30 protein-coding genes (2 of these 30 cut by a window edge) are annotated in these 57,671 nt (G+C 50.9%); 18 read left to right on the top strand and 12 right to left on the bottom strand.

Going from position 1 to position 57,671, the window contains the following annotated elements:
* The 3 genes from BLU97_RS09860 to BLU97_RS09850 all read left to right on the top strand — a co-directional run.
* A protein-coding gene (locus BLU97_RS09860) for a SusC/RagA family TonB-linked outer membrane protein (protein WP_081352974.1) crosses the window boundary here: on the top strand, positions 1-1,169 show its end. The gene continues 1,846 nt to the left of window position 1, outside the view; the window shows 1,169 of its 3,015 coding nt (coding positions 1,847-3,015); its start codon lies off the left edge, out of view; it ends in the stop codon at positions 1,167-1,169.
* A 12-nt stretch (positions 1,170-1,181) separates the two neighbouring features.
* Positions 1,182-2,948: a RagB/SusD family nutrient uptake outer membrane protein gene (locus BLU97_RS16070; protein WP_074761390.1), complete on the top strand. Its 1,767-nt coding sequence runs from the start codon at positions 1,182-1,184 to the stop codon at positions 2,946-2,948.
* 116 nt (positions 2,949-3,064) lie between these two features.
* Entirely contained in the window at positions 3,065-5,467 is a 2,403-nt protein-coding gene (locus BLU97_RS09850; RefSeq protein ID WP_081352962.1) for a glycosyl hydrolase 115 family protein, read from the top strand.
* 83 nt (positions 5,468-5,550) lie between these two features.
* Here BLU97_RS09850 and BLU97_RS09845 read toward each other — a convergent pair whose 3' ends face one another.
* Complete coding sequence (locus tag BLU97_RS09845) at positions 5,551-6,093, bottom strand: porin family protein (protein ID WP_074761388.1); 543 nt, start codon at positions 6,091-6,093, stop codon at positions 5,551-5,553.
* Positions 6,094-6,401: 308 nt separating this feature from the next.
* Here BLU97_RS09845 and BLU97_RS09840 point away from each other — a divergent pair, with 308 nt between their 5' ends.
* Genes BLU97_RS09840 through BLU97_RS09820 form a run of 5 tightly spaced genes read left to right on the top strand, consistent with a single transcriptional unit; the run spans position 6,402 to position 12,784 of the window.
* Positions 6,402-7,436 carry a hypothetical protein gene (locus BLU97_RS09840; RefSeq protein ID WP_139208983.1) on the top strand — a complete coding sequence of 345 codons (1,035 nt, stop codon included), beginning with the start codon at positions 6,402-6,404 and terminating at the stop codon, positions 7,434-7,436.
* Positions 7,426-9,828 carry a C13 family peptidase gene (locus BLU97_RS09835; protein WP_254771699.1) on the top strand — a complete coding sequence of 801 codons (2,403 nt, stop codon included), beginning with the start codon at positions 7,426-7,428 and terminating at the stop codon, positions 9,826-9,828. Before BLU97_RS09840 ends, BLU97_RS09835 begins: the two co-directional genes overlap by 11 nt.
* 9 nt (positions 9,829-9,837) lie before the next feature.
* On the top strand, positions 9,838-10,407 hold the full coding sequence (locus BLU97_RS09830; protein WP_254771698.1) for a TlpA family protein disulfide reductase: 570 nt from the start codon (positions 9,838-9,840) through the stop codon (positions 10,405-10,407).
* A gap of 4 nt (positions 10,408-10,411) precedes the next feature.
* Positions 10,412-11,125, top strand: coding sequence for a hypothetical protein (locus BLU97_RS09825; protein WP_074761385.1), 714 nt, complete (start codon positions 10,412-10,414; stop codon positions 11,123-11,125).
* 18 nt (positions 11,126-11,143) lie between these two features.
* Positions 11,144-12,784, top strand: coding sequence for a hypothetical protein (locus BLU97_RS09820; protein WP_139208981.1), 1,641 nt, complete (start codon positions 11,144-11,146; stop codon positions 12,782-12,784).
* A gap of 19 nt (positions 12,785-12,803) precedes the next feature.
* Here BLU97_RS09820 and BLU97_RS09815 read toward each other — a convergent pair whose 3' ends face one another.
* The gene (locus tag BLU97_RS09815; RefSeq protein ID WP_074761383.1) at positions 12,804-13,730 is read right to left on the bottom strand and encodes a LysR family transcriptional regulator; all 927 of its coding nucleotides are present in this window, start codon (positions 13,728-13,730) and stop codon (positions 12,804-12,806) included.
* Positions 13,731-13,858: 128 nt separating this feature from the next.
* Between BLU97_RS09815 and BLU97_RS09810 the strand changes: the two genes are divergently transcribed.
* Both BLU97_RS09810 and BLU97_RS09805 read left to right on the top strand, forming a co-directional pair.
* On the top strand, positions 13,859-14,554 hold the full coding sequence (locus tag BLU97_RS09810; protein WP_074761497.1) for a 4Fe-4S binding protein: 696 nt from the start codon (positions 13,859-13,861) through the stop codon (positions 14,552-14,554).
* Between the two features lie 119 nt (positions 14,555-14,673).
* Positions 14,674-15,189, top strand: a complete 516-nt coding sequence (locus BLU97_RS09805) for a pyridoxamine 5'-phosphate oxidase family protein (RefSeq protein ID WP_074761382.1) — start codon at positions 14,674-14,676, stop codon at positions 15,187-15,189.
* A 5-nt stretch (positions 15,190-15,194) separates the two neighbouring features.
* On the opposite strand, the gene BLU97_RS09800 is transcribed toward BLU97_RS09805, so the two are convergent.
* Positions 15,195-17,552 (bottom strand): beta-galactosidase, encoded by a 2,358-nt coding sequence (locus BLU97_RS09800; RefSeq protein ID WP_074761496.1) that lies wholly within the window; start codon positions 17,550-17,552, stop codon positions 15,195-15,197.
* Positions 17,553-17,681: 129 nt separating this feature from the next.
* On the opposite strand from BLU97_RS09800, the gene BLU97_RS09795 reads away from it, so the two are divergent.
* Entirely contained in the window at positions 17,682-18,551 is an 870-nt protein-coding gene (locus BLU97_RS09795) for an AraC family transcriptional regulator (RefSeq protein ID WP_074761381.1), read from the top strand.
* Here BLU97_RS09795 and BLU97_RS09790 read toward each other — a convergent pair.
* The 6 genes from BLU97_RS09790 to BLU97_RS09765 all read right to left on the bottom strand — a co-directional run bounded on the left by BLU97_RS09790 (position 18,542) and on the right by BLU97_RS09765 (position 33,444).
* Positions 18,542-21,205: a hypothetical protein gene (locus BLU97_RS09790; RefSeq protein ID WP_074761380.1), complete on the bottom strand. Its 2,664-nt coding sequence runs from the start codon at positions 21,203-21,205 to the stop codon at positions 18,542-18,544. The two genes, BLU97_RS09795 and BLU97_RS09790, sit on opposite strands and share 10 nt — an antisense overlap.
* 6 nt (positions 21,206-21,211) lie before the next feature.
* A complete protein-coding gene (locus BLU97_RS09785; RefSeq protein ID WP_074761379.1) occupies positions 21,212-24,511 on the bottom strand; it encodes a DUF5107 domain-containing protein in 3,300 nt (1,099 codons plus the stop codon).
* A gap of 29 nt (positions 24,512-24,540) precedes the next feature.
* A complete protein-coding gene (locus tag BLU97_RS09780; protein ID WP_074761378.1) occupies positions 24,541-25,836 on the bottom strand; it encodes a sugar porter family MFS transporter in 1,296 nt (431 codons plus the stop codon).
* Between the two features lie 167 nt (positions 25,837-26,003).
* Positions 26,004-28,004 (bottom strand): RagB/SusD family nutrient uptake outer membrane protein, encoded by a 2,001-nt coding sequence (locus BLU97_RS09775; RefSeq protein WP_074761377.1) that lies wholly within the window; start codon positions 28,002-28,004, stop codon positions 26,004-26,006.
* Between the two features lie 36 nt (positions 28,005-28,040).
* Positions 28,041-31,337 (bottom strand): SusC/RagA family TonB-linked outer membrane protein, encoded by a 3,297-nt coding sequence (locus tag BLU97_RS09770; RefSeq protein ID WP_074761376.1) that lies wholly within the window; start codon positions 31,335-31,337, stop codon positions 28,041-28,043.
* 148 nt (positions 31,338-31,485) lie between these two features.
* Positions 31,486-33,444 (bottom strand): rhamnogalacturonan lyase, encoded by a 1,959-nt coding sequence (locus BLU97_RS09765; RefSeq protein ID WP_074761375.1) that lies wholly within the window; start codon positions 33,442-33,444, stop codon positions 31,486-31,488.
* 146 nt (positions 33,445-33,590) lie between these two features.
* Here BLU97_RS09765 and BLU97_RS09760 point away from each other — a divergent pair, with 146 nt between their 5' ends.
* Entirely contained in the window at positions 33,591-37,802 is a 4,212-nt protein-coding gene (locus BLU97_RS09760) for a hybrid sensor histidine kinase/response regulator transcription factor (RefSeq protein WP_074761374.1), read from the top strand.
* Between the two features lie 129 nt (positions 37,803-37,931).
* On the opposite strand, the gene BLU97_RS09755 is transcribed toward BLU97_RS09760, so the two are convergent.
* The 3 genes from BLU97_RS09755 to BLU97_RS09745 all read right to left on the bottom strand — a co-directional run bounded on the left by BLU97_RS09755 (position 37,932) and on the right by BLU97_RS09745 (position 44,450).
* The gene (locus BLU97_RS09755) at positions 37,932-39,998 is read right to left on the bottom strand and encodes a RagB/SusD family nutrient uptake outer membrane protein (RefSeq protein WP_074761373.1); all 2,067 of its coding nucleotides are present in this window, start codon (positions 39,996-39,998) and stop codon (positions 37,932-37,934) included.
* 15 nt (positions 39,999-40,013) lie between these two features.
* Complete coding sequence (locus BLU97_RS09750) at positions 40,014-43,142, bottom strand: SusC/RagA family TonB-linked outer membrane protein (protein ID WP_074761372.1); 3,129 nt, start codon at positions 43,140-43,142, stop codon at positions 40,014-40,016.
* Between the two features lie 129 nt (positions 43,143-43,271).
* On the bottom strand, positions 43,272-44,450 hold the full coding sequence (locus BLU97_RS09745) for a rhamnogalacturonan acetylesterase (RefSeq protein ID WP_074761371.1): 1,179 nt from the start codon (positions 44,448-44,450) through the stop codon (positions 43,272-43,274).
* 176 nt (positions 44,451-44,626) lie between these two features.
* Here BLU97_RS09745 and BLU97_RS09740 point away from each other — a divergent pair, with 176 nt between their 5' ends.
* From BLU97_RS09740 to BLU97_RS09715, 6 genes are all read left to right on the top strand, one after another.
* Positions 44,627-47,023 carry a glycoside hydrolase family 2 TIM barrel-domain containing protein gene (locus BLU97_RS09740; RefSeq protein WP_074761370.1) on the top strand — a complete coding sequence of 799 codons (2,397 nt, stop codon included), beginning with the start codon at positions 44,627-44,629 and terminating at the stop codon, positions 47,021-47,023.
* A 7-nt stretch (positions 47,024-47,030) separates the two neighbouring features.
* Complete coding sequence (locus BLU97_RS09735; RefSeq protein WP_074761369.1) at positions 47,031-48,194, top strand: glycoside hydrolase family 105 protein; 1,164 nt, start codon at positions 47,031-47,033, stop codon at positions 48,192-48,194.
* A complete protein-coding gene (locus BLU97_RS09730) occupies positions 48,194-50,611 on the top strand; it encodes a glycosyl hydrolase (RefSeq protein WP_074761368.1) in 2,418 nt (805 codons plus the stop codon). Before BLU97_RS09735 ends, BLU97_RS09730 begins: the two co-directional genes overlap by 1 nt.
* 225 nt (positions 50,612-50,836) lie before the next feature.
* Complete coding sequence (locus BLU97_RS09725; RefSeq protein ID WP_081352961.1) at positions 50,837-54,091, top strand: SusC/RagA family TonB-linked outer membrane protein; 3,255 nt, start codon at positions 50,837-50,839, stop codon at positions 54,089-54,091.
* Between the two features lie 25 nt (positions 54,092-54,116).
* On the top strand, positions 54,117-56,285 hold the full coding sequence (locus tag BLU97_RS09720) for a RagB/SusD family nutrient uptake outer membrane protein (RefSeq protein ID WP_081352960.1): 2,169 nt from the start codon (positions 54,117-54,119) through the stop codon (positions 56,283-56,285).
* A gap of 14 nt (positions 56,286-56,299) precedes the next feature.
* Positions 56,300-57,671, top strand: the 5' portion of a protein-coding gene (locus BLU97_RS09715; protein WP_074761365.1) for a DUF5123 domain-containing protein. Its footprint extends 320 nt past the window's final position; 1,372 of the gene's 1,692 nt are visible here — the first part of the coding sequence; it begins with the start codon at positions 56,300-56,302; its stop codon lies beyond the right edge, outside the window.

The raw sequence follows: 57,671 nt of genomic DNA, 5'->3' as shown, positions 1-57,671 counted from the left end.
AACTGCGCGCCGGTTGGGGTATGAGCGGAAACCAGACCTCACGCTACTCTTCACTGGCCCGTGTTAATTCTTCTATCGGCTACATCTTTGGCGATGGCGTTAGCGGATCTATGCGCCAAGAGCTGGCTTCGATGGAGAATGCCAACCTGAAATGGGAGAAGACTGCAGGTTTCAACTTTGGTATCGACTTTGCCCTGCTGAACAACCGCATCTCGGGTAATATCGAGTACTACACCACCAAGACCAAGGATCTGCTCTATGCTGTACAGATTCCTTCAATCACCGGTTTCACATCTATCATGTCGAATGTAGGTGAGATTCAGAACAACGGTTTCGAGATTACCATCAACTCTCGCAACATTGTGACCAAGGACTTTGAGTGGACATCAATGTTCAACCTCTCAACCAACAGCAACAAAATCAACAAGCTGGCAGGTCTTGACACCAACGGCGACGGTAAGGAAGACGACCTCACCTCATCATCACTGTTCATCGGCGAGTCGCTCTCGGCTATCTACGACTACACCATCGATGGCATCTGGCAGGTAGGCGACAATATCCCCGAGGGCTATCACCCAGGTAACTACCGCATTGTAGATATCAACGATGATGGCGAGATTAACGAGAAGGACCGCAGCATCATCGGTAAGACCGATCCATCGGTACGCATGGGCTTGCTCAACTCGTTCAAGTACAAGGACCTTACACTGAGCTTCTTCCTCAACGCCGTTCTGGGTGGCAGCAAGAGCTTTATGGGTAAGAACTCGTTTGCCGAGCTCGTCAACGATAACACGCTGCGTCACAACCGCTTGACCGCACAGGTGGACAATTTCTGGACACCAAGCAATCCTGGTGGTATCTACGCGCTCTACAATGCCAACCCTGCCATCAATCCTTATCGCTACGAGAACCGCTCGTTCTTGCGCCTGCAGGATATCACCCTCTCTTACGACCTGCCCAAGCAGTGGATGCGCACCATCGGTATCGACGGCATCAATGTTTACATGAGCTGCAAGAACCTGCTCACCATCACCGGCTGGCATGGTTGGGATCCCGAGCCTAACATGACCTATCAGGACATCAACGGCCAGAACCGTACAACCGGTAGCTGCTACGACAACCGTCCGGTTATGAAGAGTGTGACATTTGGTCTCAATATCAATCTTTAATTGCCATTACACATGAAAAAGATATTATTATTCACCGTTATCTCAGCTTTGACGCTGACAGGATGCAACGAAGACAAGTTCCTGGAGGAGAAAGCCCTTGACTTTAATTCGGCATCCAACTCATACAATACGAAAGCAGACTTTGATGCTGCTACCACCGAACTCTATTACCTTACACGTGAGGAGTTCTACACCACATACGACCGCACCACCGACCTTTCGAAGTTTGCAGATATGTGGATTACTGCCGACCCGCTCAAGTCGAACATAACTGCCGACCTCTCTCCCTCGGGCGCCATTGCCAAGTTCTACTGGGACGAGAACTACAAGCTGATTGCCCAGGCCAACACCGTTATCAGCCGTGTGCCTAACGCAACCGCTCTGACCGACGATCAGAAGAAAGAGTTCGAAGCCAAAGGCCGTTTCTTCCGCGCATTAGGTTATCGCACGCTGGTTCTGCTCTATGGCAATGTGCCCCTACAGATTGAGGAGGTAACAGCCCCCAAGACCGATTTTACACGCGAGTCGAAAGACAAGGTATGGGCTCAGGTGATCGAAGACCTGGAGTATGCCGCAGCCAATCTGCCCGAGATCAACGCCGTAAAGGATGGTGAGATCAGCAAACCAGCCGCCAACATGCTGCTGGCCGAGGCCTACCTGGCAACAGGCGCTAACGACAAGGCTGTGAATGCCGCTTCGGCTGTTATCAACAACACCAACCTGGCCCTGATGACCCAGCGTTTCGGTTCGCAGGCCAAGGAGGATGGCGACGTGTTCTACGATCTGTTCCGCCCCAACAATCAGAACCGTTCGGCAGGTAATACCGAGGGTATCTGGGTGATTCAGTTCGAGACCAACGTTGATGGTGGTGGTAACAACACCAGTCATTTCTTCTGGAATCCCGGTAGCTTCTGGGGCGAGCGTTTCTTTGCTCCTCAGGTCGACAAGTTCCAGCTCATTGCCCCCGACGGCACCAACGTGCAGCTGTTCAACTGGCCTATCGGCGATATGACCGGTGGCCGTGGTATCGGTACACACTATGCTGTAGATCATCTGTATAACGGCATCTGGGCCGACAACTTCGACGATATGCGTAACTCAGAGTTCAACTGGCCTCGCCGTTTCAAGATTCATCGCACCAACGTGCTGGCCGACCGTCCTGAGCTGGCAGCTGCCATGCCTGATGGCTATTTCGACCTTGAGCACACCGTACTGCCCGCTGGCTACTCGATGACCACAGGTTTCGACGGCGGTGTAAATGCCACCAACCAGCTGCCTAACCGCTTTATGTGCGGCTACTCTACCAAGATGACCACACCATTCCACTATCCCGATGCCCAGTATCAGGACAAGGCCACCTACCAGCTGGCAGGAACCGGTGGTAAGACTTTCACCGATCAGTATTTCTTCCGTCTGGCCGAAGCCTATCTGCTGCGTGCCGAGGCATATGTAAATCTGGGTAAGAAGGCCGAGGCTGCAGCCGACATCAACGTGCTGCGCACCCGTGCCAAGGCCAAGGCTGTAACTGCCGACCAGATGGACATCGACTTCATTCTGGATGAGCGTCTCCGCGAGCTGGTTTGCGAGGAGAAGCGCCGCCTCACCCTGTCGCGTGTAGGCAAGCTAGCCGAGCGCATCAAGAAGTACAATCCTTACTTCAACGCAGCCAACAGCGCCGACAAGAAGGATTACGATGCCCACTTCGACCTGTTCCCCATCCCACTGTCGGCCATCCAAGCCAACAAGGACGGTGTTCTCGAACAGAATCCTGGCTATTAATTTGAATAATTAATATAATTAGTTAGTAATTGATTTAAAAAAGCCTAGGCTTGTGAAAGTCTGGGCTTTACTTTTCAAATTTTTTTCTATCTTTGCGCTCAAATACTAGATTTGTTATGAAAAGATTATTATGGTTATTACTACTTGTTCCGCTCTGCATGCAAGGCAGAACGTTCAAAGTAGCAAACGCTACTGTGAGTTACGACAAGACTGAATCACCACAGGTAATACGTGCCATCAGCGACCTGAAGCACGATATAGCCATGGTTACAGGTTCTGCCGGTAGCGGAGCGTCGCAAATCATCGTAGGCACCTATGGCAGTAAGACCATCAAGCAGCTTATTGCCAAGGGCGTACTGAAGGATAAGGACCTGAGAGGCAGATGGGAAAGCTACGTTATCAGCATCACAAACGAGAAACAGCCGCGCCTGGTGATAGCAGGCAGCGATAAGCGTGGCACCATCTACGGCATCTACGACGTGTCGCAACGCATCGGCGTATCGCCCTGGTACTGGTGGGCCGATGTGCCTGTAACCCAGAACCCCGATGCTGCCGTAGAATGCGATTACTATGCCTCGGGCGAGCCTTCGGTGAAATACCGTGGTATCTTTATTAACGATGAGGACTGGGGCCTGAAGCCCTGGGCCGCCAAAACTTTCGAGAAGGAACTGGGCGATATAGGTCCCAAGACCTATGCCAAGGTTTGCGAGCTGCTGCTGCGCCTCAAGGCCAACATGCTGGCCCCGGCCATGCACTCATGCACGGGTGCCTTCTACAGCCATCCCGAGAGTCAGCAGGTGGCCGATGCCTACGGCATTATGATCACCACCAGCCACTGCGAGCCCCTGCTGTTCAACAACGCCGCGGAATCGGAGTGGAACAAGCAGCGCGATGGCGAGTGGAACTACGAAACCAACAGTGCCACTATCCTGAAGAAACTCGACGACCGCATTCGCGATACCAAAGCCTTCGACAACATCTACACCATGGGTTTGCGCGGATTGCACGACGAGGCGATGAAAGGCAGTACCAATCCCAAGGATCGCGCCCGCACGCTCGAGAATGTGTTTGCCAAGCAGCGCGAGATACTCGAGAAATATAAGGAAAAGAAAGCCACACAGCTACCGCAGATATTCGTGCCCTACAAGGAAACGCTCGACATCTACGATGCCGGACTGCGCGTACCCGACGACATCACCCTGGTATGGCCCGACGACAACTACGGCTATATGAAACGCGTGAGCAACAGCCGCGAACAGCAGCGCAGCGGTGGCAGCGGCGTGTACTACCACCTGAGCTACTGCGGGGTGCCCCACGACAATCTGTGGATTTTCTCAACAGCCCCCATGCTGATGTACGAGGAGCTGCTGAAGGCCTATACCGCTGGTGCCGACCGCTACTGGCTGCTGAACGTGGGCGATATCAAGCCCATGGAGATCGAGACACAGATGTTTATGGACATGGCCTACAACTTCAAGCAGTTCAGCTACGATAACGCCAACGCCTATCAGGCCGAGTGGCTGGCCAAAGTGTTCGGCCAGCAGCATCAGGAGGCGTTCCAGCACATCCTCGACAACTACTACCGCCTGGCGTGGGACCGCAAGCCTGAGTTCATGGGCTATGAGATGGAATGGGACACCCCCGAGTATGCCCGACTCTACGATACCGACTTCAGTTTCGAAACCGGTACAGCCCAGAAACGATTGGTCGACTATCAGAACATCTGCTTTGCCTACGATGCCATCGAGCAGGCGCTCGCACCCGAGCAACGCCCTGCCCTGTTCGAGATGCTGGGCTATGCCGTACATTCGGCCTACCAGATGAACCGTAAGTTCCTGTACGCACAGGCCAACCACGAAACAGGCAACGTGCTGTATGCCGAGCAATGCAGGGATGCCAACCGCCAGATAAACCTGCTGTTGGAGCGCTACAACACACAATTAGGCGGCAAGTGGAACCTGATGATGTCGGAGGTTACACCTGGCTATACCGCACTCTACCATCAGATGCCCACACTTACCAACCGCCCCACCACGGCCTATCGCCTGCCCGACAACCAGCGCCATCCCGAGTTCGAGCATCAAATCAACTTGGGCGGTCTCGATGTCAAAGCACCCTTCAGGTTGCTCACCGGTATGGGTACCGACTGGCAGGTGCTGCAGATGGGACAGCCGCTCGACCAGAAAGCATCGGGCAGCATCAATATCCCTATCCCATCGCTGCCAGCCAGTGCCGACTCCATCCAGCTGTGCATCTCGGTGGTACCCATGTGGCCCGTTTCGACCGATCGCAGCAACCGTTTGGCCGTGAGCATCGACCAGGGTAAGGCCGCCACCTTAGAGAATAAATTCAAGGAATGGGGGCGCGAATGGAAGATACAGATTCTTGAGAACCGCAAGGATTTCGTACTTACGTTGCCGCTTGATAAGGCCCGAGGGCAGCATGTCATCACGCTCTCGATAGTAGATCCAGGACAGATAGTACAGAAGATTACCTATCAACCTGTGCTGAAACAGTAAAAAAATAACAGAGGCTTGCAATCACTGCAGGCCTCTGTTGCTGTTAATATTTTTACGTATAACTCTAAATATGGAATTACTTTTTAGAATGGGATCTTGTATCCCAGAGTCAGCATAATCACGCTGTTCTTGTTTTTTCCTACATCCTTACCAACATTAGTAAGACCGAGGTTGTAGCGAGCGTCGATGACAAAGTCGCTAAACTCGTACGAAGCTCCCAGAGGAATTGAGAAATCAGTCTTGTTGCAGAGCTCCTTAAAGTCAAGACCTTCAGCCTTGGCCTTGGTCAGGAAACCAACCTGTACACCAGCCTTCAGGGCAAAACCAGGAGCCACATACACGTTAGCCAGTACAGGCACGTTAATATACTCCAAGGTATTCTTCACGCCGTCGGCCTTAGCACCCTGCTGTGTGTAAAGTAAACCTGCTGAGAGACCGAAGTTATCGGTGCACATATAGCCCACCTCAGCACCGGCCACCAGACCAAACTTCATGTCGTTGTCGTTGTTAGTCACAGTAGCCAGTGTAGCACCTACCATAGGCTTCAAGTATGCCTTACCAGCCACCTGGGCGTTAACTGTTACAGCTGCAATCATCATAGCAGCAATCATCATAAGCTTTTTCATAATCTTTCCTTGTTTGTTAATAAATAATATTGTTAATAGGATTGTTTCATCACCTTTTTAAGTTTCGTTTGCAAATTTAGACATTTCTTCGACACAATAGAACAATATTTGTGTTAATAAATATTAATCAACCCAAAATTCTCATATTTATGTCAAAAAAGTACAACTCAAGCCTGTATTTTTATCCTAACTGCGTGGTTTTTAGGCAGGTACTTAAAAAAAAGCACGAAAAGATTTGGATTTTCAAAAATACTTTGTATATTTGCAGCATTATTACTAACGACGGAACAATGACGAGAAACAATCTTTTGACACTATTACTAGGTATTTTTATCATTTTAACAGGCTGTACGAAAGACGGCGATACGATATACCAGATAAATCCCAACGAGGAGAAGCCAAGCACGGCTCCGCTCGTCACCGTGATCTATGGCCCTAACAGTCTGGGCGACCGCTCGTATTGCGACAAGATATACAGGGGTATTGAGGCTTCGGCTAGTAAGCGTGGGCTCAGAACCCTGCATCTGATGCCTGAGAGCATGGAGCAGGGGCTGGCCTATCTGGAGATGATGTTCCAGCAGATGGAGAGTGCCCAGGACAGCGTGAGCCGCTTGTTTATCGCCACCAGTCCCGTTTATGATGAGTTTATCCGTAAGAACAACCACCGTCTGGAGCGTAATCCCTATGCCGATCTGCTCTATCTGGAAACATCGACACCCCTGGAGGGCAAAGGCTCAACGCTCTACATCGACTATTATGGCGCGATGTATATGGCAGGACGCCTAAGCCATTTTGATATCTATGATAAAGTGCTATTGGTGCTGGCGAATCCCTACACACAGTCGGTCGTTGAAGCCGGGGATGGCTTTGTGGATGGTTTTGAGTCTGACGTTCCGAAATACAAAATGTCACTCGTCATCAAGTATCTGAGCAACGAACCAGGTGGCGGATTCCAACTGGCTGACACCACGGCATTGCGCATATTCGAAGAGGTTCGTATACCTAATAATAGAGTATGCTTGGTCCCTGTCTGCGGTGGTGCCATGAATGCCTTTTTCCGCATCTTACCTGATAACGCCTTTTATATGAGCATTGATGACTTTATTTATCTCAGACAGTGCTATAATTATGTTAACGTCATCAAGAATATAGATACGGTGCTGGACGACTATTTAGAAAAATGGGAAATCGGCACCATGCCCAAGCACCAGACGCTGGGACTGGATGACGGGGGGACGGACTTGTATTTCCTGTGGGGAAGAGACTGGTTTAGCGGTGATATTAACATGGATAGTCTACGTCAGGTAGCCATCAGAAAGGAGGGGGAACGGTATGGGAAGTAAGATGGAAGATGTAAGATGTAAGATGGCTGATGGCAGATGGATGATGTGGCTCTGCGCTGCACTATTCACTATTCACTGTTCACTATTCACTGCTTGCAAGCAGGAGGATGACACCATTGTGTATAAGGACTCGCGCCGATGGGTGGAGAAGACGGTGGCTGTGGTAGCCCCGCTGAATGATCCTATCATGAAGGCCCGATTGGAGCGTACGGCTGAGTGGATGCTCAGCAGTCTGCATAACGCCCAGTTGCACGATACGCTCTGCATAGACCTGAAACTGGAGTGGTACGACGAATACGGCACCGACCTGAAGGCATTAGCCGAACGGTTGGCAAACCGTGATGACCTGATGGCCGTGATAGGCCCCTTCGACAGCGACAACGTGAACATTCTGGCTCCCTACTGTCAGCAGACCCACAAGCCGCTTATCCTGCCTACTGCCACCAGCGAGACGGTGATACGACGCTTCGCTATCACCAGCACGGGCGATGGGCAGCAGCCCTTCCTCTGGTCGCTCACCGAGACCGATGTGTCGCTCTCGGAGGTGATGCAGAGCCGTCATGCTGCCACCATCCAGATGGATGAGGATTATGCCAAATATGCTGATTATTCAGGACTATTCACACCCAACACCACATACGGTCAGACGTTCTATGAGTGGGCACCTTTCCAGGCCACTGAGTTGGGCATAGGGTTCAGGTGGAACGTACGGTATACCGACTCGGAAATGCTCTACGAAAAATTGCGAGCTTTTTACGATGATATAGACGATGTATGGTGGTATAACGAAGTGATGCCTGCCTTTGTGGTCATAGAGAGTCTGGAGCAAGTGGCACAGATAGGCAGAATTCGCTATCAGTGGTGGAACGTTGACATTGATGACCACATCACGACTCTGGTGGAAAAAAATGGCTTTAATCTATCCCAAATAAAAGAAGCTTTACACGGTTTTCAGAAGTTAGTAAGCACTTGGTCGCCCATTTATTATGTATTGGCGAACCTCACTGATGAAGGGATAGCGGCACTCGATTTAACTGGTCAGGTCGTTTGCGATCAATATGAGGGTTTTTCACCCTACGCCGATCCGATGACGGGATTCGAGATGAGTTATGAAGGACGCTACGGCACGAAGCCCACCTTCGCCGAGTGTAAGTTCTACGACGCCCTGCTGCTCTCGGCCTTCGCCGCCAACTATATGGAACATCATCAGGAGGTGGATAACCTCAACGACGCCATCATAGCTATCACCACCACCGACAACTTCCTGTCAGGTTATGCCTGGAGCGAGACGGGTATGGAATTATACCTTGCAGCCTTGGAGCAGGGACAACTGATTGGCTTTAAGGGCGCTTCGGGACCTGTGCAGTTCGACAAGGATTGCTACACCGCAGCCCTCAACACCACCTATGTGAACTGGATCATTGATGGAGAGCGAGTGCAGCATATCGGCTATTACAGCCGTAAGGGTAATGCCCAGACGGCCAAAACGCTTGCCTCGTGGAACTGGCTGGTGGAGAATGCCGAGGAGAAGTTCGACCAGCAGTATGGCGGTGCCACGGCTGCCATCACCTATCCCGCGCTTACCGACCAGTATGCCGTGCTGGTGCAGGGCAGTAATGGCTGGATGAACTACCGCCATGAGGCCGATGTGCTGAATATCTACCAGATGCTGAAGGCTGGTGGCTACGACGACGATCACATCATCCTCGTCAGCTCCGACGACGCTGCCAATGCTGCGGAGAATAGCGACCGGGGTGCCGTGCGGACCGATCCCAATGGCAAGAACCTGCGCGAGGGAGCTGTCATCGACTATAAGAATGCCGACCTGACGCCTGCCGACATCGTGAATATCCTGAAGGGCGTGAAGACCGACCGTACGCCTGTAGTATTGCCTGCCGATGCGGGGCAGAATGTGCTGCTGTTCTGGAGTGGGCACGGGCGCAGCAAGGCTACTAGCGGCATCGACGAGATGGCGTGGCGCGACGAACCTGCGGGCAATGGCATGACGGCCGACCTGCTGAGGCAGACACTGCAGCAGATGGCAACGCAGCAGCAGTTCCGTCAAATGCTGGTTTGCCTGGAGCCCTGCTACTCGGCCAATATGGGCAAGGCGCTGGAAGGCATCCCGGGTGTGCTGGCCATCTGCTCGGCAGGGGCTTACGAACAGTCGTTTGCCGACTCATGGAGCAACGAACTGGGTGTTTGGATGTGCGACCGATTCAGTCGCAACCTGGTGGGGCATGTATTGGAGAACCCCGACGGCACCTACCGCGATCTCTACCTATACTGCGCCCAGCACACGCTTGGCTCGCATGTGGGTATCTACAACTACACCAACTTCGGCAACCTCTACACTACGAGCCCGAAGGACTTCTTCGTAAAACGTAAATAATAAATAACAATGAATAAGAACATTCTATGGATGCTGGCCGCCATCCTGTCATACAGCTTTGCGATGACTGCCTGTGGCGGGTGTTCGGCGATAGATGACGAGACTAACGGGGACGAGGTAATCGAAGCCGACAGTCTCGTCGTGGGCGACCAGTTGCCAGAGTTTGAGGTAACGATGAACGACGGTTCGGTGGTACGGACTGCCGACCTCTTGGGTCAGCCCTCGGTGGTGGTGCTGTTCTCCGTAGACTGTATGGACTGCCGCCACCAGCTGCCCGAGATACAGCGGCTGTGGAATATGAACCAGGCCGACAGCCTGATTCAAGGTCAGCGCATACCCATCGTGCTGATAGCACGTGAATGTACGAAAGAGGATATCGAGCCGTTCTGGAAGTTTTCCGAGTTCACCATGCCCTACTCGCCACAGCCCAACCGCCGTGTGTATTCGCTCTTCGCCCCTCGCGTAATCCCCCGCATCTATATCAGCGATGCACAGGGCATTATCCGCTACATGCATGTGGATATAGCCATGCCCACTGCCGAAACGATAGTTAACGAAATAAAGGAATTAAAACAATAGAACTATGAGAAAGAATTTTTTATGGATGATTGCCACCACCCTAACCTGCGCTCTTGCAGCGGGTAGCCTGATTGCCTGCTCGGGCGACTCGGGTGACGACGGCGGTGTAAAGCCTGAGCCCCAACCCGAGGCTAAGACCGAAGTGACAATGATGTACTATCTGAAGGTAAGCAGCGATGTGCTGCAGGTGGCCGACGTAGAGGTGAACTACGTGGACCAGACGGGTGCCAAGAAGAAAGAGGCGCTGACATCGGCCGAGTGGAAGAAAACTTTTAGTGCCAACGCACTACCACTTACCGAGGGTCTCTGGGCCAAGATAACGCCTAAAGCATCGATAGCCGAAGGCTCTTATCAGCTTAACCTCACTACAGCTGCTGGCTACGAGGCCAAACTACCTACTGGTAAGACCATCGCCGATGCCTTTGGCAGCAGCGCCAGCACAACACCCAGCACCGCCAAAACGGCCGACAACGTAGCCACCTGGTGCGCCCAGAGCACCGCCATCGCCTTTACGGTAGGAGCCGAAGGCTATGCCAAAACCGCCACCGTGGATTTCGGAGGCAATAGCCACATTGATACCTCATCGCTGTTTCCCGAGTGCTTTACTCTCTCGAGTATATTTAATTTCAGTTCATCAAACTGCAACGAAGAAACAAACAACGAGAAAGCAGGTACTTTGAACGATTACGACGTTAACGACAACCGCCTATGGTGGTAACATAAAAACCCAAACGATATGAAACATATAAGCATAACCGCACTCGCAATAGCAGCTATCATGATGGCTGGCTGCACTAACGGCTACGACGATATGATGCCGCAACAGCCCGGACAGCAGGCACAATCAGCCAACCGGGTAGTAACGCTTACCACCACCGTTGGTTTCGACGGCAATGCACAAACGCGCAGCCTGTACGACGACGGACTGAAGATATTTGCCATAGGCGACAAGATAGCCGTGGTTTACCAGAACACCAGCGGCGAGATGGTGAAACAGGAAGTAACCCTTGCGCTGGCCGACATTAAGAACAACGGCAAGTACGCCCGACTGACGATAACAGCCACCAACCCACAGAGCGATGGCAAACTAAGGATAGTGTACCCTGCCAGCATGGCCAACGACGACGGCACGGTGGATATGAACCAGATATACAACGAGCAGGACGGCTCACTGGACACATTCGGCAATAAATACGACGTGGCCGCTTACGATGGTAAGCTGGATGGCGCGGCACTGCCCAAAAACGCACCACTATCCAACCAGCTAGCCGTTTGTAACTTTACCATCAAGGACGATGGTAATGCATTCATAACCAGTAGCATTACCAAACTTACCATCAAGAACGGAAAGGATGTGTATCACGTTACCACCTCGTACTTAAACAACATCTGGGTGGGTATAAAGCCCATCACCTCGGGTGATATCGAAGTCTATGCAGCCAAGCGCAAAGAGCTGTACCGCAAAAAGGTTACCAGCAACACCAGCCTTGCTGCCAACACCATCACCCCCATCAACATTAAAGTATCGCTGATTGAGGGTGCCACATCGGGCTTGTTCACCGCTAACGAAGATGGCGACCTGATTTATTTCTCACGGGGTAACCTGACAACGATGTTCACCAGCCACTGGGACAATTGGAGCTTTGCCGATAAGCAGTACGGCTATATAGGCCAAGCCCCGGGCAACACCTGTATCGACATCGACGACCGCTATTATGGCTGCGTGGTCGACCTTTTTGGCTGGAGTACAAACGCCAACACCAACTATTTTGGCGTTAACGTGAGCGATGAAGACGAAACTTACATGGGCGACTTTTACGATTGGGGAATAGCCAACATTCGTAATGGCGGCGGCAGGAACAAGTGGCGAACACCCAGCGCTACGGAGTATACCCACCTGCTGTTTCAGCGCTCGGGCACAACTATCAACGGCGTAAGCAACGCCCGCTTTGTAAGGGCCTACATCGGCAATTACAAAACAGGTGGTCTGATTCTATTCCCCGATCACTATGTGCATCCTGACGAGCTGAAGTTGCCCGGATCGCAATTTATCAACAACAGAGCACACAGCGAGGCAGATGGCGCCGGAACATACGACTTGTATACGACTTACGAATGGTTGCAAATGGAGGCCGCAGGTGCGGTGTTCCTGCCCGCTGCAGGATTGCGCGTGGGTACCGAAGTGGCCGTGAGATACTACGGGCAGCGACAAGGCTACCATACATCATCCATATACGCTGGCGTCTACGTTTGGACCATGGGCACCGACCTGCGACGCTTAGGTAGCAGCACCGAGTGCAGTTTCGAAACCGGTATATGGGAAAAGAACCGCCACGTAGGCTGCTCGGTACGCTTGATAGGCCCTGTTGAGCAGTAAGCATTGCGCTTTTGGCATATCACAGCTTGATACCAAACTTAACTATCCGCTCCTCCATCATCCCCTCGGGCATGAATCGGAGGAGCGTTTTTGTGATGGTATTCAGCATGGCCTGGCGGATGTAGTCCTCGCGGATGTAGAGCGACACACGGCGCTGCGACAGGTAATCGCCCTCGATACGGCGCACATTCTCACGCTGCGCATCCGTCAGAAACGGCAGGTGCATCTCGGGGATAATAGTAAAGCCGCCATTCTCATCCACTATACGTATCAGGGTATCGATACTGCCAGCCTCGTACACCCTGCGGCCCTTGGTGCGCGCCTTGCAGAAGCTGAACGCGCTGTCGCGCAGGCACTGGGCATCGCGCATAATCCACATCTTTTCGTGCTCTAGATTCTCGGGGTGGAACACGGGCAGCTTGCGCCAGCAGTCGGCCGAGAGATACACCATAAAACGCTCGGTATAAAGCGGAATCTCGAGTATGCCCTGCTGGGCGTGGCCACCGGTGGCGATAGCACCATCGATATGCCCCTGCAGCAGTTCGGCCAGCATGGCATCGCCCTTAAGCTCGTTGATAGTCAGTCGCACCTGCGGATAATCCTCGGTGTAATAACGGATAAACTTGGGCAGGATATAGGGCGAGATGCTGGATGCAACACACAGGCGCAGATCGCCAGCCACGTCGCCTTTGTCCTCGTTCACCAGCTCGTGGATGCGCTCGGTCTCGGCGATGGCACGCTCGGCCTGGCGGATAATCTTCTCGCCGGCAATGGTGGGCGTAACAGCCTTGCTGCTACGCTCAAAGATACGAACGTCGAGCTCGTCCTCCAACTTTACCAACATGGCACTCAGGGTGGGTTGCGTTATGCCTAAGGCGTCGGCTGCCTTGGCAAAACTACGGTAGCGATCGATGGCTACAATGTACTTTAACTGCTGTAATGTCATACGTATAGATATTTATCATAGATTATATCGATGCAAAGATAGATAAAATAATTCGTATATCTATCAAAATATGCGTAATTTTGCACCGTGAAAAGATAAAAAAGGTAAAAAGTAAAAAGGTAAAAAGTATGGCAAAACAATTTCACCGACATTTTAAAACACCCGGAAAGCCACTCTACTGGATTATCATCGCCTACATACTGCTGGGCTGGTTTTTCCCAGTAATCGGTCTGGCGGCAATCATCTGTATGGTTGGTCCGGTGCTGTTCAGTATCTGGAAGGGCCGCTGGTGGTGCGGCAATGTGTGTCCGCGCGGCAATCTGTACAGCCGACTGCTGTCGAAGTACTCACCCCACCGCGAGATTCCTAAATTTGTGCGCACCTTCGGGTTCCGCCTGTTCATGGTATTCTTTATCTTCACCATGTTTGGCATACAGCTGAGCTTTGTGCCCTGGAGCGAGGGCGGACTGGCCATGTGGGCCGGCATCGGCAAGGTGTTCTGGACCATCATCGTGGTAACCACCATCGTAGGTGTGGCGCTGGCGTTCATCTATGCCCCACGCACCTGGTGCACGTTCTGTCCCATGGGCACCATCTCTAACTGGGTGTCGCCCAAGCACGCCCCGCTGCCCAAGGCATTCACTAATGTACACGTATCGAGCGCCTGCCAGATGAAGTGTAAGAGCTGCGCCCGCGTGTGCCCCATGCAGCTCACCCCGTACGACTCGCGCGGCGAGGAATCGGGCTACTTAGACCCCGACTGCATCAAGTGCGGCAAGTGCACCCTGGCCTGCCCCACCAAGATAATGAGCATGAAACATTAATACCAACACAATTATTTATATATAGCATAGAAATAATGCGAATGAAAGTCTCAGACATGATTGTATGTCTGAGATTTTTTCCGTAACTTTGCGGCCAAATACAAAGATTAAAAAGAAATATGAGAAAAGTAAGCAGACAGATGGATGCCGCCTTTGCACTGGAGGTGCTGGACAAGGCTCCATACGTAACAGTAAGCATGACGCGACCCGACGGGACTCCTTACGGATTGCCCCTGTCGCTGGCGCGTACCGATGAGAAAACGTTTTATTTCCACTGTGCCTTGGAGGGCGACAAGCTGGATTGCATAGCACATCAGCCGACGGTATTCCTGTCGGCAGTTACCAAATGCGCGCCAACTGTAGGACCGAAGGACGGCAGTTTTACCCTGCAATTCAAATCGGCCACTGCCGTAGGTAAGGCTGAGCTGGTGAGCGACCGCGAAGAGAAGATAGCCGGATTGCGCGCCATCTGCGAGCGATTCCTACCCCACCACATGGATGCGTTTGACGATGCCATCGCCCGCAGCCTTGACCATACAGCCATAGTTCGCATCACCCTGACCGAGCCTCCCGTTGGCAAGCGCAAACAGTACGACAAACAGGGCGAAGAGATGAAATACGGCCGTATGGAATAAACCCACTAAAACTTGATATCGAACTTATATTCGGGGATTACTTCTACGTTCTGGATATCTACCACAGGGCCGTGTTCGAAATTGGGCACGGCCTTTTTGGGCAGATCGCCTAAGAAGGGGGCGTTCTTTCGCAGCGGACGGAAATAGAACGTCAGCGGGTCGGTCTTTAAATCGTTGGCATAGCGCTTCAAACCTATCGTCCAGGGCTCGCCATGATAAAACTCGTCCTGCACCAGCTGGCCCTTCATAAAGGCCATAGCCACATCGCCCACATAGTGGATGCGGAGGAAAAACTCTGAAGCCTCTCCCCCTGCCCCTCTCCAAGTAGAGAGGGGAGTTTTTACTGATACCGACATGCGGCGGGGACCGGCTTTCTTTACCTCGAACTGGGGCGTAACAGGTGCTACGCTGGCTGTCTGAGCCTTAAAGCCCTGACGGCTAGGATACACCACGTAGTTTACCTGATGGTTGCCAAGACTTAACAGCGTGGCGCCATCGGCGGCAGGCAGCACGGTGGCATCGGTTATCAGCAAACGGCCGTTAACCTTGAGCGCATTCAGCGCCTGCTGGCGGGTAAGCGTGGTAACCTTGATGGTGCGGCCAGAAGCCGTTTTTAAGGCAAAAGTACTCTTAAAACCTGCCACAGGTTTAAAGAAATGCTTCCCCTTTACGGTGGTAGCATCAAACAGATATTCGGTAGCCATACCATCGGGCGAAAAGAAGAAATAATGCTCGGCATCACCATCCTTCAACTTTGCAAGCAGCTGTGCGGTGGCGTATTTCAGCAACGCGCCATCCATATCTAGATTGAAAGGCAGGATAACACTCTGATCCTTGCCAAGCGTAAACCCTCCCTGAGTGGGAATGTTTAATGTTTCATGTTTCATGTTTAATCTAACCTGCAGGTTAGTCTGGTCGTGGCGCAGGGTGTCGTGGTCCTGAAAGTTGACCATAAACAAGAATCCGCTGCCATCCTTGATACGGGCGGCATAGCGCAGGTGGTCGCGGTTGTCGGGTGTCATCTGCTGCCAATCGGCTGGCAGAACGGGCTCCATGGGCGCCAGCAGATGGCCGAAATCGGCCAGGAAGGTGTGCAGCAGTCGCAGGTTGCGATACATCTTACCTTCCAATCCGAACTCGCCGATAGGTGCCTGGAAATCGTAGCTTACCTTGGGCATACCCATAGGCTCGTCCTGGAACGAGCCCACACCACCAATCTGCTTGGGCGTGCTGCCACCATGATACATGTAATAGCCAATGCCATTGCTACCGCTACCCAAGGTGCGCACCATCAGGCCCTCGGCAGCCTGAGCCGTTACTATCGGGCGGGCGCCATAAATCATCTGTATGCCAGCGCCCATTTCGGCACAGAACGAGGGGTAATCGGCAGGGTTATAACGCGTAGGCGCATAATCAGCCTCCTTGGTTAAATCCTTAAACATCAGGAATTTAGACATGTGAGGCTTAGCCCAGAAGGGATAGGTATAGGCTGCTGTAACGGGGATGGCCTCGCCCTCGATAACAGCCGCATTACCCCACCCTGTGGCGGTGTAGAAAGGCACATCGATACCAGCCTCAACGGCCATCTTTTTAAGCAGCTGCATGTGCAGGTTACCCATCTCGGCACCTGTGGCCTTACGCGCCTGGTTGCCCACACCTATCATGGCCTCGCCGGCATTGTAGCTGGCTGCCGTATTATCCTTGGGTTCGCCAGCATAGGTAATGGCCCATGGGGCTGCCGAATGCTGCATCTCGTTCTCAACCTGACAACCGATAATCGGTCCGCCATCCTTATAATACAGGCCCTGCAACTGCTTGCCAATCTCGGTATAGAGTCGCTTAACAATCTTCAGGTATTCGGGATCGTTACTGCGCACCTCCAAGGGCTTGGCAAACAGCCAGTCGGGAAAACCGCCACTGCGAATCTCGCCATGGCAGAACGGGCCGATACGCACAATCACCTGCATATCATGCTTTTTACAAAGCTCGATAAAGCGGCGCAGGTTACGCTGACCATCCCAACGGAACTGCCCCTCGACCTCCTCGTGCAGGCTCCAGAACACATAGGTGGGGATAACGGTTACGCCACCCGCCTTCATCTTCAGGATCTCCTCTTCCCACTGCTCGGCCGGGTAGCGGCTGTAGTGGAACTCGCCCATCACGGGGATAACGGGCTTGCCTGCCATCGACATATAAAAACTGTTTACATCGATACGCTCGCCCTGCGGGTTTACACCACCCATACGCAGGTGGTTGCTACGTATCTGCTTAGGCTGCGCAGGCTCGTTAAGCTGGTACACCTGCTGTGCCTGAACCGAAGTTCCGACGGCCAACGCAGCTATCATGAAAAATTGTTTCATCATATTCATTATCATTTTGGATGCAAAAATACTACATTAAAATCTTATTCACATGGACAAAAGCATCATATATTATGGATTTTTTTGTGATATTACTTGCGTAACTCGCGGCTTTTGCGTATTTTTGCGGCGATGATTAAGAAGAAAGACGGTTTCCAGGGCGAACAGAAGGTGGTGCTGCCACCGGTGTTGATCGAGATGGAAGAGCACGATGAGCTCTGCCAGAGTTTGTATATTACCGATATCGGCTACTATCCCAAGGCCGAACACCACCAGCGCACCCGCGAAAAGGCCATTCCCCAGTATGTGCTGATATACTGTGTTGAGGGCGACGGCTGGTACCAGGTGGATGGCAAGCGCCACCAGGTAAGCAAGAACCAGTACTTTATTCTGCCAGCCCACAAACCGCACGCCTACGGCACCCAACAAAGCTGGACCATCTACTGGGTACACTTTGCAGGCACGGCAGCCCATGTGTATGCCCAAGGTGCCGCCACGCCGCAGAGCATTAACGTAGCCATCAACTCACGCATTGGCGAACGCCTGAACATCTTCGAGGAGATATTAGGCACACTCTGCGCCGGCAAGGAGCTTGAGGATATGCGCTACGCCAGTAGTCTGCTGCACCATTTCTTAGCATCCATGCGCTATTTAGGTCAGTTCCGCCGCGCCAAAGCCGAAGCACCAACCGACATTGTTGACCAAGCCATCCACTACATGCGCGAGAATATCGAGAACCGCATGATGATGGACGATGTGCTGCGCTACGTGGGCTACTCGCAGAGCCACTTCAACACGCTGTTTAAAAAGAAAACGGGTGTTAGTCCTATCACCTACTTTAACCACCTTAAAATAGAACATGCCTGCAGGCTGTTACGCACTACAGACATGAAAATAAATATGATTTGCTATAAAGTAGGCATCGAGGATCCGCTCTATTTTTCGCGCCTGTTCTCAAAACTCATGGGCATGAGTCCTACCGATTACCGCAATCAGTTGTAAATCGAGTTGGCATCGGTCTTCTGGTCAACCGATTTCTCCAGAATCAGGCTGCGCACATCCTGCTCCGATAGCTGCATGGCGGGCTCGAATGCATCGCTCAGCATATACTGCACCAAGCTGTACTGCATCTGTCGCAACTCGGGCAGATGGGCATCGGTCAGCAGGTCGATGCTCGAGAATATCAGACTACCCTTACCCACCTTTGCCTCGAACACCTGCGCCAAGCGGCGATTGTTCACAAAGTTATCTACACTCTCAACGATAGGCTGTACGGGCGCGATGCTATCCAGCACCATCACGCGACTACGCTTAACCAGGTTCCACCACTGCCAGTTGCTGTGCATCTCGGTGGGGAAGTTGGCCAATGCCGGGTGCTGCGGGTTGCACAGCAAGCCCATGGTGCCAGCCTGCTTGGGGAAGTGTACCGGACTCCAGAATACAGGCAGGAACTTGCCTTCCAAGCCCTTGATGGTAGCAGTTTTTGGCGACAGCAGCACCTTCTTGCCCTTCTTCAAGGCCTTCATAGCCTCGTCCACATCGGCTGTAACCACCAACTTTTCACTATTCACTTTTAGTTTTTCACTTATATCGGGATATACCCAGATGTTCCAGCGATTTCGCCATGGCGTGTCTTTGATGGCTACCACCAGCTCCAGGCGCTGCGCCTTCTCTACCTTGTTTAGGGCTATCTTTATGTTCTCGCCAGTTCCCTCGGCATAGGCATTGCCAGCCTCATCGTTCAGCTGCCAGCTAATGGTTTTATCGACCATCGTTTCAAAACTGTAGTTGGCAATATCCACCTTGGCGATAAATGTCTCGTCGGCCTTCCACACAGCCTTATCAAACTGGGCCAAAGGCACCACGGGCGCACAAGCCTCGCGGAAACGCTGCGGCTCTACCAAGCCCTTACTGTCCCAAAAGGCATCCAGCAGTCCTACCAGCGCCGTTCCCTGTCCGGGGAAATCGTGCAGATCCAGCAGTTGGAAACCGCTCTGCTGTGGCGTTTTCAGCGCACGCTCTATCTCCTCCTTGTAAAGGATGGCAGCCAGCTTTCCCGATGCCTTCAGATAGTCGTCGGCACGGTTCAGCAAGCCCTTCTGCTGCAGGTCGTTGCGTATCGCCTTAAAGTTCAGCGGGTTCAGCACACCCGTGTACTTATCTATCTCCTTGATGTTTGGATACACGCTGTACTGCCCTATCTCGTGACTTACCAATGGCACCGTAATGTTTTTGGCGGCCTCACGATAGTCGCTCTTAAAGTCGGGCACACGCTCATCAAACACGCCCTGCCCGCGCACCCATCCGTTGTCCGTCCACTGGGTAATAAAAATATCATCCTCGGGCTCCTGCTTTACGCCGTGTCCTTTCTCAAAGGTAAAGGTCGATGTTACGTAAAGGTGTCGTGGGTCCTGCTGCTTCATGTAATGCGTCAGTTGGTTCAGGAAGTCGAAGTCAGGCTGCAGCTCGTTACCACAGCTGATGATGCACAGCGATGGATGGTTGCCGTAGTTGCGGACAATGTTGTCGAACTCCTGATACAGGAACTTGGCGGTTGCTGTATCCTTGTTCACCGTGAGCGACCAGTTGGGCAGCTCCACCTGACAGTAGAATCCCATCTTATCGGCCACACGAAAAGCAGCCTCGGGCGGGCACCACGAGTGGAAACGCAGGTGGTTCAGGCCATACTCGCGGGCGGTGGTAAACACCTTCATCCAGCCGCGTTCGTCCGTTGGTGGTGTGCCTGTTAGCGGGAAGATGCAGCACTCTAATGTGCCCCTTAGGAAGGTTGGATGACCATTGATGAGCAGGCGATTGCCCACAGCCTTAAAGCTGCGCATACCAAAGCTCACCGTTTTGGTTTGTCCGCCCGCCATCACGCTCAGGGTGTACAGGTGCGGGTTAAACTCGCTCCACAGCTGTGCATCGGCCATCGGCAGCACATACTCGCCAGCAGCCACCTTGGTGGGCTTTACCGCCTGTCCGTCAAGCATAAACTGCGGTTCTTTCTTCGCATCCAGCAGCGATACTTTTATGCGTGCCTGCTGCTTGTCAACCTCAGGATACACCTGCACATCGCCTATCTCAGGCGCCACGCTCAGCTCCATACGTCCCAACACGCCGTTCCACATTATCTGTGTGTCGTTGGTGTAGGCATGCGCCAGGTTATCCACTGTTATATCGTGCAGTTTGTTGTTGTCGATGGTTATGGTTAGCGTGTGCTTGCCAGGGGTCAGCCCGTCCATTATATTAAATAGGTGCGGTGTGGTTAGGCTCTCCTGCATCTGGCCCAGGTCCTTGTCATCTATCATCACGCGGCTGCGCCACATCACACGCTCCAGCAGCAGCTGCAAGGGTTTGCCAGCCATCTCCTGGGGGATGATGATTTCGCGCTCGTAAGTAGCCGTACCAATGTACTGGTGGTTACGTGTCAGTCGCGACAGCTGCGGCTTTTGTAGCGCAGGCTGCAGCGTGTTAGGCGTGCCAATGCCCGCCCCGTCAAGTGTGCCAGGCAGGGCGATAGGCTGCACCTTACCGGTGCCAAGCCTAACCTGCCACTTGCCACTTAAACTCATGGTTTGCTGTGCCGACGCCGTCAGCATCATCAAACACGACAGAAAACATACTATACCTTTTATACCAATACCTTTAATCATATCACGTTAGTTGTTTTCGGCGGCCATCAGGGTGCGGAACTGGCGGGCGCCTAGGTGATTATTGTCCATTTCCTCTACCTCAGCCAGATATTTCATGGCCTTTTCCTTGTCGCCCATGCCGTAATAGCCCAGGGCGAGCATGTACAGGCAGTGGATGCGGTTAAGCTCGTCGAGGTCGCCCTCCCAAACCAGCAGGTCGGGCAGCGATACGGCAAAGTAGTCCATCACCACATGGTCGAAGATGTGCTGCTTGCCGTAGTTAATGAGCTTATGGAACAGCGAGCGGGCCTTATCTTCCTGACCGAGTTTGCGGTAGCACAGGGCGGCATAGAAGATTTTATCGGGCTTAGCATCGTTGTAGTACATAGCGGCAGCGGGCTCGGTTGGGCCTACGATACCTTCCTCATATCGACCCAGGAAGTAGAGGAAGTCGTTATCCTGCGAGCCATAGAGCTTGCCCTCGCCCAAATGATGTGGGAACACGAGGCACTCCTCAAGAAGCTGCTTGGCGCGGGCATCGTTGGCATTCTTTTGCAGCAGCTGCTTGGCAATCTCAAGGCGGCACATCTGGTACTGACCGCTCACCTTGCCTTCGCCACCCTCCCATGGATGGAAGATGCGGTTATCAATCAACGCCTTAGCCTCTTCGTAGCGGCCCAGCATATTGAGCAGAGTGGCATGTTCGAGCACGAGGTCGTCGCGGCGCTCTATCAGCTCGGCATGCTGCTCGTAGAAGGCCAGGCGCTCGGCATGCGGACGGTGCAGGCGCTTGTAAAGCTGGGCGAGCTCCATGAAGATGCGCTCATCGTTCTCATCCAGATGGAAGGCGCGCTCCATATATTCGAGTGCCTGCTCATGATTGCCCTGCTTATTGAAGCGTGCGAGAGCCAGGTTGCGCCATACGGTTGGAAAGTTAGGGTCGAGCTTGGCCGAGAGTTCCCAATTCTCGATAGCCAAATCGTACTGGCGCTTGTCGTAATACAGGCAGCCCAGATAGTAAGGTGCCTTGGGATCGTGAATTAGCTTAAAGGCCTCGAGCATACGTGCATCTTCCAATCGATTAGGGAAGCAATAATCGGGAGACGCAGTTATAGCCTTGTTGACATACTCCTTAACATCGGCCAAACCCATAACATTTGCCAGATAATAATAGGTGAGTGGCGACTCCTCTACCCCACGCTTGATGGCGGCTTGCAGCACCAGCGCAGCCTCGTTGTTCAAACCGGCCTGCATATAATCGAGGGCTGTTTCGTGGTAGTTATAGATGTTGCCGTGCATGAGTTCTACCATGCGATTGAGCGGTGCATCATCGCCTGTAAGCAGGTGCTCCTCGACCATGCACACATAGCTGAATGGATCAATGGTGTACGACTCCGTAATCCAAGCCAAAGCCTCATCTTTTCGACCTAATTTGCGCAGCACGGCAGCCTTCATGGCACGTGCCTTGTGGTTATGACTGTTGCTAATGAGGGCGCGTTCGAGTTCGTCGAGCGCATCCTCCCATTTTTCAGCAGCGATGCTGATGCAGGCGGCCTCGAAATAGCCGGCATCGGCCCAACCCTTGTTCCAGGTAGATTTCCAGAAGCAATTGTAGGCCACACCATATTGCCCCAGCAGCTTATTAACAACACCCAGATAAAACAGAGCCTCGCCATCATAGGGGTTGGGATTGCGCTTTTTCTGAACCTTTACGGCTGTTTCGAGATAGGTTATAGCCTTATCGAAACGAGCGCGGCGCAGGTACCATAAGCCCATCTGCATGTTACAGCGGTAATCCATAGGATCGCGGCGCAGAGCCTCCTCGTAATAATCGAGTGCGCTCCATGTGGCATGTCGATACTGCTCGAGGTGCAAACCTGTAAGGTAAAGCTGATCGACAGTCTTGGTATCCTGTGGCGAGAGCGCAGCCTCGGCGGCATCGGGGATAGGACGGATTTTATCATCCTCGGCATGCCACTCTAACAATGGAAGCATGCGGGGATTCTCTGGACGATCGATGGTCAAAAACATATCGCTTAACTGCGCATCCTGGGTATCCACCGTCTCTATGAGCACCTCCTCGGGAGAGAGGGTTACTACCTGATTATAATACTCATGGCTGAATTTATCCTCGAGTACAATGCGTACCTCTTTCTTCGAAGTAGCCAGAATCTTAAAGGTGGTATGGGTAGCATCAGCCTGCTCGATATTCATCACGAAATCCTTTGAGGCCTGCTTGACGATGCCCACCTCGCGATAAGGCATGAAGTACTGCACAAACTGTTTCTCCTCGTAAGGCATCAGCCAGGTAAAGTCGGGCTGGTTCTCGGTATATACGCCTGCCATCAGCTCGATATAGGGACGGAAGCCCTCGCGATCGATATGCCACTGAGCCATCTCCTCGGGTGTAGCCTCGTCGGTGAGGTTGCGGTCCCAAGCGCGACCAAAGTCGCCGTTACCCCAAGTCCATTGCTTCTTGCCTGGCGAGTAGTGGTGACTGGCCACATGCAGCATGCCACCCTTGGTATCGTTCTCGTAACCACCCTCGAAGTCAAAGCGCGAGTTTACACCCATATAGCTGGTGGGTACGAAGATATTTTTATAGTTAGAGATATCGACACCAGCCGAATAGTCCATCTTATAATAGGTGCCTGTGGCGATGGGGAAGCTGCTTACGGCACGCTTTCCATGATCGAACACGGCATTGATATCGGGTGGGAACACACTCTGGTAGGCATCGTTAACCTCAACGGCTGGGTTGGCCCACCACAGGAATGTCTGCGGCAGATTGGTGCGATTGCTGACGCGACCCTGAATTTCGAGATAAGCACAACCAGGGCGCAGGGTAAAGCCTGCCATACCCTTTTGGTGGAACATGCGCTCCATCTCGTTTACCCATACGGTGATAGAGCCATCCTCGTTCTCAACAATGGTGCTATCAACGGGCATGTAGGTGGATGGACGATGGTGCTGGGGCCAGTTAAACTCGATACCACCGCTAATCCAAGGACCAGCTAAGCCTACCAATGCGGGCTTAATAACATGATTATAATACACAAAGTGGCGCTGCTTAATCTTATCGTAAGCCATCTGCACACGTCCGCCCAGTTCGGGCAGTATCATCACCTTGATATACTCGTTCTCGATATAAACGGCCTTATACTCTTTATCCACCTTCTCGTCGCTCATCGACTCGATAACGGGATAAGGATATACCACGCCACTAGAACCCTGATAAACACGTTTTTCCAGGAACATCGGGTTCTTCTCGGGCTTTCCTACTTCGTAGGTAGGAATAGTCACGATTTCTCTCCAAGCTTTTACCATATTTTAATTTTTACATTTTTACATTATCCCTACTTCACGAGTTCACTCTCCAGCTCCTCCAGACTCTTGCCTTTGGTTTCGGGGCAGTTGCGCAGCAGATAGATAAAGGCACACACGCAGATGCCGCTATAAATCCAGAACGTACCGCTACTGCCTAAAGCCGCATTCATGGATGGGAACGAGAAGGTAAGCGTGCAACAGCCCACCCAAAGGGCAAAGGTACACGTAGCCATGGCGATGCCACGCACGCGGTGTGGGAATATCTCGGCCAACAGCGTCCACGTAACAGGGCCTAACGTCATAGCATACACAGAGATAGCAGCCACTACCAGGGCTACCATCAGCATGCCCGTCATACCCATAAAGTAACAGGTGCCAAGCGTAAGGTAAATCAGTCCCAGTCCGCCAGCGCCAATCAGAATGAGCGTACGGCGGCCCCACTTCTCGATGGTATAGAGTGCCACAAAGGTAAACACCACGTTGGCGATACCTGTGATGACGATATTGATAAACATACCATCCACATCGAAGCCTGCACCCACAAAAATCTCCTGAGCGTAGTTGAAAATCACGTTGGTGCCGCACCACTGCTGGAATACGGCTATAACCAAACCCAACAGCAAAACCTTGCCATATTTCTGCTGGAACAGTTCGCCCAAACCAGCCTCGCGCTTCAGCGAGCCATCAGTTTTGCCCTGCTTTAATGCCAAATACACTGGGCTCTCGGGTATGAAGAAACTCATCAGTAGGAACAGCGCTGCAGGAACGGTTTCGGCCCAGAACATCCAGCGCCAGCCCCACTCTACATTCCACGCCTGACTCTCGGCTACAGCCGTATCGCGCGCCAACAGCATGTTTACGATTTGCGCACCAAGTATACCAAGCACAATGGTCATCTGGTTCAGACTCACCATGCGACCGCGAATCTCAGCCGGACTCACCTCGGCTATATACATAGGTGCCAAGGCCGAAGCCACACCGATGCCTATACCACCCACAAAACGGGCGATATTAAATAAGGTGAAATCATTGAACAAGCCCGTGGCGATGGCCGACACCGTAAACAGTACTGCCGATGTCATCAACAGCGGTTTGCGACCGTACTTATCGGCAGCGGCACCTGCCACCATAGCGCCTACCAGACAACCAATCAAGGCAGTAGTCATAGCTACACCTTGCATCAAAGGCGAATGGCTAATGTCAAAATACAACTCATAAAAGGGTTTGGCACCGCCTATCACCACCCAGTCGTAACCAAAAAGCAGTCCGCCCATGGCCGACACGGCGCAGATGAAATACAGAAAACCTTTGTTATAGCTTTGCATATCTTTAAACGTTTTTAATTTTCACGGTGCAAAGGTAATGTATTTCCCGTACAACACACATAGAAAAAACAACGATAAAACATGGATTATTTTACGGCATAGTAAAAAACAAAAAAAGGTCCCCCGCCAAATGGCGAGAGACCCTTGAATGGATATCTGATATCAGATTACTGCTGTGCAGGGGCATCGGTCTCGGTGGGCCAGTATGGGTTCTGGTACATCGGACTCTGATCGATGCTGGCGTGGTCGGGTGCTGTCAGCAGGAACTGGCGCAGAGGCAGTGGCTGCAGATAGTAGGCCATACGCCAGGTCAGACCGTTAGCGTAGTTGTTGTTGGTCATGTTAACCACGTGTGGGCAGTGATACTCGCTGATGCTCTTCTGCGATACGTTCGAGCTGCTCGAGCCATCGGCCACGAGGTCGTTATACCACTTCTCCATCGGTGTGTTCCACAGGTGGATACCCTCGGCATAAACAGGCTTCTTGATCAGCTGCTCGTAGGCGCGCCAGCGCTTCAGGTCCATGTCGCGCAAGCCCTCGGCCAAGAACTCACAGCTGCGCTCACGACGGATGTTGTAGAGTGTAGCATCGGTGAGCAGCTCGCCAGCGGTGTAAGCACCCCAGTCGAGTGTCTCCTTGGTCATGTCGGTAGCAGCGATGGTCACCTGAGGATCGATGGCAGCACCGGTGAATCCGGCAGCCTCGCGCACCTTCTTCCAGTACTCCAGAATCTTGCCCGAGTTGATGTTCTTGGTGAGCATATACTCAGCCTCGATGTAGTTGAGCAGTGCCTCGGTGGCACGGAAGATAACGCAAGCGTTGTAGCTACCGCCATTGGCAGTGAGCGAACGGTCGAAAGTCATACCCTTGCGGATAGCGTAACCAGTGATATATCCATCCTCGGCATTAGCGTTGGTGATGTTTGGTGTAGGCTCTGTCTGAGTCCAGTGTGTACCGGCATCGTCGGTCACGTTCTTAAAGCAGTTCACCTGTCCGGGCACCTTCAGCATCACCTGCAGGCGTGGGTCGCGGTTCTCAACCACCTTGGCAATCTCAGAGTCGTCGTAGGTATAGGCCGAAGCGTAGATAGGCTTACCATCGGCCATCACGTAGCGCTCCACCAGCGAACGGGTCACGCCTGTACCGATGTTACCCTTCTCAACAGCCACCTCGATATCGTTGTTCAGGCCCAGCGACTTGCTGTACTCGCGCCACAGCAGAATCTCGCTCTTGCCTGTGCAGTTGGTAGTGCCCCACAACTCGAGGTAAGGATTGCTCTCGCCCTCGGCCTGAGGAACCACGCCGTTGTTGATAGTCAGGCTGTTCTTATACTTCTCGGCCACCTCCTCGGCTGCTGCAGCAGCAGTCTCGAAGAAGTACTTAGCCTCGTTCTCTATCGAACCAGTGGGGAACTGGTAGCCAGGATTCTTGGCAGCACCGGGCCATCCTGCACCATTGGGCACGAATGGAGTGCCGGCAAAGTTGGTGAGCCATGAACCCATGTAGAGGGCCACGCGGCTCTTGAACAGCTTGGCAGCGTCGGCCGAGATGCGGGTGTGGCGCTTCTCAAAGTCGGGCTTCATGTAAGTGATGGCTGTATCCAGGTTGTTCACGATGAAACGAGCCACCTCGTTACAAGGCTGACGATGGCTGGCTGCTACGAGCACTGCCTCGTTATCGGGCAGAGCCTCGGTCAGGATAGGCAGGTCGCCATACTTCTTCAGCATGTCGAAGTAAGCATAGGCACGGAAGAAATAAATCTCGCCCACATACTGACGGATGTTGGTCTCGTTGCCGCTGATGGCATTCTGGGCCAACTTAGCCTTGAGCTCAGCCAGCTGATAGTTCACGTTGCGGATGTTACCCCACGACCAGTCGCCCTCGCTCTGGGCGGTGTGCCACAGATTGGCCGAGAATTTGACGCTTGGTGTGCGGGCTGCCTGAACGTCGGTATTGTTATCGTTAGTGTAGGTTCCGTAGTCCCAACCGCCATGACCAGGCATGATGTCCTGATAAAAACGGTTTGCTACAGCCTGCACCTGATCCTCGCTGGTGTAGAAATTCTCTGGTGTCAGCGATGATGGTGGCTCCTGCTCCAGATAGTCGGTACATGAAGTAACGCCAGCTGCGAGAGCCAATGCTATGAATGATGATTTATAGAGTTTCATAATTTCCTAATCTTTTTTTTACGTGAATGTTTACCATTAGAATGATACGTTAAGACCGAATGCAAATGTCTTCTGCAAAGGATAGCCGTTGTTCTGATCAACTGAGTTCGACATCAGCTCAGGATCGAACTGGTGAGGCATCTTGGTGATAGTAAACAGGTTCTCGGCCGAAACAAATACACGCAGGTTGCTGATGCCCCAAGGCTGAGTAATCTGGCGTGGCAGGGTGTAACCCAGCTGCAGGTTCTTCAGGCGAACATAAGCACCATTCATCAGGTAGCGTGTCTGGGCCTGCTCGTTCTTGTCGCTGAACTGTACGCGGGGCAACCAGGCATCCTGGTTAGCCTGCTGGTAACCGTTCTGTACCGACCAGGTGTTGGCATCGCGATAGTAGTCCTGAACGTCGGTGATACCTACGCTCCACCACTCCCATGAGTTGGTGGTACCGAACAGATACTCCAGACCGCCGCCCCATGAGCCGCCAATCCACCAGTCGCGCTTCATCACGCCCTGGAAGAAGGCGCTGATATCAAAGCCCTTGTAAGCTGCATTCAGGTTCAAACCAACCAGGTAGCGAGGTGTTGAGTTACCAATCACCTTCAGGTCGCCGTGGTCGGCCAGTGTCTGAGCGCCGCGCGAAATCTTGTTATCGCCGTTCAGGTCGCGGTACATGATGTCACCAGCAGCCCAGTTGCTGCCCAGTGAGCTCTGATCGGCTGTTGCCAGGTGAGCGTTCATCTCCTCGTCGCTCTTAGCGATACCGATGGTCTCGAAGCCCCAGATCTCGTTCATGTAACGACCCTCGATGTAGTTGTTGATCGAACCGGTGGGGTTGTTAGGATAACGGGTAATCTTGGTGCGGGCATCAGAGATGTTGAAGGTAACACCGTAAGAAAGACCGTTCTTGAGCACGTCGCGCCAGCTGATCTGCAACTCCCAACCAGCAGTGCGCAAGTCGGTATTGTTGGTCACGGGCACACCAGTACCCAGGATGGCAGGCAGCTCAGGAGCGTTACCAACCATATCCTTGGTGTTACGGATATAGTAATCGAAAGTACCAGTCAGTCGGTTGTTGAAAGCACCGAAGTCGAGACCCAGGTCGTAGCTCTCCACCTTCTCCCATGTCAGCAGGGCCGAAACCAGTCCAGGAGCGCTGGTGGTGTTAGGCTTAGCGCCATTCTGCAACCATGAACCAGCCACCGAGTTGTAGGCGATGGTCTGATAGGTCTGATACCAGTTGTTGATGTTCTGGTTACCCAGCGAACCATAAGAAGCACGCAGCTTCAGGGTGTTGACAGTACCGGCCAGATTCTCCCAGAACTTCTCGCGGGCGATGTTCCAACCCAGTGATACTGAGGGGAATAGCTTCCACATCTTGTCGCTACGGAAACGTGAGGTACCATCGTAACGCAGGTTAGCCTCGAACAGGTACTTCTCGTCGTAGTTGTAGTTCACACGACCGAAGAAACCGGCTGTCTGCCACTGGTTGCGCGAACCGTTCACATCAGGAACGATAGCCTGGCCCGAGTAGCTCAGACCGTTGGTCAGGTCAACCTCCGACTTGGTAGGATCCAGGATACCGTTGCGCTGCAGGCCGAACTGAGTGCGCTTGAGCTGCTCGGTCTGGAAACCGCCCATCACGTGGAAGTTGTGCTTCTCGGCCAGCGACCAAGTGTATTCGGTGTAGGCCTGGAAGTTCAGGTAGTTATCCTTATACTCATCCTCGTGAACATTCGAGTTCTGGTTGTAGATGATAGCCTCGCCAGCCACGTTGTGGTTGTAGGTGCGCTGGCTATCCCAGTGGCGGATGGCATTATCTATTTTGTAGTTGAAATCGATATGGGTAATCCAGTTCTTGATAGGCTCGATCACGAAACCAAGTTGGTGGTTGAGCACGTCGCGCTCCTTACGATCCACACCACCTGTTGCCAAACCCAGAGCTGGTGATGGTGATGAGTACAGATAGCCGTTGCGATCGTAGAGAGGCAGCATAGGCCAACCCTGACGGGCCATATCGTTATACAGGCTGCTGGTAAGGGCAGCTGGACGATGATAGTTGGTGCGGGCAAAACGCATGTTGTAGTTCATGCGAATCCACTTGGCCAGCTCGATGTTCATCTTGGCGGTACCGTTGTAGCGCTTGTAACCATCGCTACCCATATTCATGAAACCGCCCTGGTCCAGATAACCGATTGAGGCATAGAAGTTAAGCTTTTCGGAACCACCGTTCACGCTGGCATTGTGCTCCTGCGAGAAGGCTGAGTTGCGGTAAACCACGTCGTACCAATCCACATCGTCGATACCGTAACCGTAACCGTCGTCCCAGGTCACACCGTTCTGCGAACCGATAGCGTAAACCAGCTTGCCATCGGCTGTGCGACGGGTGCCAGGACCTACTGGGGTGGCATCGTGATACTCCTTGATGGCTGCCATGCGCTCGGCATCGAAGAATACCGACTGACCCTGATTGGTCTTGGCATCGTTCAACCACGAAGCATAGTCAACCGAGTTCATCATGTGCTTGCCACGAATCAGGTTGCTGAAACGGAAACTGTTGTTATAGTTCACCTTCACCTTGCTGTCCTTGCCACCGTTCTTAGTGGTAATCAGGATCACACCGAAAGGTGCACGGCTACCATAGATTGATGATGCAGCAGCATCCTTCAGAACCGAGATGCTCTGGATATCCTGTGGGTTGATGGTGTTCAGGTCGCCCTCCATACCGTCGATCAGGATCAGAGGCGAACCGCTTGAACCCTCACCGATAGTGGCGGTACCACGAACGTTGATGCTGGGTGATGCATCGAGCGAACCGCTGGTTGATGCAATCTGCAGTCCAGGAACAACACCCTGCAAGGCCTGAGCGGCATTTGCTACGGGGCGCTGAGCCAGCTCGTCGCCATCAACAACAGAAACGGCACCCGTCAGATTCACCTTCTTCTGAGTACCGAAACCTACTACTACCACCTCCTGGAGAGCCTTTGAATCCTCCAAAAGGGTTACCTTTACATGCTGACCAGCGACCTTGATAACCTGAGTCTTGTAGCCGATGTAGCTAATCTCGAGTTCATCACCACGCTGGGCATCGATGGTAAAGTTACCATCATAATCGCTAATGGCGCCTTTCTGGCTACCCTTAACTTTGATGGTGGCACCAATAATGGCTTCGCCAGTCTGGTCAACCACAACACCATTAACACTTGAAGTTTGCTGAATACCAGTCACTCCACCATACGCCATCACATAGTTTACAGGCGCACCAGCTAAGAGCAACGCAGCCAAGGCCGATGTTAAACACACGCGCCTTGTTGACAATTGATTCATCTTGTACATTTTAATTTTTTGATGAGTTAGTTAATTATTATTGTTAGTAAACACTCTTTCCAAAATCTTTTCAGGGCACAAAATTAAGTAATTTTTCCGATTTAATGCAAAATTACACCAGAAAAATTACTCAAATTGTTATAATATGTAAAAAAGCCTATTTCAAAAATGGCTGTACCGTCTCATCGGGACCGAGATAGAATCCGGGCTCCGATGGTTGGTTGTAGCCCACGTTCTGGGCTGCGGTTGAAAGGCGGTATGGGATGTCCTCCATCAGGCAGTTGATACGATAGGCTGTTGGGATGGGCGACACAAAGATGCGCAACTCGCTGCTGTCGGGAGTGCGGGCTATCACCTCCTCGCGCCAATCGCCTAAGATATCGGCCGACAGACAAGGGTTGGATTTGGTCCCGTTATTGAATACTACTCCATGGAACTTAGTTACATCCTTAATGGTATGGTTCTTCCAATCGTACTTACTCACGGTTTCGTGGTCGAGCAGTTCGCGCAGCAGATCGCCATCCCACCAGATACCAAAGTTAACCGACAGGTGGCGGCCACCCAGCTTCAGGTGCTGCCTGTGCTGCGGGTCATCAGGGTCTTCGGCTGTGTAAAGCACCTCGCCCTTCATGTTACGGATGCCATGACTATCGGTGCTCCACATCTCCAAGCCAGGATTGGTGGGGTCGATATCAGCCGCCATGCAGCGCCCCACATCGTTGGTTGATGGTATCTTGAATATCACCTCGCCAGTACGGGCATTGCGGAAATCGCTGCCATCGCGACGGTTCTCGTGACAGTCCCACACATGCAGTTCGGCACTCTTCGGGTCGAAAGCCATCAGGTGAAGCGCATCACCATGCCCCATACCGGTATTATACAGGCCACGACCATCGTGATCTACCGCCATCGAGCCGTAGGTTATCTCATCGCAGCCGTCGCCATCCACATCAGCCACACGCAGGTTATGGTTGCCCTGCCCCGCATAGCTATGCAGCGGTTTGCCATCCTTGCCAACACCCTTGCTGTTGGTATCGAAGACCCAGTGCTGTTTCAGTTCGCGACCGTCCCAATCCCAGGCAGCCAGCACGGTACGGGTGTAATAGCCGCGACAGAAGATGGCCGAGGCATGCTTACCATCCAGATAGCCCACAGCAGCCAGCATACGGTCGGAGCGGTTGGCATAGTTATCGCCCCAGTCGCTCAGGTTACCACGTGCAGGCACATAGGGTTTGGTATCCAAAGCCTTACCCGTTAAGCCATCAAACACGGTGATGTATTCGTTGCCGGTTAATATACGCCCTGTTTTAGGGCGCCCCTGCTTATTATACTTAACCCACTCGCCTTCGGGCTTGGGATTCTCGGCATTGGCAGGCGCATGGTGGCGGTAGTCGGCATTGGCATCGCCTATCACGCGCCCTACTCCATCGCGGGTACCATCGCTGGTACGTACCATCAGCTCGGCACGCCCGTCGCCATCCAAATCATAGAATATAAAAGGTGTATAGTGGGCGCCACTACGGATGTTGATACCCAAGTCGATACGCCACAGCAGTGTACCGTCCAATCGGTAGCAGTCCAACAACGTGGGTCCGGTATAGCCATCATGGGCATTATCGTGGGCATTAGTAGGGTCCCACTTCAGCAGTATCTCGTATTGTCCGTCGCCATCCACATCGCCCACACTGGCATCGTTGGCCGTATAGCCGAACGTACGTCCGTCGGGAGTTACGCCATCGGCAGGTTTCTGCAGTTTGATGGGCAGATAACCTTCGGGGGCATTGGCACGCAACTGGTAGCTGCCGTTCTTGCCGCCACCACGCACCTCGTAGGTAGCATCGGCAGTCAACGGCGCCTCATCAACAAAAAAGGTACCACCTTGGCACAAGGGCTTAGAATTCAGCTTTTGTCCGTTGCGGTACACATCAAAGGGCTGACCAACGGCATCGCTGGTAAGCGTGCGCCAGCTAACCATCACCCGATTGCCACTACGGATGGCTACCACGCCACGATCCAGCTGTTCGCGGTTGATATGCTGCATGTCATAACGCGGCTGGGCCTGCAGCATGGTGGCGCCCAACAGCATGAGTACGGTTGTTAGTGTATTCCTTTTCATCGTTAAATCATGTTTTTGTTGCAAATTTACGCCTTATTTATAATATGCGCTCGACTTTTTATACAAAAATCTGTAGAATTGTTCGTTTTACGTGCTTATTTCTCGGAAATAATAGCTACTTTTGCACCAAATAACAACTAACATCAATGAACTTGAAACGAAACCTCATACTGTGCCTGCTCGGCATCAGCACCATGCTGTCGGCACAAAACAAGATTCTAACCAACAGCCGCCATATCAGTTCGGCCGATGGACTGCCCAGCAATCAGATATTCGACATGACGCAGGATGCCGACGGCTACATCTGGATGGCCGCAGCCAACGGCTTGTGCCGATACGATGGATACCACTTCTACAACATCTACAACCTGGGGCCCGAGAGCGACCCTATCCATGGTGTGGTGGGTTACGTGTTCCCCGACGACGATAAGCGCCACCTGTGGATGCGCACCAGTACCTACGTGTATTGCTGTTACGACCTGCGCGCAGGTTGTTTTATCGACTTTACCAACAAAGGCGACCATGCCCGCACCTATCGCCGATTTATACGTGGCAAGCAGGGTGTGGTGTGGATGTTCGACGATGAGAGCGGTGTGCGCCGCGTAAAGGGCAATACCGACGGACCCGTGAGCTGTACCGACTATACCAAGGCTAACGGCGGACTGCCCATCAACCACGTGAACGATGCCTTCGAAGACTCGCAGGCACGGCTCTGGGCCATGACCTCATCTGGCATCACCATCATCGATGCCAAAGGCAAGGCACGCACCATTGCCAAGGGCATATTCTTCCGCCGCGGCATACAGATTGGCAAGCAGATGCTGGCACTCACCAACACCGGACTGGTTTACACCTTCGATGGGCAGGGTCGCGAATTGCGACGCATACCCATCGCTGCCGACGTGAACAATATCAATATGGTTTCCGCCAGTTTCCAGTGGCACGGCTGCTGGATGATTATGACCAACAACCAGACGATTATGGTGAACCCCAAACTGGGCACGGCGGCTGCCACCGAAAAATATCACGTGCGCGGAGGGGCACTGATGGAAGGACTGACCAACGACGACAACTACTTTGTGAGCAACAGCACCGGCATACTCTACGTATTTCCTGCCCAGGGCGACATGCGCGTGCTGAACCTGATGCAGGGCGTGAAATCAACCGTTGAGCGTTTCCGTCGTTATAATATCAAGAAAGGTGCCGACGGACAGTACTACATTGCCAGCTATGGTAACGGCCTGTTTGTGTACGACATCCAAAACGACCGCCTGCAGCACTATTCAGCCACTTCGCCATGGGCCATTGTGGGCAACAGCTATCTGAACAACATCCTCATCGACCGTAGCGGCTGCATCTGGCTGAGCGAGGAATCTACAGGACTCACCTGTATCCTACCTCCCGACAAGACCAATGCCGACTATTTCTACCCACAACCCAACCGCAAAGGCGACTGGAGTAACTTTGTACGTATGGTAAGCTACACGGGCGGCAACCGCGTGCTGCTGAGCACCCGCGACAACATGCTGTACGAGCTGAACCCCACCTCGTGGCAAAGCGCCACAGCCACCACGCTGCCTGCTGCCGTTTACGCTTATTACAAGGACAGTCGTGGCCACCAGTGGATGGGCACTCGCGGTGGCGGATTGTATATCGACGGCAAGCCTATCGAATTCCCATCCAGTCAGATCTATGATATTACCGAAGACCCATTAGGTCGATTGTGGATTGCCACCTGGGGTGACGGACTGTTTGTGGTGCGCCTGGAGGCCGACGGACTGCTGAACATCACGCATCTGATGAAGCGCTCGTACAACGAGAGTCTGATTCGTATCATCCGTGCCGACAACCGCCACCACTACTGGCTGGCCACCAACAACGGCGTGTATCATATCGACATGCTGAAGAAAACGCTGACCGACGATGATTTCATCAGTCATAACATCCAGCATGGCGACTTCCCCTTCGACGAAATCTCGTGTCTGATGCCCGACTCGGCTGGTAACATCTGGGTAGGCGGTCGTGGCGGTGGCTTGCAGAAGTGCCGCTACCAGGATGGCAAGTTCAGCATCCAGCAGGGATATACCACCCACGATGGACTGATTACCAACAATATTCTGAGCGTAACCTCCGACCGTCAAGGCAACGTGTGGGCAGGTACCGACAACGGCATTACCTGTATCCGCAAGGATGGCAAGGTAAACTCATACCAGTTCGGACATACGCTCGAGAGTAATATCTACAGCGAGAACAGTACTGCTATGCTGCCCGATGGACGACTGCTGTTTGGTACAGCCTACGGTATGATGATTCTGGAACCAGAGCGACTGAATGCCGACACACCCGAGAAGGCTGGTCGACCCATCATCACCATGGTGAGCATTAATGGTGTGGCACGTTACCTTACTACCAGCGACCGCCGATTGGTACTGAATCACGACCAGAACTCTATCGAATTAGGTTTCTCTAACCTCGACTATGCCGGCATAGCCTCAACCCAGTACCGCTATTACATGGAGGGGCTTGAGCACGACTGGCGACAGCTTACCAGCGATAACAGCGCCCGCTACAACGGACTGCCACCAGGCACCTACCAGTTCCACCTGAGTTCGCTGAACAAGAACAACCAGTGGAGCGAGGAGTATGTGTTTACAGTGATTATCCGTCAGCCTTGGTACAACACATGGTGGGCATGGCTCATCTACCTATTTATAATTGGCGTGTTGTGCTGGTATTTCTACCGCTTTTGGCGCCGCAACTTCGAGCTCGACCAGCAGATACGTGTAGAGAAGGAGCTCACCACCTTCCGACTGAACTTCTTTACCCATATCGCCCACGAGTTCCGTACACCATTGGCCATCATCAGTGGTGCCGCCGACAAGCTCACCCAGAAGGGTAACGATGCACAGGTGTCGCGTTCGGCTGTGCAGACGGTGCGCCGAGGCACACTACGACTTACCAAGCTGGTTAACCAGCTGATGGAGTTCCGACGTATCAACACAGGTAACCAGCGTTTGGCTGTGGTTGAGGACGATATCATCAAACTGGCCCGTACCACCTGCGACGAGTTCCGCGAGGTGGCCGCCCGCAAGGATCAACAGCTCACCTTTACCCCATTCGCCCATCAGCATCGATTGACGTTCGACCCACACTTGATCGAGACCATTCTCTACAACCTACTCTCGAACGCTATCAAATACACTCCACAGGGCGGCAGCATCAGTCTGAAAGCAAAACTTTCCGACGATCAGCAGCAACTGCAACTGATTGTGGAGGATAGCGGTCCTGGCATCAGCGAGCTGCAGATACCACAGCTTTACCAGCCCTTTATGCACGGCTACGTATCGCAGGGTGGCATGGGTATCGGATTGTACACCGCCTATCAGTCGGCCTTGCTCCACAAGGGACGTTTAGCCTACGAGCGCATTGCTGCCGAGGGTGGCTCGCGTTTCATCGTTACCATCCCCGCCACTGCCGATGTATATAGTGCCGACGACTATGCCGGCAGTACCGCTGTGAACACCCAGTACGAGCCCGAGCCTACGCCCGATCATATCCGCGAACTGGCTCCTGTGGCCTTTAACGAGAACTATACCGTGGCTATCATCGAGGACGATCCCGACATGCTCGACCAGATTCGCGAGAGTGTGGGCCGCTATTTCCGTACCATCAGCTATACCGAGGGACAGAAGGCGCTGAGCGATATCGGCGAGCAGCAGCCAAGTCTGATTCTGTGCGATGTGATGCTGCCCGATGTAAACGGCTTTGAGATTGTGCGCCAGCTGCGTGCCAACGAGGCTACACGCAACACACCGATGATTATGCTTACCTCGCTGGATGGCGACGACCAGCTGCTGCGTGGATACAAGGCCGGCGCCGACGACTATATGGTAAAGCCCTGCAACTTTGAACTGCTGGTACTGCGCATTACCCAATTAATAAAGTGGTACAGCCGTCTCCAGCCAACAGATGAAAATCTAAAGCTCAATGCTCAAAGCTCAAAGATCAATGCCCCCATCATCACCGACGAGGCCGACCAGCGTTTCCGCGAAAAGATGGAGACCATCGTGGCCCAGCGCTTAGGTGATGCCGACTTTAATGTGGATACCCTCGCCTCGCTCTTAAAAATGGGACGCACCAAGTTCTATGGTAAGATGAAGGAGTTTACAGGCATGTCACCCAACAGCTATCTGCAGAACGAGCGATTGAAGCGTGCCGCCGAACTGCTTATCGAGGGCGATCTGAACGTCACCGAAGTAAGCTACAAAGTAGGTTTCCAATCACCTACCTATTTCTACAAGTGCTTCAAAGAAAAGTACGGTGTTCCACCCAGCAAATTCGGTAAGGGCGAAAAGTAGCTTTTCGCAAAGAATAAGAAACCGCCCCGATGAGTCGCTACTCATGGGGCGGTTTTCAAAAAACAACTAACCTTAATTAATCTGCTAACATTTAATATGTATGAACCAAATTATGTCTAGTTGGTAGAATTAATAACCAGGGTTCTGCATAGCCTGTTTCTGTTCAGCAGTCAGACTGCTACCATCCTCATTTGTAATATCGTTGAGGAACGACTGAGGAATAGGACGATAGTAATGCTTAGCAGGATCAAAATTACCAATACCCTGACCAGCGCCATCGTTGAAGGCATGCCAACGAGCATCAAGTGTACGTGTGCGAACCAGATCCTCATAACGATGTCCCTCACCAATCAGCTCGCGACTGCGCTCATCAAGCAGGAAGCACATCATCTTCTGAGCATTGGTAGTGCAATTCAAAGCCTTGTAAATACGCTGTTCGTTAGGCATATTATAAACATCGGCAACACTATTCAAGTGCATAACAGACTTGGTCTCAGCTGTTGTAACTGCAATATTGTTAGACTCGTAGTAGGTGTTAGCATCGGTATAGATGGCACCATCGAGGTTAGCAACACCTGTTCCGAGAGGATTGTTCAAATAAGCCTGACCACCATCAGGGCTCTTAGAGCGATCCTCACCTGCGGCGTAACCAGCACGGTCGCGCAGCATGTTCAGATAGGTAATAGCATTACCATACTCACTCTCACCCTTGCGGATATATGCTTCAGCAACCATCAGCACATCCTCTGCAGATCGGGCAGTGATAGCATCACGGCAACCAAACTGAGAGTTGTAACCATTACGTGAGCCATCACGATACTTTGACAGGGCTACACTGCGGTTGTGAGGATACAGAGTGTAATAGTTACCAGTACGCTCTTCCTTCTTCACATTCCAATTGAACGACTCATTGGCATAGTAACGAATAAATGTGTGAGTATTCTCAAGCTTACCATCCTTCAGCACAGCTAGATCGCTACGACCAGTACCAGCATCTGTAAAGCGGGTATCCTCAGGATTGTTAACGATATACTTAATACCAATCTCACCACCCTTGAAACGAGTATCGCCAGCAACAGCACCCTCTGGGAAGTAAGCTGCGTCAGAAGCATCCCACTTAGGAGCTGCACTACCCTTGTTACATCCGTAGCAGGTAATGAATGACTTCCAGAAACGAGAGTCGTTTACACGATCAAATACCTCCATCGCATACTCAGTAGCACTTACATAACAGAACTCACGACCACCAGAGATATCACGTACACAACCTGAGAGATTCTGATAAACCGAAGGATAGCAAAGGCTCATTTGGTTTCCGAAACGGCCCCAAGAATCTGAGTTATCAGAGAACTGGGCAGCCAGCACAACCTCGCTAACGCTCTCGTTAGCGTCATTAGGTTTGGTGTAGTTCCATAAATCGAGGAAGTTTCCACACAAAGGATGAGCAGCAATAACCTCCTTACCATACTTAATAACAGCATCCAGGTCGGCAGCCTTATAACTGCTATTCCAATTGTCACAACCCTCAGAAGCACGGAAGAGGTGAGCCTTTGCCAGGAAATGGGCAGCAGCACTCTTCAGAATACGACCTGTCTGGTTGCTGCTTGTAGGCAGCAGATTGTATGCCTGCTCGAAATCGCTAATAATCTGCTTGTAACAATCCTCTTCTGAAGCACGGGTGAAGTAAGTCTCAACACCTACTGATGGCGACAACTTAATGGGCACACCACCAAAGAGCTTAACCAACTCGAAGTAACCATAGGCACGAAGGAAATAACCTTCGCCCAAACGGGTATTATAGTTGGCGTTGCTTTTGTTATAATACACAGGAACATTCTGGATAATAATGTTTGACTGCTCAATCAGGCCATAGTAGGTATTCCATACAGTTGCCAAATCTCCCTGTGAAGAGTTCAAAGCTGAGCTGTAGTGATTGTAGTCAGCCATATCGTTATTACCACCAGTAAACTCGTCGATTCCCATGTGCCACATCTTGTAGGCCCACTGATACTCATAGCGGAACTTCAGTGTCTGATAAGCACCTGTCACGAGCGCATCGATACCTTCCTGAGTCTTAAAATACTCTGTATCATGCTTGGTTATTTGGTTTTCGTCAAGGAAATCCTCCTTACACGACGACATTCCCACTGTTCCGGCAACAAGAAGTGCCGCGATATATACTTTATTGAGTTTCATATCTCTATCTAATTTTTAGAATCCAACATTAAGACCAACAACCCAGCTACGGATGGTAGTTGTAGTACCAAAGTTGCGAGTATTGTTATCGTAGTTCATCATATCAGTATCAAGCCACTTGCACTTTGAATAGATAGTGAATGGGTTCATGGCCTGTACATATACCTTCAGAGAGTTGATGCCCAGAGGCTTAAGCTGCTTCTTGGTGAAGTTATAACCTAAAGAGATGTTACGCATCTTGATGTAAGAACCATCCTGATAGTTCATAGAGGAGGCATAGCGATCCTGTGCCTGACCATTGGTACCAGGGCCATAATAGAGGGCATCCTCATTCTCGCCTGCGATCCAGTAATCGAGGCTACGCATAGCGTAGCGACCATCGAGGTTAGCAGAGCCAGCAGGAACGGTGAACTTCCAACGAGAGAAGATGAAGAACGAGAGCTCGAACTCCTTATATGTAAATGTATTGCGCCATCCAGCTGACCAGCGAGGACGAACCTTACCCACAATAGCACGGTCGTTGTTATCATCCAGTTTACCGTCATCGTTCAGATCCTTTACACGAATCTGACCAGGCTTGCAACCATACTTGGCAGCCTCTGTAGCCTCAGAGGTCTTCCAGATGCCATCGTAAACATAATCGTAGTAAACACCAATCTCTTCACCAACAAACCATCTACGGTTGATGTTCTCAGTAACACCATTATTCAGTTTCTCAATCTTGTTGCGATCGAGCGACCAAGAAAGAACGGTATTCCACTCAAAGTCCTTAGTCTTAATTGGCAGTGCATTAATCTGCAAGTCGATACCCCAACCTGAAGTCTCACCCACATTAGCCATTGTTGTTGTATAACCATTGAGTGATGGAATAGTGGTTGACATCAGCAGGTCCTTGGTATAAGTAGTATATACATCCAGAGAACCACCAATACGGCCGTTCAGGAAACTATAATCGATACCGTAGTTCCACTGTGAAGTCTTCTCCCAACCCAGTTCCTGGTTAGCCATCATGTTAGGACTCTTAGCATTTGGATCAGAAGGTACATAACCTACCTCAGTAGTCTTACCCCAGGTGTATGTCAGATCTTGAATAGCGCCCTTTGTAGCATAGGCTGAGATAGCAGCATTACCTGATACACCCCAACCCAAACGGAGTTTTAACTGATCAATCCATGTGATATTTCTCATAAACTTCTCCTGCTCCATGCGCCAACCCAAAGAAATTGAAGGGAAGCTGGCCCACTTGTGACCCTTAGAAAGCTGAGAAGCACCATCCCAACGCATAGAAGCCGTGAGCAGGTAGCGATCCATAAGCGAATAGTTCAAACGTGCCATGTATGAAGTCATCGAAGTCTCAGTCAGGCCTGTAGAATAATCAGTAGGATCATTATTAGAGTGAGCGTTATACCACAACTCTTCGGCTGTAGCCACATTAGCACGAATATTACCGCTCTCATAGTGGAAATCAGAAGCCGACTGCAACAGTGTGATACCAACATTATGGATATCTGCAAAAGTTCTATTATAGTTTACAATGTTATCCAAAGTCCAAGCTACACGCTGATATGGATTATATACAATCTGGTTACGACCAGCACCGTTGATACCCTCTGCTGCATTGGCAGTACCAGCACGATAATACTGGAGCTCAGGACCAAACTGAATGCGATATGAAAGTCCCTCAAGCTGATTCCATATCTGACCAAAATTAATCTGACCATAAGCACTACCGTTGATACGGAAGTTCTTACGCTGGTTCTTGGTATAGTTCAACTCATCGATGGGGTTCTGAATGTTTACATCACCAGTAGGATACTCAATGAAGTTGCCATCAGCATCATAAGGAACTGACCAAGGCAGCATACCACGTAGTGCATTGTAGTAGTCACCAGCACCAGTTGTAGATTTGGTGAAACTATAACCATACTCCTGAGTGCCATAAGAGGCATTCATGGTCACACCCATAGTGAAATAAGGAAGCACCTTACCCTCGAAAGAGGTATTAAAAGTGAAACGCTGGTAGCTCTGACCAGGCATAACGCCCCTCTCGTTCAAGTAACCGAAAGAACCATAGCCACTGAACTTATCTGTACCACCCGATGCACTCAATGTGTGTTCGTGAGCAATACCAGTACGTTTACCTGCACTTTCCCAATCGTATGAACCAACTTTTGAATAATCAAATGTGGTGTGATCGGCACTCCAACCCTTTTCGATGTTTGCCCAAGAAGCAGGAACATTACCATAAATCTTATAGTCAAGATCGTAGTTAGGTGTACCATCACCATATGCACCCTGATTATAGTAAGCATAACGAGAATACTTCAACCACTCTGCAGCACTCATCATCTCTGCAACATTACTGAGTTTAGAGAAAGTAACGGTGCCTGAGTAGTTTAAAGTAACCTTACCCTGCTTACCCTTTTTGGTTGTAACAAGTACAACGCCGTTAGCACCACGGCTACCATAGATAGCGGTTGAAGAAGCATCCTTCAAAACCTCAATACTTTCGATGTCGGCAGGGTTAATATTCTCAATACCACCTGTTTGGATAGTCATACCATCAACAACGTAAAGTGGACCATTACTAGCATCGATAGAACGCTGACCACGAACGGTTATAGAACCTACTTCACCAGGACGCTGGCTATTGGTAATATCCACACCGGCAGCTTTACCCTGCATAGCCTGCAATGCATTGCTTACAGGCATGTTTGTCAATTCCTTGGCATCCATGTGTGCAAGCGCACCTGTTACATCGCTCTTACGCTGAACACCATAACCTACTACTACCACTTCGTCGAGCAACTGCTTATCCTCCTCGAGGGTAATCTTAATGTCGCTCTTACCACCAAGGGCAATAGTTTGTGAACGATAACCTACATAACTAATAACGAGGTTACCTTTTGCGGGAGCGTTAGCAACAGTGAACTTACCGTCAAAATCGGTAACGGTACCATTACTGGTTCCCTTAACAACGACACTTGCGCCGATGATGGGCTCGCCCTGTACATCGACGACAGTACCGGTTACTTTGTTCTGAGCGAATGCGCCAATAGCAAACACTGCGAACAGAACCGTAAACATCAACCTCTGGAGCATGCCCCAGCTGTTGTTCAGACTTGATTTACCAATGTCCTTCATACTGTGTTAATTTTTTGAATTTATAGTTTTGAAAAAAATTTGGTTTTGCTGCAAAAGTAGGTGTTTTTTCCTATTTTATATATTACAAAATCGTTCATTTACTATGATTATCGTACAAACCGTTCATTTTTAATTGCCATCTGGCTTAGTAAGATTGGCATTTCCCGAAGGATACCATACAAAGGCATCGGGATCATCAGGCTGATTGGGATTATAATCCTGCCAATCCGTACGCAAGTACTTTACCAATGGCGAGTGCATCTGCTTCAGTCCCATCACAATACACTTAGCTACCTGCCAGGCGCCATAAGGATTAAAATGAGTGTTATCGGCCAACGCTTCGGGCTGATTGGCAAAGGTATTAGCTGGATAATGTACCAGTGCCTTCTTCGAGTCCTCGTATCCTAAGGTTTCATACAGTATGGTAGTCATACCGTTCAGTTCAATCACAGGCACGTTCTCTCTACGAGCCACTGTACGCATAGCCTCGGGATAATCGCCATGAGTGTTACGCAACGTTTTCTGGTCGGCCTCAAAGAATCTGCGGGCTGTAGGTGTAACAAAGATGATGTTACCACCTTTGGCACGTACGCGATCCACAAATATCTTCAGATTACGCGTATAGCTGTACCAGGCACCATCGCCTGCTTTCTTCTCCTTCTCATCGTTATGACCGAACTCACAAATCACATAGTCGTCCTTTCGCATTTGGGTAAGAATCTTATCCAAACGCAGTTGTGCCAAGAAAGTAGTAGCCGAGAGTCCGCTTTCGGCATAGTTGGCTATCACTACCCTATCGTCGAACCAACGTGTAATCATCTGTCCCCACGAAGCCCAAGGCTCCTGCTCCTGATCCACCACCGTACTGTTGCCACACAGAAATACCGTAGTGGCAGTTGTATCTGGCGAAATAATAATGCGCTGAACGGCTGGAGCCGGACCGCAGAACTGCAGGTTCAGGGCATCGTCCCAGTTCTTGTAAGTCAGTTCACGAGGTTTCAGCTTCACGCTGGTAGTTGCATCAATCTTAGGCTCGTGCTTGTTTACCACAAAACTTAAGGTTTGATATTTACCTTTCTTGGTACTGATAACATCGGTATAATGGCGACGGCTCTCAGCACGTACCACCGTTTGGGCTGCACGTTTCTTTGAACCGAGCGTTACGGTAACACGATAATTACCATCGGGTACTCGGACCGAGAAATTGATAGGATTGACACTCTCCTTATATAATAAGGTGTCGATGGTCTGCGCTTTGACACACAGACTGGCAGCTATGGCCACTGTTAGAATGATTAGTCTTTTCATCAGAGTTATTAATTAGTATGGTGCAAAAGTACTGCCTTTATCACTACCATACGACCGATTATTGTCCGTAAACTATCAAACTTGTACAAAATTGCTAATTTCAGAACGAACGTATATGTATCATCACCGCATATTTACCTACTTTTGCAGCAGAAAACTAAAAACGTACGAAAGAGATGAATACAAATCGTATCACCGCATTGGTTTTACCGCTATGCATGGCAACGAGCATGTGGGCACAACCCAGAACAGTACAATCGCTGAACCTGGGTTGGGAGTTTGCACGCGACTCGTTGTTTACCAACGCACACCAGGTTGACGTACCCCACGACTTTCAGATAGAACAGCCATGGGTAGCTCCGAGTGCCGACGAACGTGGCGACAATACCGATGTGGCTGCCAACATAAAAAGCCGCCTGTCGGCCCGAGGCTTTAAGGAGATGGGTGCAGGCTGGTACAAGAAAAATGTAAGAATTGAAGAGTGTAAAAATTTAAAAATTGAAGATTTAAAGAATAATCGCCGCCTGCTGCTCGACTTCGAAGGCATTATGTACGTAGGCGATGTATGGTTGAACGGCGTGCATATTGGTGGCACCGATTATGGCTATGTGGGTTTTGAGATCGACGTAACCAAACTATGGCACTATGGCGAGGACAATGAGATTATCGTCAAGGCACATACCATGACCGAAAAGAACTCACGCTGGTACACTGGTGGTGGTTTGTTCCGTAACGTATCACTCATCGATATGCCTGCGGATTTGTATTTCGAGCGCCATCCGCTCTACATCACTACACGTGATAATAAGTATGTAAATGTAACAGCCGATTTTACAAATCGCACTAAGAATCGTCAAACAGTTATGAAGGTAAGTATTTACGACCCTCAGGGAAGACTGGTAACTGAACAGACGGCTAAGCGTGGAGGCAATCCACAAACACGTACACTCACGATACAGGCACCCGAGATAGAGATTCCAAATGCTCAGCTTTGGGACACAGAACACCCCGCCTTATATAAAGCGGTGTGCCAGTTACTGTATGCTGATGGCACCGTGGCAGATGAGGTAAGCGAACAGTTCGGTATCCGCACCATCGAGTATGGCCCCGACTTCGGTCTGAAACTCAACGGTAAGAAAGTGCTACTCAAAGGCTATGCCAACCACCACACCTTAGGTGCCTTAGGTGCAGCCGCCTACCCGCGCGCTATCGAGAAGCGCATACTGTTGATGAAGCAATTCGGTATCAACCACATACGTACCTCGCATAACCCCTATAGTCGCGATTTCATCCGTCTGTGCGATAAATACGGCATACTGGTTGTTGATGAGCTGTACGACAAGTGGACCCAGCAGCATACCGGCGGACGCGTGCCGTTTATGAACCACTGGGCACAGGATGTGACAGAGTGGGTGAAACGCGACCGCAACTCACCATCGGTAATCCTGTGGAGCTTAGGCAACGAGCTGCAGCAAGACCCCAACCTGCCGTTTAACGACTTTGGTGTTACATGCTACCAGATGATGCGTCCCGTAGTGAACCGCTACGACTCTACTCGCAAGGTTACCGTAGCCATGCACCCACGTTACCGCAACTGGGAGACCGACTCGCTGCCCTGCGATCTGGCTATGCACACTGATATACAGGCTTATAATTATAGGTATATGTATTTCCCTGGCGATGGTCGCCGTTTCCCTTGGATGACTTTCTACCAAAGCGAGGCAAGCATCAACAAGATGGGGCCAAACTGGTTTGAGATGGATCTGAACAAGGTAATAGGTTTGGCCTACTGGGGTGCTATCGATTACTTAGGCGAAAGTCAGGGCTGGCCAGCCAAAGGTTGGGCACAAGGTGTGTTCGATATCGCGTTAGAGCCCAAGCCCAAAGCTTACTTTATGAAGAGTTATCTTACAGATACCCCCATGGTGCATATCGCCATTATCGAAGATACTGATGCAGGCATAGAGTGGAACGGCATACAGACTGGTAACGATATCCAATCAGAAAACTGGAACCGCATCGCTGGCACAAAAGTAAATCTGTTTACTTACACCAATGGCGATGAGGTAGAACTGCTACTGAATGGCAAAAGCCTTGGTAAGCAGGCCAACTCTACCGATGCCGAAAAGCGCAACCGCATTTTGTGGAAAGCCATCCCCTATCAGGCTGGCAAGTTAGAAGCAGTAGCCTACAAAAATGATAAGGTGATAGCCCGTCATGCTATCGAAACCACAGGTAAGGCAGTCAAACTTCAGGCTATACTCGACAACACTAACTGGAAGGCTGATGGCGAGGATCTGCAGCATGTGCGCATCATCGCCGTAGATAGCAAAGGTCGCCGTGTACCCGATGCCAACAACGAACTGAAATTCGATGTTGAAGGTGATGCACGCATTGTGGCTGTAACCAATGGCGATATTGAGAGCGACGAACTGAACGTAACCAATCACCGTCGTCTATGGCATGGTTCGGCTATGGTTATCCTGCGTGCAGGCAGCCAGCCATCAAAGGTAACACTAAAGACAACATCCGACAACTTTAAAACCGTTGTCAGCAAGTTTGAAACTAAATAAACTACATATGAAGAAATCTATTATCGCACTCGTAGCACTTGTGGGACTCACAACCACAGCTACCGCACAGAACAATGTGTTAGAATCAGCACAGAAAACAAACAACTACTTCATGATGAAGTATAGTGACCCTACCCTTCCCACCAACGTGAAGAAGGTGCGCCCCTCGTCGCTTTGGACACGTGCCGTATACTACGAGGGACTGATGGCCCTGAATGCCATCGACCCAAAGCAGCGTTACATCGATTACGCCATGACCTGGGCCGACTTCCACAAATGGACGCCACGTAACGGCGTGAACACCCTCGATGCCGATGACCAGTGCTGCGGACAGACCTACGTGGAACTGGCAGCCTTGAAAGGTGGCGACCAGAAAGCACTCTTAGCTAATGTCATAGCAAATCTGGATCACCAGATGGTTACCCCAAACTCAAAGAAGCAAACCTCTACGCCCAAGGCCAAGACCAACGTGAACTCGTTGTACGGTTGGTGGACCTGGATTGACGCCATACAGATGGCTATGCCACTCTACATGCAGATTGCAAACGTTACTGGCGAACAGAAATACCGCGACCACGCCATGCAGATGTACCGCTGGACCCGTAACGAGTGTGGTGGTGGACTCTTCAATACCAAGGAAGGCTTGTGGTGGCGCGATGCCGACTACGTACCACCTTACAAGGAGAAGGATGGTAAGGACTGCTACTGGAGCCGTGGTAACGGTTGGGTGTATGCCGCCATCGTACGCTGCATGAACCAGCTGAGTCCTAAGAGTAAGGAGTATAAGGAACTGAAGAAGGATTTCCTGCTGATGAGTAAGGGCTTGCTCAGCTGTCAGCACGAAGATGGTTTCTGGCATGCCAGCTTGGTAAGTGATGCCGATTACCCCACACCCGAGATGACAGGTACCGCCCTATTCCTCTACGGTATAGCATGGGGCATTCAGCAGGGTTTGCTCAAAGCCAAGACCTATCGCCCAGCATGCGACAAAGCATGGCAGGCACTCGCATCATGCGTTCACAACGATGGTTTCTTAGGATGGAACCAAGGCACAGGAAAAGAGCCCTCAGCCGGTCAGCCTGTTACCTTCGACAGCGTACCCGACTTTGAGGACTATGGCACGGGCTGTTTCCTGCTTGGAGCTTCTGAGTATTACAAACTTACCAGATAATGAGGAAATTCTTAACCATAATATGTGCGGCGTGCTGCTATGCCTCGGCAACCTTTGCCCAGGCATGGCCACAGCCCAAACCAGAAGCTAAACCCGGCACCCGTTGGTGGTGGCTGGGTTCTGCTGTTAATCAGCGCGACCTGCAGTGGAACCTCCAGGAGTATGCCCGTGCAGGCATCGGCGCTGTGGAGATAACGCCTATCTATGGCGTAAAGGGTAACGATGCCAACAACATCGCTTACCTATCGCCCCAATGGATGCAGGCCCTGCAAACTGTTCAAGACATCGCACGTCCGTTAGGCATCGAGGTGGATATGAACTGCGGTACCGGCTGGCCCTTTGGCGGTCCGCACATCTCGTTAGATCAGGCTGCTTGTCGGGCTATTTTTAAGGATACCATTATTAATGGCAAACACCAGTATGAGGTTGAGATTGGACGCACCAAGCAGAAGGTAAAACGTGCCGCTCCTGGTGGCGAAGGCTGGGTGGTGGATCATTTCGACCGTAACGCTGTAGCACACTACCTGGATCGTTTTGAGCAGGCATTTGCCACATCGGGCGTACCCTACCCTCACACATTCTTTAACGACAGCTATGAGGTGTACAAGGCCGATTGGACACCCACCCTGTTTGATGAGTTCCAGAAGCGTCGTGGCTACGACCTGCGTACCAAACTGCCCGAACTGTTAGGCAAGGTAGATGATGGCAACCAGACGTTGGCCGACTATCGCGAAACACTCAGTGACATGCTGCTCGAGAACTTTACTCAGCAGTGGGTGTCATGGGCACACAAGCATGGCGTAAAAGTGCGCAATCAGGCTCACGGTTCACCTGCCAACCTGCTCGACCTTTATGCCGCTGTAGATATTCCAGAGATTGAAGGGTTCGGGCTTTCAGAGTTCGGCATCAAGGGCTTGCGTACCGATTCAGGCAAAACCCGTAAGAACGATAGCGATGTGTCGATGCTCAAGTATGCATCGTCGGCTGCTCATGTCATGGGCAAACCCTTCACATCCAGCGAGACGTTTACCTGGCTCACCGAGCATTTCCGTACCTCGCTCTCACAAATGAAGCCCGATCTCGACCTGATGTTCACCTGTGGTGTAAACCATGTGTACTTCCATGGTTCGTGCTATACCCCGCAGAACGATACCTGGCCAGGATGGAAGTTCTATGCATCGGTAGACATGAGTCCTACCAACTCTATCTGGCGCGATGCCCCATATCTGATGAAGTATATTGAGCGATGCCAGAGTTTCCTGCAGTTGGGAGAGCCTGATAACGATTTCCTGGTATATCTGCCCGTACGCGATATGTGGCATCAGCGCGATAACAACAACACGCTGCTCATGCAGTTCGATATCCACTCGATGGCGAAGAAAGCGCCTCAGTTTATCCGCAGTATCCTGACCATCGACAGCTTAGGTTACGATTGCGATTACATCAGCGACCGTCAGTTGGCAAAGGTACGCGTTCAGAATGGTATGCTTGTTACCGAGGGTGGCACCCGCTATAAGGCGCTTATCATCCCCAGCGGCACCACCATCGATACCTCGCTGCAAGCACAGATAAACCGCTTGAACACCTACGTGATTCGTGGCGAACAGGCTGCCGATATGGCCAAGTTTGCCAAAGCCGAACAGATGAAGACCACCTACGGTCTTCGCACCATCCGCCGCCACACAGCTGATGGCTGGCACTACTTCATCGTAAACCTCACACCCAAGGATATTACAGGCGATGTAAACCTGGCTGTGCCTTTCGAGAGTGCTACCTGGTTCAACCCCATGAACGGCGACATTCTGCCTGTCGAAGTACATAACGGACAGCTGCACATCGCCCTCAAATCAGGCGAGAGCCGCATCCTACAGACGTCAAATCAACCTTCAACAAATATTACTACAACTGCATCCGGGACCGAGGAGATAACCCTCCGAGGTCCATGGATGCTTTCGTTCACCGACGAAAGTCCGCGTGTTGAAGGCACGTTCAAACTAAACAAACTCCAGACATGGGAGACACTGAGTGACAGCGCTGCCGTCACCATGGGCACAGGCATCTACACCACAACCTTCAAGCTCACTGCCCAACAAGCCAAGCAGCACTGGCAGATAGATTTGGGCGATGTACGCGAGAGTGCCCGTGTGTATATCAACAATCGATTTGTGGGTTGCGCCTGGGCCGTGCCATTCATTCTGGATTGCGGCAACACCCTGCACAAGGGCAAGAACGAGATACGTATCGAGGTTACCAACCTGCCTGCCAACCGCATTGCCGAGCTTGACAGAAAAGGCGTACAGTGGCGCAAATTCAACGAGATTAACGTGGTGGATATCAACTATAAGAACACCACCTACGCCGATTGGAAACCCGTTCCAAGTGGACTCAATTCGAACGTAAAACTAATCAAGAGATAAATAAAGTTTTTATCTCTTCAGACACTTACCCCTCCTCATATCACGAGGAGGGGATAAGGCTTTTAAGCGAAAACGTTTACGTGGGAATTTACGTAAAAAGCAAACTAAAAATTAGTATTTTTACAAAATTTTATCTATATTTGCACCAATTTAAGACTAATCTCTGGAATTTGAATAACTTACTATTATAATTAATAACTTAAACATCAAAGTATGAATCAAGCAATGAGAAGATTGTGCAAACTGTGCCTCTTAGCTGCATTCTTTGTACTGGCTCCTCCCGAGGTGCTGGCTCAGACGATTGCCAAAGGCCAGGTTTTTGACTCAACTAACGAGCCCGTTATCGGTGCTACAGTTGTAGAAAAAGGTAGTCCTAAGAACGCTACCGTAACCGATTTTAATGGTAAATTCGAACTGAAGCTGCAGAACAGCAAGCAGGTTGTCATTACCTACATTGGCATGAAAACTCTAACAGCTAATGCCAGTGGCAACATGAAGGTTGTACTCGAAGACGACAACACTACTCTTAACGAATTAGTAGTTATCGGTTATGGTGCTGTGCGTAAGAAGGATCTTACAGGTTCTGTAGTAACCGTAGCTGGTCAGGATCTGGCAAAGGTACCTGTATCGAATGTCACCGAGGCTCTGACTGGTAAGATGGCCGGTGTGAACATCACAACTACCGACGGTTCGCCAGATGCCGACGTACTGATTCGTGTGCGCGGTGGTGGTTCTATTACCGGTGATAATAGTCCATTGATTGTTATTGACGGTTTCCAAGGTGGTAAACTGACCGATCTGTCGCCAAATGACATCGAGGATATTACCGTTCTGAAGGATGCATCTTCTACCGCCATCTACGGATCTGAGGGTGCTAATGGTGTTATCTTGATTACCACTAAAAATGCTAAGGGTGGTAAGACACAGGTGAGCTACAATGGCTATTTGCAGACCAAGAAAGTAGCTAAACGTATGGACGTACTCGACACTTATCAATATGTGATGTCTAACTATGAGTATGCAGCACTTCGTGGTGAGAGCGCACTGAACTCCTTCTATAAGCAGTTCGGTGTATTTGATGATCTATATCTCTATAAGAGTCAGAAGGCCATAGACTGGCAGGACGACCTGTTTGGCGAGAACACACTCTCACAGAGTCACAACGTCAGTCTGCAAGGCGGCACAGAAAAGACTAAGTTCAATCTCTCAGGAACTTACGACTATAATGCCGGTCTGATGCCCAACAATGACTTCTCACGTTTTGCTTTCTTGCTCAAGTTGAACCACGACATCAACAAGAATCTGAAGTTCTCAATGACAGCACGTGTAAACGACCAGACAGCCAACGGACAAGGAACTCAGGGAGGTACCTATAAGGTACGTACCGAGCAGGCCATTTATGGTGTTGCTACTAAGGGACTTTCTGGTATGATTACACCTGACTTCACTCAGATGTCAGATGATGAAATCAATGAATGGCAGCGCGCCAACATGTCATTGGCAGAGCAGTCTGAGCAGTATTGGCGCCGTCGCAACAATCGCGGATTCGTATTTAATGGTGCTTTAGACTGGAAGACACCTCTGAAAGGTCTCACAGCCCATTTAGAAGGTGGTTACACCTATGGATTCAACGAGGTAAAGAACTGGTATGGTTCTACAACCACTCAGGCCTCTTATGTAGGAGGTAAGCCTCTGGCAGACTGGACAAAGACTAACACAAACAGTATTCGTGAGAGCTTTAATCTTACCTACGATACAAAGATTAATAAGATTCATCATCTGAATGTGATGGCTGGTCAGGAAGTCCGCTCAAGCCGTTCAAACTATAGCGCCATGAGTGCCAATAACTTCAGTGAGGCATTCACCGCAGAGAAGGTATTTGCCAATTTTGGCCTGGGCACCATGCAGACTATGACAGGAAATGTAGCAGCCGACCAGAATAAAGTATCATTCTTTGGACGTATCAACTACACCCTACTCGATCGCTACTTGCTCACTATTACCATGCGTGAGGATGGTAGTTCACAGTTCGGCAGTGGTCACCAGTGGGGCTTCTTCCCTGCAGCAGCTGCTTCATGGCGTATTATCGACGAACCTTGGATGGAATCTACACACAGCTGGTTGTCTAACCTGAAACTGCGTGTATCATATGGTAAGGTTGGTAACGATAAGATTGGTAGCACTCAGTACGTACAGCTTTATGAAACTAATGGTGGAACCAAGCGTTATGGTGTAGGTGAAACAGCCAGTTCACATCAGGCGGTGTCAACAACCTTGGCAAACCCACTGCTTACATGGGAGAAGCGTACCACCCGTAACCTCGGTTTGGACTTTGGCTTCCTAAACGAGCGCATCTCTGGTAATATCGATGTTTATTGGAACAGCACCGATGACCTGCTGATTCAGCACGACATAGCAGCTCCTGGTTATACCAAGGTTTGGGAGAACTCTGCTTCTACCAGCAACAAGGGTATCGAGCTGACTTTGAATGCAGCCATTATACAGAACAAGAACTTCAAGTTGAATGCCAACTTCAACATTGGCTTCGACAAGTCGAACGTGAAGAGTCTGGCAAATGGTCTGCAGGAAATGACCTTTGCCTCTGGATGGGCAAGCACTGACAACAAGAACCAGCAGGACTACATCGTTCGCATTGGCGATCCTATCGGTCTGGTTTACGGATGGCAGAGCGACGGCTACTATACGACAGCCGACTTTGCCAGCTATGATGATGTCACAGGCGCTTACACATTGAAGGATGGTGTGCCCACCACCTCATTGCTCGGTGGCACTATCGGCATCCGCCCAGGTACAATGAAACTGAAGGACCTGAACAACGATGGTGTAGTAGATGCCAAAGATATCACCGTGATTGGTGACACCAACCCCGATTTCATGGGTGGTTTCGGATTTAGCGGTGAGATTTATGATTTCGACTTCAACGTGAACTTCACCTATAAAGTGGGCAATGATATCTACAATGCCAACAAGATTCAGACTTCATCCCGCTATCGCGCAGGTACCTATCCTAACATGCGCGCAAACATGAGCCAGAGCAATGCTTACTCATACATCAATCCTGAGACTGGTGTACTGCTGAAGACCCTTGAGGATCTGGCTTACTGGAATGAAGGCGGCAACGGCAAGAGTGCCAAAGCCATGTGGAGCCCATTCTCTACTGGCGACGCCGTAGTAGTACCTACCGACTGGGCTATGGACGATGCTTCGTTCCTCCGTTTGCAGAGCCTCACAATAGGTTACACTATCCCAAGTAACATTACTAAGAAATTTGGAGTACAGCGCCTACGTGCTTATGTTACAGGCACCAACCTGTTTGTTATCACAAGCTATCCTGGCTACGATCCTGAAGTTAGCTCGTATGCACGCAACAGCAGCTATTCTGGTCTGACCCCAGGTATCGATTTCTCTTCTTATCCAAAGAGCCGTGCATTTACCTTTGGTTTGAACGTAACGCTGTAATTTAACAAATAAATACGATTAACATATGAAATTCAAAAATAAATATATAGCAATTGCAGCTCTTGGAGCGATGGGGCTGACTGCATGTAACGATACCCTCGACGTGGAGTCTCCCTCACAGATGGACCAAAACATGGTTTACAGCTCTACCGAGTTTGCAACCAACGCCATCAACGGCGTGTATGTATTGTTCTGCGAGGATCCATTCACAAGCCGTATGTGCGGTGTTTGGATGCAGAATACTGACGTAGAAGCTATGGGTGTCAGCGCCACGGCAGCCACCAATCACCGAAATGCCGTATGGCCACTTCAGAGCGCAGGCAACGTAGGTTGGAGTGACGTCAAGAAGGTGTGGGACAACAACCTGCAGGCCATCGAGCGTGCCAACCAGGTACGTGCTGGTATAGATGGTAGTTCTATTGGTAATACCGATGAGATGCAGCAGATTAAGGGCGAGGCAACCTGTCTGAAAGCCTATCGCTATTATCTGATGTGCAACTTCTTTGGCGACGTGCCTTACTACGACGTAGCAGCCAAATGGGGTGATGAGATAGACAAGCCACGTTCCGACAAGAATGTTGTCTATAGTCGTGTGCTACAGCAGTTGGTTGACATTGAGCCCAACATGAAGTGGAGTGACGTCAACACAGGCGGAATAGAACGTATGAACCGTGATTTTGCCATCGGTCTGATAGCTCGTCTTGCCCTGTTCCGTGCAGGCTATGGCATGACCAAGGATGGAACCATGAAACGTGCTGATGACTATCTGGATGTTTCTGCTGACTCACTAACAGTTACATATAAAGATGCCAGCGGTACAGAGAAGACTGCTCAGACCTACACACAGTACTACCAAATGGCCAAGGACTACTGCCAGAAACTCTTGCAGCTGAAGCCACGTGAACTGTATCCGAATTTCGAACAGTCGTTCATCAACGAGATGAACTATACCTGCGAAACCAATGCTGAGGTACTTTATGAGGTAGCATTTGTCCAGAACTATGGTGGTGATATCGGTTGGAGTTTCGGTGTTCCCAATACTGGCACATGCGCAAACGGAACCACTACTGCCCAGGTGGCAGTTACCCCAACCTATTACATGTCGTTTGCCGACAATGATAGTCGTCGCGACGTGTGTGTAGCAAAATATCAGCATGTTCAGGACACAGTGCAGGCTGTTGCTTCAACAGGCTTGTATGCAGGCAAGTGGGATCGCTCACGTGCTGCCAAGGAACTGGGTTCAGGCTCATCTAAGGGTACAGGTATCAACTTTCCATTGATGCGCTACTCTGACGTGCTCCTGATGCTGGCCGAGGCAGAGAATGAGCTGAATGGACCTACAGCACTTGCCAAGGAGATGCTGACTAAGGTTCGTGCCCGTGCCTTTGCTAACAGTGCCACTTATGCAGACGATGTTACCAATTATGTCAATGCCCTGACCACAAAGGACGCCTTCTTTAATGCCATCGTTGATGAGCGCGCCTGGGAGTTCGGTAGCGAGGCACTGCGCAAGTTCGACCTGGTTCGCTGGAATCTCTATGCCAAGAAGATTGAGGAGGCCATGTACACCGCACTCTGCTGGGGTATTGCCTCTAACGAGGACCTTATGAATGATCCAAATGTGCTGGCCAACTATCCAGAGGCCGCCAATTACACCACATGGGCCAACAAGCTGTGGTATGTAAAGACAGGTAAGAACAATCTGAAGAGCGACATCAAGTGGTATAACGAGAAGTACAAGATTGCCGAAGACGACGCTACCATGCAGGCCGAAGGATGGCAGAGTGTGAACTGGGGCAGCAATATGCTGAAACGCACACGTACCTATATCTATGGAGGTGTGGACTATGGAACCACCACTCCAGCCAAGGTTGTCAATGCCGATGGCAGCTCTACCTACACACTGGGTGCTGCACCTAACACCAAGGAGGTGACAGTAGCAGCTGGCGAAGAAACAGGCATTACTCGCAAAGATGTATATGCCGCCAGCGACTATTTCACACGCCTGTATCGTGGCTACTCTAACGGTGCTCTCAAGGGCGACGGTGTAGTGCCCTATCTGCTGCCTATCACCACTGAGACGATTTCTGCAAGTACTGTATTAAACAACGATGGTTACCGCATTTTAGATGGCAACACAGGTGACGGTGTCAATGTAGAAGTTGCAACTATCATTAAAGAAAATTACAAATAACGAGGAGACGCATTATGAAAAAGATAATTAAGACCATGTTGCTGTTTGCAGCAGTAACAGCAGGAACAGGAACGTTCATCAGCTGTAGTGATGACGATAACCTCACCAAGGCCGATGCGTTGTTCCGTCCTATCATCAACAGCGACGATAATGTAGAGCTGGGTCTGGACGACAACGACGTTCCCTACATGAATGTGAAATGGGACAATTATACCGATGCTGACCAGTACACGGTTAGAGTAGTGCCTGTAGATGGCAGTGTAGCTGAAAAGACAGTGACCACCTCTGAGCTGAATTGCTCGTTCACTGGACTGGAGTACGACAAAGAGTACTTTATCTACATCAGTGCAACCAATACCAGCTCTGGCCTCTCATCTAAAGAGTACTCTATCACAACCACTACCCCCGACTATCCTACCAAGCTCATAACGCCTGCCACTACCGACATCATCGATATTCAGGCACGTATCAGCTGGCCGGTGGGTGTCAGCTACGACAAGATTGTTATCAAGACGGATGCCGACGATGTCATAGTAGCCGAGTATGACGTGACAGAGGCCGACAATGCTGCAGGTCAGAAGATTGTGGGCGGCATGGAGCCAAAGACCACCTACAAGGTGGAGGCTTGGGCCAACGGCACCTATCAGGGTAAGAAACGCATTACTACTACTGCCGAAGAGACTTACGAAGGCAACGTGGTTGACCTGCGTACCCTGGACGAAAAGGAGAGCTTGAAGTGGGTGAGCACAAACAACATCGACTCACTGGTTCAGCTCTATCCTAATCAGGATATCACCATCGTCATGCAGGGTGGCATGGACTATCGCTTGGAGACTGTCAAACTGCCTTCTACAACAGGTAACATCAAGTTTGTGACAGGTCTCAGTCTGAAAGGCTATGCTGTTTGGCACGTAACAGGCAACTTCGACCTTGCCAATGGTGTAGAGCTGGGCGGTATATACTTCGAGAAGATTGACTTCACCGATGACGAGACCAAGCTAAAGACAAGTAGCAACTACGGTGGCACATATCTCTTCAACCCCAGTAGCAGTGCTAAGATTGGTACCGTATCGTTGAAATCCTGCAACGTCCGCTACAAGCGTGGTGTGCTCCGCGTACGCAGCACTAACGAGGTTGAAAACTTCATTGCCGACGATTGTATCTTTGAGTACATCGGTGGATATGGCATTACCAACGTTGATAACAACGGAGCTGCCATTAAGAACATCAAGGTGACCAACTCTACATTTGCTAACTGCGTTCGTCTGTTTGTCAACACCAAGAGCAAGGATATCGCCTGCGGTAGTGTAGATATCGACCACTGCACATTCGTTTACTTCTCTGGCAACAGCCGTGGCTGTATCGAACTGCAAGAGAAGACCTGGG

This window comes from Xylanibacter ruminicola (assembly GCF_900107775.1).
Taxonomy (GTDB): domain Bacteria; phylum Bacteroidota; class Bacteroidia; order Bacteroidales; family Bacteroidaceae; genus Prevotella; species Prevotella ruminicola_C.
The sequence above is the reverse complement of the archived record's forward strand: the minus strand, read 5'-3'. Positions and strand labels throughout refer to the sequence as shown.

Bases quoted from the DNA above. Each gene is read 5' to 3' on its own strand.
- BLU97_RS16070 (WP_074761390.1), top strand. From the start codon at position 1,182: ATGAAAAAGATATTATTATTCACCGTTATCTCAGCTTTGACGCTGACA.
- BLU97_RS09850 (WP_081352962.1), top strand. From the start codon at position 3,065: ATGAAAAGATTATTATGGTTATTACTACTTGTTCCGCTCTGCATGCAA.
- BLU97_RS09845 (WP_074761388.1), bottom strand. From the start codon at position 6,093: ATGAAAAAGCTTATGATGATTGCTGCTATGATGATTGCAGCTGTAACA.
- BLU97_RS09835 (WP_254771699.1), top strand. From the start codon at position 7,426: ATGGGAAGTAAGATGGAAGATGTAAGATGTAAGATGGCTGATGGCAGA.
- BLU97_RS09830 (WP_254771698.1), top strand. From the start codon at position 9,838: ATGAATAAGAACATTCTATGGATGCTGGCCGCCATCCTGTCATACAGC.
- BLU97_RS09825 (WP_074761385.1), top strand. From the start codon at position 10,412: ATGAGAAAGAATTTTTTATGGATGATTGCCACCACCCTAACCTGCGCT.
- BLU97_RS09820 (WP_139208981.1), top strand. From the start codon at position 11,144: ATGAAACATATAAGCATAACCGCACTCGCAATAGCAGCTATCATGATG.
- BLU97_RS09815 (WP_074761383.1), bottom strand. From the start codon at position 13,730: ATGACATTACAGCAGTTAAAGTACATTGTAGCCATCGATCGCTACCGT.
- BLU97_RS09810 (WP_074761497.1), top strand. From the start codon at position 13,859: ATGGCAAAACAATTTCACCGACATTTTAAAACACCCGGAAAGCCACTC.
- BLU97_RS09805 (WP_074761382.1), top strand. From the start codon at position 14,674: ATGAGAAAAGTAAGCAGACAGATGGATGCCGCCTTTGCACTGGAGGTG.
- BLU97_RS09800 (WP_074761496.1), bottom strand. From the start codon at position 17,552: ATGATGAAACAATTTTTCATGATAGCTGCGTTGGCCGTCGGAACTTCG.
- BLU97_RS09795 (WP_074761381.1), top strand. From the start codon at position 17,682: ATGATTAAGAAGAAAGACGGTTTCCAGGGCGAACAGAAGGTGGTGCTG.
- BLU97_RS09790 (WP_074761380.1), bottom strand. From the start codon at position 21,205: ATGATTAAAGGTATTGGTATAAAAGGTATAGTATGTTTTCTGTCGTGT.
- BLU97_RS09785 (WP_074761379.1), bottom strand. From the start codon at position 24,511: ATGGTAAAAGCTTGGAGAGAAATCGTGACTATTCCTACCTACGAAGTA.
- BLU97_RS09780 (WP_074761378.1), bottom strand. From the start codon at position 25,836: ATGCAAAGCTATAACAAAGGTTTTCTGTATTTCATCTGCGCCGTGTCG.
- BLU97_RS09775 (WP_074761377.1), bottom strand. From the start codon at position 28,004: ATGAAACTCTATAAATCATCATTCATAGCATTGGCTCTCGCAGCTGGC.
- BLU97_RS09770 (WP_074761376.1), bottom strand. From the start codon at position 31,337: ATGTACAAGATGAATCAATTGTCAACAAGGCGCGTGTGTTTAACATCG.
- BLU97_RS09765 (WP_074761375.1), bottom strand. From the start codon at position 33,444: ATGAAAAGGAATACACTAACAACCGTACTCATGCTGTTGGGCGCCACC.
- BLU97_RS09760 (WP_074761374.1), top strand. From the start codon at position 33,591: ATGAACTTGAAACGAAACCTCATACTGTGCCTGCTCGGCATCAGCACC.
- BLU97_RS09755 (WP_074761373.1), bottom strand. From the start codon at position 39,998: ATGAAACTCAATAAAGTATATATCGCGGCACTTCTTGTTGCCGGAACA.
- BLU97_RS09750 (WP_074761372.1), bottom strand. From the start codon at position 43,142: ATGAAGGACATTGGTAAATCAAGTCTGAACAACAGCTGGGGCATGCTC.
- BLU97_RS09745 (WP_074761371.1), bottom strand. From the start codon at position 44,450: ATGAAAAGACTAATCATTCTAACAGTGGCCATAGCTGCCAGTCTGTGT.
- BLU97_RS09740 (WP_074761370.1), top strand. From the start codon at position 44,627: ATGAATACAAATCGTATCACCGCATTGGTTTTACCGCTATGCATGGCA.
- BLU97_RS09735 (WP_074761369.1), top strand. From the start codon at position 47,031: ATGAAGAAATCTATTATCGCACTCGTAGCACTTGTGGGACTCACAACC.
- BLU97_RS09730 (WP_074761368.1), top strand. From the start codon at position 48,194: ATGAGGAAATTCTTAACCATAATATGTGCGGCGTGCTGCTATGCCTCG.
- BLU97_RS09725 (WP_081352961.1), top strand. From the start codon at position 50,837: ATGAGAAGATTGTGCAAACTGTGCCTCTTAGCTGCATTCTTTGTACTG.
- BLU97_RS09720 (WP_081352960.1), top strand. From the start codon at position 54,117: ATGAAATTCAAAAATAAATATATAGCAATTGCAGCTCTTGGAGCGATG.